Source organism: Pseudomonas sp. B21-054, from assembly GCF_026016345.1.
Lineage (GTDB): Bacteria > Pseudomonadota > Gammaproteobacteria > Pseudomonadales > Pseudomonadaceae > Aquipseudomonas.
This window is the reverse complement of the sequence record NZ_CP087204.1, coordinates 1-57,284: the sequence shown is the minus strand read 5'-3', so window position 1 is coordinate 57,284 and position 57,284 is coordinate 1. Positions and strand designations below refer to the sequence as shown.

At 59.3% G+C, this 57,284-nt stretch carries 52 protein-coding genes and 1 pseudogene (1 of these 53 running past the window's edge); 23 read left to right on the top strand and 30 right to left on the bottom strand.

Features of this window, described 5'->3' with window-relative positions:
* From gltP to LOY70_RS00250, 4 genes are all read right to left on the bottom strand, one after another.
* A protein-coding gene (gene gltP, locus LOY70_RS00265; protein ID WP_265032370.1) for a glutamate/aspartate:proton symporter GltP crosses the window boundary here: on the bottom strand, positions 1-96 show its start. The gene continues 1,236 nt to the left of window position 1, outside the view; the window shows 96 of its 1,332 coding nt (coding positions 1-96); its start codon is at positions 94-96; the stop codon falls past the left edge of the window.
* Positions 97-800: 704 nt separating this feature from the next.
* A complete protein-coding gene (locus LOY70_RS00260) occupies positions 801-1,265 on the bottom strand; it encodes an inhibitor of vertebrate lysozyme family protein (protein ID WP_265032369.1) in 465 nt (154 codons plus the stop codon).
* Positions 1,266-1,267: 2 nt separating this feature from the next.
* On the bottom strand, positions 1,268-1,432 hold the full coding sequence (locus LOY70_RS00255) for a DUF1328 domain-containing protein (RefSeq protein ID WP_003177151.1): 165 nt from the start codon (positions 1,430-1,432) through the stop codon (positions 1,268-1,270).
* Positions 1,433-1,511: 79 nt separating this feature from the next.
* The gene (locus tag LOY70_RS00250) at positions 1,512-1,799 is read right to left on the bottom strand and encodes a hypothetical protein (protein WP_265032368.1); all 288 of its coding nucleotides are present in this window, start codon (positions 1,797-1,799) and stop codon (positions 1,512-1,514) included.
* A 435-nt stretch (positions 1,800-2,234) separates the two neighbouring features.
* Between LOY70_RS00250 and algB the strand changes: the two genes are divergently transcribed.
* Positions 2,235-3,581 (top strand): sigma-54-dependent response regulator transcription factor AlgB, encoded by a 1,347-nt coding sequence (gene algB, locus LOY70_RS00245; RefSeq protein ID WP_265032366.1) that lies wholly within the window; start codon positions 2,235-2,237, stop codon positions 3,579-3,581.
* 10 nt (positions 3,582-3,591) lie between these two features.
* Positions 3,592-5,382 carry an ATP-binding protein gene (locus LOY70_RS00240; RefSeq protein WP_265032365.1) on the top strand — a complete coding sequence of 597 codons (1,791 nt, stop codon included), beginning with the start codon at positions 3,592-3,594 and terminating at the stop codon, positions 5,380-5,382.
* A gap of 6 nt (positions 5,383-5,388) precedes the next feature.
* Here the strand turns inward: LOY70_RS00240 and LOY70_RS00235 are convergent, their stop codons facing one another.
* The 7 genes from LOY70_RS00235 to LOY70_RS00205 all read right to left on the bottom strand — a co-directional run bounded on the left by LOY70_RS00235 (position 5,389) and on the right by LOY70_RS00205 (position 12,746).
* On the bottom strand, positions 5,389-7,002 hold the full coding sequence (locus LOY70_RS00235) for an EAL domain-containing protein (RefSeq protein ID WP_265032363.1): 1,614 nt from the start codon (positions 7,000-7,002) through the stop codon (positions 5,389-5,391).
* Positions 7,003-7,077: 75 nt separating this feature from the next.
* Positions 7,078-7,857: an N-acetylmuramoyl-L-alanine amidase gene (locus tag LOY70_RS00230; protein ID WP_265032362.1), complete on the bottom strand. Its 780-nt coding sequence runs from the start codon at positions 7,855-7,857 to the stop codon at positions 7,078-7,080.
* Positions 7,858-7,960: 103 nt separating this feature from the next.
* The gene (locus LOY70_RS00225; RefSeq protein ID WP_265032360.1) at positions 7,961-10,066 is read right to left on the bottom strand and encodes a diguanylate cyclase; all 2,106 of its coding nucleotides are present in this window, start codon (positions 10,064-10,066) and stop codon (positions 7,961-7,963) included.
* Positions 10,063-10,941, bottom strand: a complete 879-nt coding sequence (locus LOY70_RS00220; RefSeq protein WP_265032359.1) for an endonuclease/exonuclease/phosphatase family protein — start codon at positions 10,939-10,941, stop codon at positions 10,063-10,065. The genes LOY70_RS00225 and LOY70_RS00220 overlap by 4 nt, the downstream gene beginning before the upstream one ends.
* A gap of 14 nt (positions 10,942-10,955) precedes the next feature.
* Positions 10,956-11,600: a thiol:disulfide interchange protein DsbA/DsbL gene (locus tag LOY70_RS00215; RefSeq protein WP_265032357.1), complete on the bottom strand. Its 645-nt coding sequence runs from the start codon at positions 11,598-11,600 to the stop codon at positions 10,956-10,958.
* A 197-nt stretch (positions 11,601-11,797) separates the two neighbouring features.
* Positions 11,798-12,409 carry a c-type cytochrome gene (locus LOY70_RS00210; RefSeq protein WP_123344583.1) on the bottom strand — a complete coding sequence of 204 codons (612 nt, stop codon included), beginning with the start codon at positions 12,407-12,409 and terminating at the stop codon, positions 11,798-11,800.
* Positions 12,410-12,455: 46 nt separating this feature from the next.
* A complete protein-coding gene (locus LOY70_RS00205) occupies positions 12,456-12,746 on the bottom strand; it encodes a c-type cytochrome (protein WP_025211090.1) in 291 nt (96 codons plus the stop codon).
* Between the two features lie 191 nt (positions 12,747-12,937).
* On the opposite strand from LOY70_RS00205, the gene yihA reads away from it, so the two are divergent.
* Positions 12,938-13,579 carry a ribosome biogenesis GTP-binding protein YihA/YsxC gene (gene yihA, locus LOY70_RS00200; RefSeq protein ID WP_265032352.1) on the top strand — a complete coding sequence of 214 codons (642 nt, stop codon included), beginning with the start codon at positions 12,938-12,940 and terminating at the stop codon, positions 13,577-13,579.
* Between the two features lie 437 nt (positions 13,580-14,016).
* On the opposite strand, the gene polA is transcribed toward yihA, so the two are convergent.
* Entirely contained in the window at positions 14,017-16,785 is a 2,769-nt protein-coding gene (gene polA, locus LOY70_RS00195; protein WP_265032350.1) for a DNA polymerase I, read from the bottom strand.
* A gap of 74 nt (positions 16,786-16,859) precedes the next feature.
* Between polA and LOY70_RS00190 the strand changes: the two genes are divergently transcribed.
* Both LOY70_RS00190 and LOY70_RS00185 read left to right on the top strand, forming a co-directional pair.
* Entirely contained in the window at positions 16,860-17,147 is a 288-nt protein-coding gene (locus LOY70_RS00190) for a DUF2782 domain-containing protein (RefSeq protein ID WP_025211087.1), read from the top strand.
* A gap of 59 nt (positions 17,148-17,206) precedes the next feature.
* Positions 17,207-18,157, top strand: a complete 951-nt coding sequence (locus LOY70_RS00185) for a homoserine kinase (protein WP_265032348.1) — start codon at positions 17,207-17,209, stop codon at positions 18,155-18,157.
* Between the two features lie 174 nt (positions 18,158-18,331).
* On the opposite strand, the gene znuA is transcribed toward LOY70_RS00185, so the two are convergent.
* A complete protein-coding gene (znuA, locus tag LOY70_RS00180; protein ID WP_025211085.1) occupies positions 18,332-19,261 on the bottom strand; it encodes a zinc ABC transporter substrate-binding protein ZnuA in 930 nt (309 codons plus the stop codon).
* 66 nt (positions 19,262-19,327) lie between these two features.
* Here znuA and zur point away from each other — a divergent pair, with 66 nt between their 5' ends.
* From zur to LOY70_RS00160, 4 genes are read left to right on the top strand one after another with little or no spacing between them, the layout of a single operon-like run.
* On the top strand, positions 19,328-19,810 hold the full coding sequence (gene zur / locus LOY70_RS00175; protein WP_025211084.1) for a zinc uptake transcriptional repressor Zur: 483 nt from the start codon (positions 19,328-19,330) through the stop codon (positions 19,808-19,810).
* Positions 19,810-20,592, top strand: coding sequence for a zinc ABC transporter ATP-binding protein ZnuC (gene znuC, locus LOY70_RS00170; protein WP_265032346.1), 783 nt, complete (start codon positions 19,810-19,812; stop codon positions 20,590-20,592). The genes zur and znuC overlap by 1 nt, the downstream gene beginning before the upstream one ends.
* Positions 20,585-21,373 carry a zinc ABC transporter permease subunit ZnuB gene (znuB, locus tag LOY70_RS00165; RefSeq protein WP_025211082.1) on the top strand — a complete coding sequence of 263 codons (789 nt, stop codon included), beginning with the start codon at positions 20,585-20,587 and terminating at the stop codon, positions 21,371-21,373. The genes znuC and znuB overlap by 8 nt, the downstream gene beginning before the upstream one ends.
* A 37-nt stretch (positions 21,374-21,410) precedes the next feature.
* The gene (locus LOY70_RS00160; RefSeq protein WP_265032344.1) at positions 21,411-22,124 is read left to right on the top strand and encodes a PA5502 family lipoprotein; all 714 of its coding nucleotides are present in this window, start codon (positions 21,411-21,413) and stop codon (positions 22,122-22,124) included.
* A gap of 134 nt (positions 22,125-22,258) precedes the next feature.
* Here the strand turns inward: LOY70_RS00160 and katE are convergent, their stop codons facing one another.
* Positions 22,259-24,400, bottom strand: a complete 2,142-nt coding sequence (gene katE, locus LOY70_RS00155) for a catalase HPII (protein ID WP_265032342.1) — start codon at positions 24,398-24,400, stop codon at positions 22,259-22,261.
* A 204-nt stretch (positions 24,401-24,604) separates the two neighbouring features.
* The gene (locus tag LOY70_RS00150) at positions 24,605-26,491 is read right to left on the bottom strand and encodes an RICIN domain-containing protein (protein ID WP_265032340.1); all 1,887 of its coding nucleotides are present in this window, start codon (positions 26,489-26,491) and stop codon (positions 24,605-24,607) included.
* 411 nt (positions 26,492-26,902) lie between these two features.
* Here LOY70_RS00150 and LOY70_RS00145 point away from each other — a divergent pair, with 411 nt between their 5' ends.
* The 5 genes from LOY70_RS00145 to LOY70_RS00125 all read left to right on the top strand — a co-directional run bounded on the left by LOY70_RS00145 (position 26,903) and on the right by LOY70_RS00125 (position 30,856).
* On the top strand, positions 26,903-27,910 hold the full coding sequence (locus LOY70_RS00145) for a methionine ABC transporter ATP-binding protein (protein WP_265032338.1): 1,008 nt from the start codon (positions 26,903-26,905) through the stop codon (positions 27,908-27,910).
* Positions 27,910-28,584 carry a methionine ABC transporter permease gene (locus LOY70_RS00140; protein ID WP_265032336.1) on the top strand — a complete coding sequence of 225 codons (675 nt, stop codon included), beginning with the start codon at positions 27,910-27,912 and terminating at the stop codon, positions 28,582-28,584. The genes LOY70_RS00145 and LOY70_RS00140 overlap by 1 nt, the downstream gene beginning before the upstream one ends.
* Positions 28,585-28,663: 79 nt before the next feature.
* Positions 28,664-29,437: a MetQ/NlpA family ABC transporter substrate-binding protein gene (locus LOY70_RS00135; RefSeq protein WP_265032334.1), complete on the top strand. Its 774-nt coding sequence runs from the start codon at positions 28,664-28,666 to the stop codon at positions 29,435-29,437.
* A 359-nt stretch (positions 29,438-29,796) separates the two neighbouring features.
* Positions 29,797-30,354, top strand: a complete 558-nt coding sequence (locus LOY70_RS00130; RefSeq protein ID WP_265032333.1) for a hypothetical protein — start codon at positions 29,797-29,799, stop codon at positions 30,352-30,354.
* Positions 30,355-30,481: 127 nt separating this feature from the next.
* The gene (locus tag LOY70_RS00125) at positions 30,482-30,856 is read left to right on the top strand and encodes a lysozyme inhibitor LprI family protein (protein WP_265032331.1); all 375 of its coding nucleotides are present in this window, start codon (positions 30,482-30,484) and stop codon (positions 30,854-30,856) included.
* An 84-nt stretch (positions 30,857-30,940) separates the two neighbouring features.
* On the opposite strand, the gene LOY70_RS00120 is transcribed toward LOY70_RS00125, so the two are convergent.
* Entirely contained in the window at positions 30,941-31,636 is a 696-nt protein-coding gene (locus LOY70_RS00120; protein WP_265032330.1) for a glutathione S-transferase, read from the bottom strand.
* 150 nt (positions 31,637-31,786) lie between these two features.
* Here LOY70_RS00120 and LOY70_RS00115 point away from each other — a divergent pair, with 150 nt between their 5' ends.
* From LOY70_RS00115 to LOY70_RS00100, 4 genes are all read left to right on the top strand, one after another.
* Entirely contained in the window at positions 31,787-32,350 is a 564-nt protein-coding gene (locus LOY70_RS00115; protein ID WP_265032328.1) for a TetR/AcrR family transcriptional regulator, read from the top strand.
* 186 nt (positions 32,351-32,536) lie between these two features.
* Positions 32,537-33,661 (top strand): sensor domain-containing diguanylate cyclase, encoded by a 1,125-nt coding sequence (locus LOY70_RS00110; RefSeq protein WP_265032326.1) that lies wholly within the window; start codon positions 32,537-32,539, stop codon positions 33,659-33,661.
* A gap of 398 nt (positions 33,662-34,059) precedes the next feature.
* Entirely contained in the window at positions 34,060-34,479 is a 420-nt protein-coding gene (locus tag LOY70_RS00105) for an organic hydroperoxide resistance protein (protein ID WP_265032325.1), read from the top strand.
* 33 nt (positions 34,480-34,512) lie between these two features.
* A complete protein-coding gene (locus LOY70_RS00100) occupies positions 34,513-35,154 on the top strand; it encodes a phage infection protein (RefSeq protein ID WP_265032324.1) in 642 nt (213 codons plus the stop codon).
* A 110-nt stretch (positions 35,155-35,264) separates the two neighbouring features.
* Here LOY70_RS00100 and LOY70_RS00095 read toward each other — a convergent pair whose 3' ends face one another.
* From LOY70_RS00095 to LOY70_RS00075, 5 genes and pseudogenes are all read right to left on the bottom strand, one after another.
* Entirely contained in the window at positions 35,265-36,053 is a 789-nt protein-coding gene (locus tag LOY70_RS00095; RefSeq protein WP_265032323.1) for an SDR family NAD(P)-dependent oxidoreductase, read from the bottom strand.
* Between the two features lie 256 nt (positions 36,054-36,309).
* Positions 36,310-36,665 (bottom strand): annotated as a pseudogene (locus LOY70_RS00090) (DUF6124 family protein).
* A gap of 659 nt (positions 36,666-37,324) precedes the next feature.
* Complete coding sequence (locus LOY70_RS00085; protein WP_265032321.1) at positions 37,325-37,678, bottom strand: VOC family protein; 354 nt, start codon at positions 37,676-37,678, stop codon at positions 37,325-37,327.
* 169 nt (positions 37,679-37,847) lie between these two features.
* Positions 37,848-38,735 (bottom strand): lysophospholipid acyltransferase, encoded by an 888-nt coding sequence (locus LOY70_RS00080; protein WP_123344565.1) that lies wholly within the window; start codon positions 38,733-38,735, stop codon positions 37,848-37,850.
* Positions 38,736-38,778: 43 nt separating this feature from the next.
* Positions 38,779-39,336 carry a DNA-3-methyladenine glycosylase I gene (locus LOY70_RS00075; protein WP_265032319.1) on the bottom strand — a complete coding sequence of 186 codons (558 nt, stop codon included), beginning with the start codon at positions 39,334-39,336 and terminating at the stop codon, positions 38,779-38,781.
* Positions 39,337-39,417: 81 nt separating this feature from the next.
* Here LOY70_RS00075 and glyQ point away from each other — a divergent pair, with 81 nt between their 5' ends.
* The 4 genes from glyQ (at position 39,418) to LOY70_RS00055 (ending at position 43,810) form a co-directional block, all read left to right on the top strand.
* Entirely contained in the window at positions 39,418-40,371 is a 954-nt protein-coding gene (gene glyQ / locus LOY70_RS00070) for a glycine--tRNA ligase subunit alpha (RefSeq protein ID WP_003177094.1), read from the top strand.
* Complete coding sequence (glyS, locus tag LOY70_RS00065; RefSeq protein ID WP_123414039.1) at positions 40,368-42,422, top strand: glycine--tRNA ligase subunit beta; 2,055 nt, start codon at positions 40,368-40,370, stop codon at positions 42,420-42,422. The genes glyQ and glyS overlap by 4 nt, the downstream gene beginning before the upstream one ends.
* 3 nt (positions 42,423-42,425) lie before the next feature.
* The gene (gene gmhB, locus LOY70_RS00060) at positions 42,426-42,959 is read left to right on the top strand and encodes a D-glycero-beta-D-manno-heptose 1,7-bisphosphate 7-phosphatase (protein WP_265032288.1); all 534 of its coding nucleotides are present in this window, start codon (positions 42,426-42,428) and stop codon (positions 42,957-42,959) included.
* 80 nt (positions 42,960-43,039) lie between these two features.
* Entirely contained in the window at positions 43,040-43,810 is a 771-nt protein-coding gene (locus LOY70_RS00055) for a lysophospholipid acyltransferase family protein (RefSeq protein ID WP_265032286.1), read from the top strand.
* 178 nt (positions 43,811-43,988) lie between these two features.
* Here the strand turns inward: LOY70_RS00055 and LOY70_RS00050 are convergent, their stop codons facing one another.
* Positions 43,989-45,503, bottom strand: coding sequence for a PAS domain-containing sensor histidine kinase (locus LOY70_RS00050; protein ID WP_265032284.1), 1,515 nt, complete (start codon positions 45,501-45,503; stop codon positions 43,989-43,991).
* Positions 45,504-45,723: 220 nt separating this feature from the next.
* On the opposite strand from LOY70_RS00050, the gene LOY70_RS00045 reads away from it, so the two are divergent.
* Positions 45,724-46,458, top strand: a complete 735-nt coding sequence (locus LOY70_RS00045) for a response regulator transcription factor (protein ID WP_025211058.1) — start codon at positions 45,724-45,726, stop codon at positions 46,456-46,458.
* Positions 46,459-46,524: 66 nt separating this feature from the next.
* Here LOY70_RS00045 and gabP read toward each other — a convergent pair whose 3' ends face one another.
* The 8 genes from gabP to dnaA form a co-directional block, all read right to left on the bottom strand.
* A complete protein-coding gene (gene gabP, locus LOY70_RS00040; protein WP_265032281.1) occupies positions 46,525-47,919 on the bottom strand; it encodes a GABA permease in 1,395 nt (464 codons plus the stop codon).
* Between the two features lie 377 nt (positions 47,920-48,296).
* The gene (locus LOY70_RS00035) at positions 48,297-48,926 is read right to left on the bottom strand and encodes a serine/threonine protein phosphatase (protein WP_265032280.1); all 630 of its coding nucleotides are present in this window, start codon (positions 48,924-48,926) and stop codon (positions 48,297-48,299) included.
* A 38-nt stretch (positions 48,927-48,964) separates the two neighbouring features.
* Entirely contained in the window at positions 48,965-49,666 is a 702-nt protein-coding gene (locus LOY70_RS00030) for a hypothetical protein (RefSeq protein WP_265032278.1), read from the bottom strand.
* Between the two features lies 1 nt (position 49,667).
* Entirely contained in the window at positions 49,668-50,462 is a 795-nt protein-coding gene (locus LOY70_RS00025) for a MarR family transcriptional regulator (RefSeq protein ID WP_265038239.1), read from the bottom strand.
* 605 nt (positions 50,463-51,067) lie between these two features.
* Positions 51,068-53,485: a DNA topoisomerase (ATP-hydrolyzing) subunit B gene (gene gyrB / locus LOY70_RS00020; RefSeq protein ID WP_265032276.1), complete on the bottom strand. Its 2,418-nt coding sequence runs from the start codon at positions 53,483-53,485 to the stop codon at positions 51,068-51,070.
* 5 nt (positions 53,486-53,490) lie between these two features.
* Positions 53,491-54,594 carry a DNA replication/repair protein RecF gene (recF, locus tag LOY70_RS00015; RefSeq protein WP_265032274.1) on the bottom strand — a complete coding sequence of 368 codons (1,104 nt, stop codon included), beginning with the start codon at positions 54,592-54,594 and terminating at the stop codon, positions 53,491-53,493.
* Between the two features lie 20 nt (positions 54,595-54,614).
* Positions 54,615-55,718 carry a DNA polymerase III subunit beta gene (gene dnaN, locus LOY70_RS00010; protein WP_007903001.1) on the bottom strand — a complete coding sequence of 368 codons (1,104 nt, stop codon included), beginning with the start codon at positions 55,716-55,718 and terminating at the stop codon, positions 54,615-54,617.
* Between the two features lie 39 nt (positions 55,719-55,757).
* Entirely contained in the window at positions 55,758-57,284 is a 1,527-nt protein-coding gene (gene dnaA, locus LOY70_RS00005; protein WP_060739907.1) for a chromosomal replication initiator protein DnaA, read from the bottom strand.

Sequence of the window (57,284 nt, the reverse complement as noted above, 5' to 3'; positions counted from 1 at the left end):
CTCGGCGCTGAAATGGTTGAGCAGCGCGCCCAGTGCAATCCCGAGCACCAGACCGATGAGGATCTGCCAAGCGAGGCTTAGTCTTGCCTTCTTCATATCATTACCCTTACTTCAGTTGGACTGGGGCAGTTGCACGAACCGAAACGCCAACGGCGATCCGAATTCGTGCCTCTGCCCCCCTATAAGGTCACCTCGAGCACGCGCTTGCGGCTGACTGCCAGGCGAAAAAAGGCGCAACTATTGCGATGCAAGGATGCCCCGTCTAATGCCGTAACGGCCTACCCTATGCCGAATCGGCATGAGATTTCCCAAACGGAACGCGCAAACCAACCGGATCGAAGACGACATTTCAGCAGGCATAAGTGCCGTGAAACGGCCGTTTCAGCGTAGCCGGGCTTTCTTTTATAAACGTGGAGGACCTATAAAGGGTGGCGATCCGAAACGCGCCTGCGCAGGTGACTCGCGTGGGTATTGTCCGATATACGGTCAGCCAAGGGGGGATAAGTTGAGTGCGGGAGACAATATGCCGCAGCGCGGACCTGCTTATGACGCTCTATCGACAGGCCGCTCTGGCACAAGCCTCTTGAAGCATAAGCTCTACGCAAGTTCGCCAAGCCTTCACGACTTCGCGAACCTGCGTCGCAGCTCTTACCTGACCCGGCCCTTTCGCAGGCACCCCTTGTGCCCGTAGGTCACTCCGACCCTGAATGGTCAGAACGTCCCGGCCCCCTGGTCATGCACCGGCCCTCCTCGGGCCGTGCAGAAGAGAAAAGCAGGGCTGCTTTTCTCGTTTTCAAAACTCAATACCAGTTGGGATCTTTCTTGAGTTGTTCCATTAACAATTTCTGCATACCGTCATCGGGCTTGCCGAGGAAACGGTAGTCCGCGTGACGGGTCGGCGACTTGTCGGCGGGCAGTCCGGCGGGGACTTGCACCAACATGGCGTAGGCCTCGTCCTTGTCAAAACTGAAGGCGACGATCAGGCGCTGGTTGCGGCATGTTGCCTGGGTTTCGCACAACGGGCCGACCAGATACTTATCGCCATCTTCCTCGACAGCATTCATCTGCTCCGAATCGCCCGACAGGTTCATCACCCATTCCGGCAGGCGCTCTTCTTTTTTGACCAGGTGCTGCCAGGTCTCACGGTATTGCGGGTCGGCTTCAAGCAATTGATTGACCCGCATCTGCCCATCGTTGGCAGCCATTGCCATGGCACTGCCGCCCAACAGCAGGGCGGCGGCCAGTCCTTTAAATGAAGCGTTCATGGTCAACCACGACCGCGGCGGCCAAAGAAGAAGGAAGCGATGAACATCACCAGGAATACGACAAAGAGAATCTTGGCGATGCCCGTGGCGGTGCCCGCGATACCACCGAAGCCCAGTACGGCGGCGATGATGGCAATGATCAGGAAAGTAATTGCCCAGCTCAACATGGTGATTCTCCTTACGCTTTTCTATTTAGTTAGGGTCTGGCGGCGATGGTTCCGGCCCGGTGGACGACCGGTCTATCGATTAAAAAACCCAGCGTTCCTGGCGAGGCAGGTCAGTCACTGGTTGTGCTTGGTCAACGTCCATCATGCGCATGGAACCTGCAACGTCCGAGAGGCTGCTGACCGCGCTGAAATGGGTTTGAGGGGCGCGCTGAATGGATACCAGTGGCGCCTCGGGCTGTTGGCTCTCATGCCAGAGAAGCAATTGCTGACCCGCCACGAGGGTGACCAGCAGCGCCACAAAGGCCCAGAAAACCTGCTGGAGGTGCAGGGAAGTGATTCGAAACTGGGCGACTCTTTGACGATTCATCCTGGAATTCCTCCTACACCCGAGTGGTGATCTGGTTGAAGCGCCTTTAGCGCCACGTTGATCAGATCATTGCAGTCGCCGTGCCAGATTTTTGGCAAAAAAAATATGATTAAAATCAATAAGTTAAATATGGCGCGTAAAACACCGAGGGCGCATCCTGCACGATGACGTCGGAGCGAGTCGTGCGTATTGCACGAGCGAAGCGAAGGGGGCTTTAGATTCTTTTTGAATTGCCCATCACAAACAGCTGTCGGAATGAGCAAGCCGAACCGTCCGAGGCGGTTTAACGGCAAAAAAATGGACTCAAATCAATCTTTTAGACATCAGACGTCCACAGGGAGGTTCGTGGTGAGTAATATCCCCTCAGAAACGACCATGCAACTTGCCCGATTTTTCTGACACTAACCAACATCATTCATTAAGGAGCGTAGGAAAATGGAATCCGCCACCGAGCATCAAGGCCGCATTCTGCTGGTAGACGATGAGTCCGCCATCCTGCGTACGTTCCGTTACTGCCTGGAAGACGAAGGCTATACCGTCGCCACCGCCAACAGCGCCGCCCAGGCCGACACCCTGCTGCAGCGCCAGGTGTTCGACCTGTGTTTCCTCGACCTGCGCCTGGGCGAAGACAACGGCCTCGATGTCCTGGCGCAAATGCGCATCCAGGCGCCGTGGATGCGAGTCGTGATCGTCACCGCCCACTCGGCAGTCGACACCGCGGTCGACGCGATCCAGGCCGGCGCCGCCGATTACCTGGTCAAGCCATGCAGCCCGGATCAATTACGCCTGGCGACCGCCAAGCAACTGGAAGTGCGCCAGTTATCGGCGCGGCTCGAAGCCCTCGAAGGGGAAGTGCGCAAACCCAAGGACGGCCTCGACTCCCACAGCCCGGCGATGAAAGTCGTACTGGAAACCGCCCGCCAGGTCGCCAGCACCGACGCCAACATCCTGATTCTCGGCGAGTCCGGCACGGGTAAGGGCGAGTTGGCCCGGGCGATCCACGGTTGGAGCAAGCGTGCGAAGAAATCCTGTGTGACGATCAATTGCCCGTCGCTGACCACCGAACTGATGGAAAGCGAATTGTTCGGGCACAGCCGCGGTGCGTTTACCGGCGCCAGTGAGAGCACACTGGGGCGCGTCAACCAGGCTGACGGCGGTACGCTGTTTCTCGACGAGATCGGCGACTTTCCCCTGGCATTGCAACCAAAGTTGCTGCGTTTCATCCAGGACAAGGAATATGAGCGCGTCGGCGATCCGGTCACCCGTCGCGCCGATGTACGGATTCTCGCGGCCACCAACCTCAACCTTGAAGACATGGTGCGCGACGGGCGTTTTCGCGAAGACCTGCTGTATCGCCTGAACGTCATTACCCTGCACCTGCCGCCGCTACGCGAACGCACCGAAGACATCCTGACCCTGGCCGACCGCTTCCTGGCGCGCTTCGTCAAGGAATACGCGCGCCCGGCCCGGGGCTTCAGCGACGAGGCTCGCGAAGCACTGCTCAGCTATCGCTGGCCAGGCAATATCCGCGAGCTGCGTAACGTGGTCGAGCGCGCCAGCATTATCTGCCCCCAGGAAAAAGTCGAAATCAGTCACTTGGGCATGGCCGAGCAACCGGTCAACAATGCACCGCGAATCGGTGCCGCGCTGAGCCTCGACGAATTGGAGAAGGCCCACATCGGCGCGGTGCTGGCCACCGCCGACACCCTGGACCAGGCGGCCAAGACCCTGGGCATCGATGCGTCCACGCTGTATCGCAAACGCAAGCAGTACAACCTGTGAGCAACACCCTATGAAACTGGCGATGAAGCTGCGCACCCGACTGTTTCTCAGCATCTCTGCCCTGATCACCGTGGCATTGCTGGGGTTGGTACTTGGCCTGGTCAGCGTGATGCAGATGGCCAACACCCAGGAACAATCGGTACGCGACAACTTCACCCTGCTGGACCTGGGCCTCAAGCTGCGCCAGACCCTGGGCGATCAGTTGATGATCATGCTCGACGACCAACCCAACCTGGCCGCACTGGAAGAGTCCAAGCGCCAGTATTTCGGCTTACTCGAGGAGGGCATTGCCCACGAACGAGCACTGGAAAATTCTCCGCAGAACTTCACTAAGGCGAAGGCCGACTACGTCAGTTTCCTTGAGGCCTTCACCGCGTCTCGCCAGCAAGCGCCGCAACTCACCGGCATTCAGGACCTCACCGAAAAATTCAATGTGCTGCGCAGCGGGCTGATCGAAGGGTACCGGCACGCGTTGAACAACATCAGTGAAACCCAGAGCCGGGCCCGCGAGCGTGCGCTATTGATTTCCGGGTTGCTGGGGTTGGTGGGGCTGGCGGTGTTGATCATTGGTTTCGTCACGGCCCACGGCATCGCCCGGCGTTACGGAGCGCCGATCGAGGCGTTGGCGGCGGCGGCGGATGACATCGGCCAAGGCAACTTCGAAGTGACGTTGCCGGTTTCTTCCGCCTCAGAGTTGAATCTCCTGACACGGCGTTTCGGCATCATGGCCCAGGCACTGCGTGAGCATCAGGCCACCAATGTCGATGAACTGCTCGCCGGCCAGCAACGTTTGCAAGCGGTGCTCGACAGTATCGACGACGGCTTGCTGATGATCGACCGCCAAGGCCGCCTGGAGCACCTCAACCCCGTGGCCCAGCGTCAGTTGGGCTGGGACGAGGAACGCCTGGGCCAGGGACTGGGCGAGGCACTGGGACGCCTGGAGCTGGATGAAGAGTTGCAACTGGTGCTTCGCGGCGGCACCCAGGACCGGGCACCGGACGACCTGAGTATCGAGGTGGATGGAGAGTCGCGCGTGCTGACCTACAGCCTCACACCGGTCAGTCATACCCAGGGTCACATCCTCGGCGCGGTGATGGTGCTGCACGATGTCACCGAACAGCGCGCGTTCGAACGGGTACGCAGTGAGTTCGTGCTGCGCGCGTCCCACGAGCTGCGCACCCCCGTCACCGGCATGCACATGGCGTTCGGCCTGTTGCAGGAGCGCGTGCATTTCCCTGAAGAATCCCGTGAAGCCGACCTGCTCAACACCGTCAATGAAGAAATGCAGCGGCTGATGCAGCTGATCAATGACCTGCTGAACTTCTCTCGCTACCAGAACGGCTTGCAAAAGCTGACCCTGGCCCCTTGCTCCATCGAAGACTTGCTCGAAGCGGCCCGGTTGCGGTTCGCCGCCCAAGCCGAGGCCAAGGGCGTCGAATTGCTCGTGGCGATCCAAGGCCCGTTGCCGCGTCTACATGCCGACGCTGCGCAACTGGACCGGGTCATGGATAACCTGATCGACAATGCCCTGCGTCACACCGGTGACGACGGCCAGATCCGCCTGCAGGCCCGGCGCCACGGCGAGCGGGTGATCATCAGCGTTGAAGACAACGGTGAAGGCATTGCCTACGGTCAGCAGGGACGGATCTTCGAGCCTTTCGTCCAGGTCGGACGCAAGAAGGGTGGCGCTGGCCTCGGCCTGGCGCTATGCAAAGAGATCGTCCAGCTCCACGGTGGGCGCATGGGGGTTTATTCAAGGCCGGGGCAGGGCACGCAGTTCTACATGGCCTTGGCGGTCTGAGAAGACTCAGGCTTCGTCGTCCAGGCGTCGTCCACGCAAGCGCCGGCCGCGGGTAATCAGTTCGATGAGCTGCACCGCACTGAGTGCATGGGCGAACAGCCAACCCTGGCCAAACTTCACCCCTTCGCTGCTCAGATAGGAGGCCTGGGCTTCATACTCGACCCCTTCGGCGATTACCTTGAGTTGCAGTGCGTGGGCCATGCGAATGATGTGCGGCGCGACACCGCTGCTGGCGGCATCGTGGCCCAAGGCGTCAATGAAGGCCTTATCGATTTTCAGGCAGTCCACCGGCAGGGTTTGCAGGTAGGCCAGGCTGCAATAACCGGTGCCAAAATCGTCGATCAACACCTGATGCCCGACGTCGCGCAATGACTGCAGGTTATCCCGGGCGACCAGCACATCAATCAACCCGCGCTCAGTCACTTCGAAGGCAATCTGGTGCGCCGAAACCCGATGCAGCGCCAGCAGGCGGGCGATCACTTCGCCAATGCGCGGCACCATCACATCGCACGCCGCCAGGTTCACCGAGATGTACAGCTGCGGATTGGCCCGCAATAGCTGGCCCAATTGATCAAACAGCCGCTGCAGCACGAAATCGGTGATCTGGCGGATCTGCCCGGTGTTCTCGGCCATCGGGATAAACAAGTCCGGACTGGTCAGGGTGCCGTCCGGTCGTCGCCAACGCAACAAGGCTTCGGCCCCCACGCAGTTGCGGCTGTTCAGGTCGAAAATCGGCTGGTACAGCACCTGCAACTCGCCACGTCGGATGGCTCCGTGCAATTCGGCATCCATGGATTGACGCTGGCGCGCCAACAAAAACACTTGGAAGCCGATCCCCAGGCCCAGCATCAAACTGATGGGCAACATCCACCAGGCGTTGGCCGGAATGATAAATCCGTTGCGCGGCGCGATCAGTACCAGTTGATATTCCGGGCTGTCGGTCGGCATCCGATAGATCAGCCGGGTCTGGGTCACTTGCAAGGCATTGTGGCTTTTCGGTGGCCAGGGTTCCGTCGGCGGCCAGTATTGGTCGGTCCCCAACACGGGAATGGCCCGCTCACCGTGATCCAGGACGACCAGCAGGCTGCTGCCCGGCGGGAGATCGACCACATCGGTCAAATGTCCGCGAGAGGTGGCCACCCGAAAGTTGCCACGTCCCAGCATCAAGGCCGCGCGGTCTTCGTCGGGTTCGGTGGTGGTGTTGAGCCAGTAATTGTAGGTCGGCCCCCGGATGTCGGGCGGGCGGGTCACAGACAGGCCGCTCTGGCGTGGACGATTGGAGCAGACGCCGCTGCCATCGATGTACACCGCTTCGTAGACGAAGCGGTAGTTGAAGCTGACCTGACGCAAGGTCGCGATCATGTCATCGTCGCATCCGCGCAACGGCTGGTTTTGCAGATCGTCGAGACCTTCGCGCAATTGTCCGAAGAGTTGCTCCAAGCGTTGCAGAAAGCGCTCGCCCTGGGCATTCATCTGGTCGCTTTCACGTTGCTGGATCTGCTGCATCACCACAGCCAGACTCCCCGCCAGCAACAGCACGGTGCTCAAGGCAGCCGCCATCATCGCCAGGAAAAGGGGGCGATGGAGCCAGCTCTGCAGGGTTTCTCGGGCAGCCGTCATCATGGGTAATCCGAAAGTTACCAATGAGTTATAGCTTCTGATTTGGATTTAGCGCTGATCGTCAGACGGGCGTCATTATTTTGTCTGGTTAAGTACCTGCAAAATAGCCGCACTTTGCGCGTCTGGCGTACCGTCGAAGCGGGTCGGCCGATAGTGCATCTGGAAAGCAGCCAGCACGTGGTGGGTGGCCACATCCCATTCGCCCGTCTGGGGCGTCGGATAGCCGAGGCGGGCCAGTTCGCCCTGGAACCAGCTGGCACTCGGCAACTGCGCGGCGAATACTGCCTGCTGGCGCGCCACGGCCTGTTCGTCTGGCCAGACTCCCAGGCCTGCTTCTGCCAGGCGCTTCCAGGGGAACAGCGGGCCCGGATCGAGCTTGCGCAGGGGAGCGATGTCGCTGTGGCCAATGATGTTGCGCGGGTTGATCGCGTTACGCTGGACGATGTCCTTGAGCAATACGATCAAGGCCTGGACCTGAGCTTCGCTGTAGGGATACCAAAGGCGCGCGGTGGGCGTATCGACGAAACCTGGATTGACGATCTCGATACCGATGGAACTGGAGTTGAGCCAGGTCCGGCCTTCCCATTCGCTTTCCCCGGCGTGCCAGGCGCGACGACTCTCATCCACCAGCTTGTAAACGGTCGCGTGTTTATCGTCGCCAATCAGGTAATGAGCGCTGACTTCACCGTGGGTCAGCAATGCCAGGGAGCGCTCAAGGGAGGCCGAAGTGTAATGCACCACCACGAATTGGATGCGGCTGTCCTGATTGACTGAAGGGTGGCTGGTATCGAGCCGAGGGCCGCTGGCGCAGCCGGCCAGCACCAATAAAGCGACAATGAGCGGGAAAAATTTCATGGCGGAATGCATTACGCGCTGGAAGTAATGCAACAGTGTAACGTATCGTCTTGCGAATGATCTGGCCCGCGGCGATATTAAACAAATTGGAACAATTGAGTGTTCAGCCCAGCTCCACGCGGTTGCGTCCGGCGTTTTTTGCGCGATAGAGCGCCAGATCGGCTCTTTTGAGCACCAGATCGCTGCGTTCACCCGGTTTGAATGCCGTCATGCCAATGGACACGGTGACCGTCACCGGTTCGCCCTTGAAGTGGAACGGACAGACTTCGATGGCCGCGCGCAAGGCCTCCGCCAATTTGACGCCAGCGGCCAGGGGCGTGTTGGGAACCAGCAGGACAAACTCTTCGCCGCCGAAGCGGGCAATGAAATCGCCACCTCGCAGGCGTCTACGCAACACCGAGGCGATGAGCTTCAACACCCGGTCACCGGCCAGATGGCCGTAGTTATCGTTGATGCGCTTGAAATGGTCGAGATCGAGCATGGCCAGCAACAGGCTATTACCGTGCTGCTGCCACTGGGTGACTTCATGTTCGAGGCGCTCGGACCAGGCGGCGCGGTTAGGTAGCCCCGTGAGCGGATCGACCAGGGCCTTTTGCCGCTGTTCTTCGAGATTATCCCGCACGACCTGGGCATCCTGCTCCATCAACGCCACGCGCTCGGCCAGGCTTTTCAGGCGAGCCGAGACTTCCTGCTCACGCAGATCACGCTGTTTCTGGTGCTGATCCATGGTGCCCAGCAAGCCTTCGAGGTGATTCTCCAGTATTTGCTTGAGGCTCTCCAGGTCATCAGCTTCCTGGACGCTGCTTTGCAGGCCATCTACGTGTTCGCGGATCTGGGTGTCCATGTCCCTGGAGGCTGACAGATTATCGGCATGGTCTTCGCTGGCGGCCCGCAGGCTGTTCTGGAATGACTCGAGTCGATCATTAAGCCGCTGCAGGTAGGCTTCGAACTCATGCTGGCCGCTGTCGGTGATGGCCAGCATGAGTACCGCCAGATCATCGAGGATCGGCAGCAGCTCGTACCAGTTCAGGCCATTTTTCAGGCGTTCACGCATGGCCTCGGCTTGGGGTCGATGCCGCTCGGGCAGGGTCAGGTCGCCCAACAGGCCCAGCAGGGTGTCTTCGATATGCCTGGCCACCGAGCTGTAGGAGGGCTCCGGTGAATCGGGCAGGGCGTACTGGGCTTCATCCGTTTCGGTGGGCAGCGGATCGACGGTTGCCAGAAGCTCGGCCGGCTCTGGCAGGGGGAGCGGCGCTTCGGGCAGCGTATTGGACGGCTCCTCCGACAGCAGCTCATCAGGATTTTCGACTGCCGAGAGCGGCTCCGTGCGCTCGTCGGGGATCGGCGCCGGCCCGGCGGCTTCAACCGGCTCAATGGCGGGTTGAGAAACTTCGGATACGGGGGGCGGGGTGGGCGCTGGATCAGGCTCGTCCATCGGCGCAATGATGGCGACCGGCTCGGGCGCCGCCTCCAAGGGTAGGGCTTGCTCCGGTACCGGTATCGGTTCTTGTGCAGGCGTAGGTGGAGCCGGCGCAGGTGCAGGTGCAGGTGCAGTCTGTACGGACATAGGCGTGACAGCCACGGCCTCGGCTGCCGGTGACACAGGCACCGGCGGCTTCGCTTCCGACACAGGCACCGTGCGGTCCTGGGCAGGCTCGTTTGGCTGGGGCGTGGTTTCTTCGTGGCCAGGCCCACCAAACAGTCGCTGCAGCAGGCCGGGGCGATTCGGTTCGGTGGGTGCCTCCAACGCACTCAACGCCTTGCCTTGCAAGCTGCTCAGCTCGCTGAGCAGCAGCGGAATCTCCCGGGCCTGGCCAATACGGTCCTCCAACTGCTTGGAAAACTTCTTCAGCGGCCGGCTGACTTCCTTTGGCAGCGGCAGGGTTTGCAGTTGGGTAACCAGGGCCGTCAATGCGGCGCTCATCTGTTCGATCCGGGTCTCGCGGCGCTGCTCGGAATCGAGCACGGCTTTTTCCAGGCGCGGCAACAGGCCGGCGAGGGCGGCATCCATGTCATCGGTGCGCACCACCTCGCGCATCTCTTTCATGCATTGATCAACCGCCCGGTCAGTGCCCTCGGCGGCCAGGGTGCTACGCACCAGGCCACGACGCAGCAAGTCGAGCCGAGCCGCCCAGCGGCGCTCTAGCTTTTCCTGCTGTTCGATACTCTTGAAGTACTTCTCTCTCCAGCGTTCGGCGTCGTCGCTCATTCATCGGATCCGCGAGGGGCAGGACTCAGCGCGGGAAATGCATCAGCCGTGAGCGAACCCGGCAAACGAATTTCGACCGCGACAGGCAGGTGATCGGAAATGGGCTGGGCCAGCACCGCGACGCGTTCGAGGGTCAGGGTCGGGCTCAGCAGGATATGATCCAGGCAGCGCTGGGGGCGCCAGCTGGGGAACGTCGCTTCCAGTTGCGGGGCGAGCAGGCCCAGATCACGCAGGGGCGAGGTTTGCAGCAAGTCGGTGGCGTGGGTATTCATGTCGCCCATCAGCACCTGGTGCTTGTACCCACCGATCAGCTCGCGGATGTAGGCCAGTTGCATCGTGCGGGTACGCGCCCCGAGAGCCAGGTGCATCATGACCACCACCAACGCCTCCGGCCCCTCGCCAAAACGCGCGAGGATCGCCCCGCGCCCCTTGGGGCCCGGCAACGGATGGTCTTCAATCGCCCACGGTCGCAAGCGACTCAACACACCATTGCTGTGTTGGCCGAGACGACCGAGGTTGCGGTTGAGCTGTTGATACCAGTAGGGAAATGCGCCCAGCTGGGCCAGGTGTTCCACCTGATTGACGTAGCCTGACCTCAAGCTCCCGCCATCGGCCTCTTGCAGGGCCACCAGGTCGAAATCTTTCAGCAGGTCGCCGATTTTCTGCAGGTTACCGGCTCGCCCAGTGTGGGGCAGCAGGTGTTGCCAGCCTCGGGTCAAGTAATGCCGGTAGCGCTCAGTGCTGATACCCACCTGGATATTGAAACTGAGCAGCCGCAGACAGCCGTCGGCAGGCAGGCCCGTGGAAATGACATGATGCTCGTTGACCCGCGGCTCATGCAGGCCAACGATGCGTTCGGTGCTCCAGCGGGCCATGGGCGGGGCCGCGCTTAGTTGGCAGCAGCCTTGGTGGCCGCTCGCTCTTTGGCGACCAGCTGGTCGGCCAGTTGCAGCGCTTGCTCGGCACCGCCGGCAGAACCGATATCAAAACGGTATTTGCCGTTGACGACCATGGTCGGTACGCCGGTGATCTCGTATTTCTTCGCCAGCTCACGGGCCTTCTTGATCTGGCCCTGAATGGCAAAGGAGTCGAAGGTGGCCAGGAATTTTTCCTTGTCTACGCCTTGGGTCGCCAGGAAATCGGCCATGTCTTGTTTATCGGTCAGCTTCTTGTGTTCTTTCTGGATCGCGTTGAAAACGGCGGCGTGAACCTTGTGCTCGACGCCCATGGCCTCGAGGGTCAGGAACATCTGGCCGTGGGCATCCCAAGGGCCGCCGAACATGGCGGGAATGCGTACGAAGTTCACATCCGAAGGCAGCTTCTCGACCCACGGGTTGATGACCGGCTCAAAAGCGTAGCAATGCGGGCAACCGTACCAGAACAGCTCCACCACTTCGATCTTGCCAGGCACGGCCACTGGAACAGGGTTGGTCAATTCGACGTAGGGGGCCTTCGATTCGTCGGCGTTGGCTTGGACGGCCATGCCGAACAGGCTGGCGAGGACGAGCCCGGCGCTGATGATCAGATTACGCATGCTTTACTCCTGGACAATGAGGGGACCTCGCAAGGCCTTTTGTAAGACAGGCCATGGCAGGTTCAAGTTCGCTAGTGTAACGGCAGCGGCCACAAAAAAGGGCGGCCAAAGCCACCCTTTTGATGCTCGCATCGAGAGATTAATCGAGCGTTAACGTTGCAAGGGATGTACTCCCCCTCGCAACGCCAGCCAAAGCCTCAGTGCAGGCCCTGGATGTAGCTGGACACCGCCGCGATATCTTCGTCGCTCAGCTTTTTCGCAATGCTCTGCATAGGCTTGGTATCGCCGTCGTTGGTGCGGCCGCCTTCTTCTTTTCGGAAGTCGGTCAGTTGCTTGCCAACGTACTGGGCGTGCTGGCCGCCCAGGTGCGGGAAGCCGGCAGCGGCGTTGCCTTTACCGTCAGGGGAGTGGCAACCGGTGCACGCTGGAAGCCCCTTGTTCAAGTCACCACCGCGGAACAGCGCTTCACCACGAGCCACGAGCTTCGGATCGGCAGCGCCGACACTGCCCTTCTGGCTGGCGAAATAGGCCGCGATGTCCGCCAGGTCCTGATCGCTCAGGTTGGTCAGCAGGCCGGTCATTTCCAGCACCGTGCGCTTATTGGACTTGATGTCGTGCAACTGCTTGTTCAGATAACGTTCGCCCTGGCCCGCCAGTTTCGGAAAGTTTGGCGCCATGCTATTGCCATCCGGGCCATGGCAGGCCCCGCATACGGCCGCTTTCGCCTGACCGGCGGCGGCATCGCCAGCGGCGTGGGCTACACCGGATATCCCCAAGGTCAACAGCAGACTCACGATCAATTTGTTCATCAGCTAATCCAACTACGGCTAAGGGTTAAAGAGTTATGGACCGGGCTTACTCGCTCATCCACTGGATGATGGTTCGGTAATCCTCGGCACTGCAGTCCATGCACAAACCACGCGGCGGCATCGCCTTGAAACCCTGGGTCACGTGTTGCACCAGCGTCTCCATACCTTTCGCCAACCTCGGCGTCCAAGCTTCCTGATCACCCTTGCGGGGTGCCGTGGGGAGTTGGCCGGAATGACAGGCACCACAAACACGGTTGTACACAGCTTCCGGATCCTGTGTAGCCTGAGCGCTGTAAAGCGGCATCAAGACACCGGCAGCTAGCAGCCATTTCGTCATAAAACGACCTTTTCAGGGTTGAGAGCGAGCTGCGTTCTAGTGCGCAATTTCGGTCGGTCGCTCCCGTGAGCTTCATCCTACGCTGGGACAAAGCGCACACAAAATCTGCGGCATTATATACTGGCGTCACTGAAACGGAAACGACACAGCTTGCCGCGTCCATTCCCGACGCCGCCCACATCGGAAATCCCATGCAACTGAAGAACCCCATCCTTGGCCTGTGCCAACAGTCCACCTTCATGCTCAGCGCCGCCAAAGTCGATCAATGCCCCGACGATGAAGGCTTTGAAGTGGCTTTCGCCGGGCGCTCCAATGCCGGCAAATCCAGCGCGCTGAACACCTTGACCCATGCAAGCCTGGCTCGCACCTCGAAAACCCCGGGGCGCACGCAGCTCTTGAACTTCTTCAAGCTAGACGATGAACGCCGTTTGGTCGACCTGCCCGGCTACGGCTACGCGAAAGTGCCGATCCCGCTCAAACAACATTGGCAGCGCCATCTGGAAGCCTACCTGGGCAGCCGGGAGAGTTTGAAAGGCCTGATTCTGATGATGGACATCCGCCATCCGATGACTGACTTCGACCTGCTGATGCTCGACTGGGCTGTCGCCAGCGGCATGCCCATGCACATTTTGCTGACCAAGGCGGACAAGCTCACCTACGGCGCGGCCAAAAACACCTTGCTCAAAGTGCAGGCGGAAATTCGCAAAGGGTGGGGCGACACAATCACGATCCAGTTGTTCTCGGCCCCCAAGCGCATGGGCCTGGAAGAGGCCTACACTGTGTTGGCCGACTGGATGGAATTGGCTGACAAGGGCAGCGAAGCGGCCGAATAGGCCAAATCGCAGGCAAAAAAAACCCCGGACTTCGTATGGGGAGGGGGAAGTTCGGGGTCCAAGTTCCGGACCGCTAGGGCGGGGTCCAGATATCTGCCAACACTTAACACAACATAGGAGCATTGAAGGGCTTCACCAGCCATTCAGAATCTCTGAGTGGCGATTCACGGGTTTAGTTCAGATTATTTTTGGAAATAACCGTAGGATTTTTCCAAACTAATGAGGCCGCACGTAGGTTTTCGGTGACTCAATAGAGCATGGGTGTCTGGGCCGACGCTATCGCGAGCAAGCTCGCTCCCACAGGGAATGGGTGTTGGGCTCGGTATTCGGCTCGACACAAAACCCATTGTGGGAGCGAGCTTGCTCGCGATGACCTTCTTTCATTCCCCGCAGATGTATCAGCCGCCACGAGAGCCCTCGACCTCAGGGCTTGGGAATCAGTGCGCCTCGTCCCAGTTATTGCCCACGCCCACTTCCACCAGCAGCGGCACGTCCAGCGTGGCGGCGGCGCTCATGTGCTGGCGAATTTCCTCGCGCACCCGGTCGACCAGGTCTTCGCGCACTTCCAGCACCAGTTCGTCGTGTACCTGCAGGATGACCTTGGCATCCAGCCCTGAGGCCGTCAGCCAGCGATCCACCGCCACCATGGCTTTCTTGATGATGTCAGCGGCCGTGCCTTGCATCGGCGCGTTGATCGCCGTGCGCTCGGCGCCTTTGCGCAACGCCGGGTTTTTCGCATTGATGTCGGGCAGGTACAGGCGGCGTCCAAAAATGGTTTCGACGAAACCCTGCTCGGCCGCCTGGGCGCGGGTGCGCTCCATGTAAGCCAGCACACCCGGGTAGCGGGCGAAGTAACGGTCGATGTAAGCCTGGGATTGCTTGCGATCGACGCCGATCTGCTTGGCCAGGCCGAACGCGCTCATGCCGTAGATCAGACCGAAGTTGATTGCCTTGGCGCTGCGGCGCTGGTCATGGGTGACCGCGTCCAAGTCGACGCCGAACACCTCGGCGGCCGTGGCCCGGTGCACGTCCAGATCGTTGCGAAACGCATGGAGCAAGCCTTCATCCTTGGCCAGATGCGCCATGATCCGCAGTTCGATCTGCGAATAGTCCGCCGCCAGCAACTTGTAGCCTTTCGGCGCGACGAATGCCTGGCGGATGCGTCGGCCTTCGGCGGTGCGGATCGGAATGTTCTGCAGGTTCGGGTCGATGGAGGACAGACGCCCAGTCGCGGCGACGGCCTGCTGATAATTGGTATGGACACGGCCGGTGCGGCTGTTGATCTGCTCCGGCAGGCGATCGGTGTAGGTGCTCTTGAGCTTGCTCAACGAGCGGTACTGCATCAGCACCTTGGGCAGTGGGTAATCCTGTTCGGCCAGCTCGGCGAGCACGGCTTCGGCGGTCGATGCCTGACCCTTGGCAGTCTTGCTGAGCACCGGCAAACCGAGTTTTTCGTACAGGATCACGCCCAATTGCTTCGGCGAGCCCAGGTTGAATTCTTCACCGGCAATGGCAAACGCCTCACGCTCCAGCGCCACCAGTTTCTCGCCCAACTCGACACTCTGCACACCCAGCAGGTTGGCATCGACCAGCGCCCCCTGGCGCTCGATACGCGCCAGGACCGGCATCAGCGGCATTTCGATGTCGTTGAGCACGGTACCCAGGCTTGGCGTGGCGGCCAGTTTTTCCTGCAGCGCCTGGTGCAGACGGAACGTCACGTCCGCATCTTCGGCGGCGTAGGGGCCGGCCAGCTCCAGGGAGATCTGGTCGAAAGTCAGCTGTTTAACGCCTTTGCCCGCGATGTCCTGGTAATCGGTCTTGCTTTGGCCCAGGTACTTGAGCGCCAGGCTGTCCATGTCGTGGCGGGTCGCCGTGGAGTCCAGCACATAGGACTCAAGCATGGTGTCAAAGGCGATGCCCTGGACCAGGATGCCATTGTTCTGATCGCCACCGACGGCACAGTTGGCCAGGATGTTGGTTTCAAACTTGGCGTGCTGGCCGATCTTTAGCTTGTTCGGGTTTTCCAACAGCGGTTTGAGCGCCTTGAGCACCGTGTCGCGGTCCAGTTGCTCCGGCACGCCCATGTAGGAGTGGGTCAGTGGGATGTAGGCCGCTTCAAACGGGGCAACGGCGAACGACAATCCCACCAGTTGCGAATGCTGGGCATCGCCGCCGTTGGTTTCGGTGACGAAGGCAAACAGCGGCGCTTTGTCCAGTTTGCCCAGCCATGCCTCGAAGCGCGCCTGATCGAGGATGACTTCGTACTTAGCCTCGACAGCGCCGGGCTGTTCGTCGCTGACTTCGACGATCTCCTGGCCGGCACGCTTGGCGTCGCGCTGGTTTTCTTCGAACCAGCTCTTGAATTCCAGCAGGGTGTACAGCTCGGCGAGTTTCTCGTGATCCGGCGCGCCCATCTGCAGGTCGTCGAGACCGACATCCAGAGGCACGTCGGTCTTGATCGTCGCCAACTCATAGGAAAGCAGCGCCATTTCCTTGTGCTCTTCAAGCTTGGCGGCCAGGGTCTTGGCACCACGGATCGGCAAGGTGGCGACGATGCCCAACTGCGCATACAGCTCGGTCAGACCGCCATTGACGCCCACCAGCAGGCCGGATGCGGTCTTCGGACCGATGCCCGGAACGCCGGGGATGTTATCGGAGGAATCCCCCATCAGCGCCAGATAATCGATGATCTGCTCTGGAGCGACGCCAAACTTCTCCTTCACGCCAGCCACGTCCAGGGCGCTACCGGTCATGGTATTGACCAAGGTAATGTGCCCGTCGACCAGTTGCGCCATGTCTTTGTCACCGGTGGAGATCACCACCGGACGGTCGGCCGCCGCGCTGCTGCGAGCCAACGTGCCAATCACGTCATCGGCCTCGACGTTGTCTACACACAGCAACGGGAAGCCCAGGGCCTTGACGCTGGCATGCAACGGCTCGATCTGCACGCGCATGTCGTCGGGCATACTCGGGCGGTTGGCCTTGTATTCGGCGTACAGGGCATCGCGAAACGTCCCACCCTTGGCGTCGAATACGACGGCGAACGGGCTGTCCGGATACTGCTTGCGCAGACTCTTGAGCATATTCAGCACGCCCTTGACCGCACCGGTCGGCAGGCCTTTGGACGTGGTCAGCGGTGGCAGCGCGTGAAAGGCGCGGTACAGATAAGAAGAACCGTCCACCAGGACGAGGGGGGCTTGGCTCATGAGCAGGATCAACCTTTTCGGCGGGTCCGGGGCTAGAATAGCGGGACCGTTGACGACAAAGGGACAAGGTTATCATGCGTACACTAAATCGCCTGTTACTGGCTGGCTTGTTTGCAATCACCCCGTTGGCCGTCATGGCGGCGGACGACGCCCCCTCGGCGGACCCGGATGTCACCATCCGCACCGAAGGCGATAAAACCATTCAGGAGTACCGGCAAAACGGCTTTTTGTACGCGATCAAGGTCACGCCCAAGAACGGCAAGCCTTATTTCCTGGTGCGGGCCGACGGCAGCGATGCAAACTTCATCCGTTCGGATCAGCCGGATATGCTGATTCCGTCCTGGAAAATCTTTGAGTGGTAATACCGCTCTGCACTTCAACCGGCGCCCGCTGAAGGGCGCCCGTACTGGCAGTTTTAACCATGTCTGTGTTCACGCCCCTGGCTCGGCCCGAGCTGGAAACCTTTCTCGCCCCTTATGGGCTCGGCCGCCTGCTTGATTTCCAGGGGATCGCCGCCGGTAGCGAAAATACCAATTTTTTTATCAGCCTGGAGCAGGGCGAATTCGTCCTGACCCTGGTCGAGCGCGGCCCGGTGCAGGAAATGCCGTTCTTCATCGAACTGCTGGACGTGCTGCATGACGCCGACTTGCCGGTGCCCTACGCCTTGCGCACCACCGACGGCGTGGCGCTGCGGGAGCTGGCGGGCAAGCCGGCGCTGCTGCAACCGCGCCTGGCGGGCAAGCACATCAAGCAGGCCAACGCGCAGCATTGCGCCCAGGTCGGGGAGTTGCTGGCGCATCTGCACTTGGCGACCCGCGACAACATGATCAAGCGCAAGACCGATCGCGGCCTGGACTGGATGCAGGAGGAGGGCACGAAGCTGCTGTCGCACCTCGATGCCGAGCCGCGTCAGTTGCTAGAGGCTGCGCTGGATGAAATTTCGCTGAAGAAGGTAGGCATCCTGGCGCTGCCCAGAGCCAACATCCACGCGGACCTGTTCCGCGACAACGCGATGTTCGAGGGCACGCACCTGACCGGGTTGATCGACTTCTACAACGCCTGCTCCGGGCCGATGCTGTATGACGTCGCCATTGCCTTGAACGACTGGTGTTCGGATGACGACGGCGCACTCGATGGCCCCAGGGCGCGGGCATTGCTGGGAGCTTACGCGGCGCTGCGGCCATTCACCGCCGCCGAGGCCGAGCTATGGCCAACGATGCTGCGCGTGGCGTGCGTGCGGTTCTGGCTATCGCGGTTGATCGCCGCCGAATCCTTTGCCGGGCAGGACGTGTTGATTCACGATCCGATGGAGTTCCAGCAGCGCTTGGCGCAGCGGCAGAAGGTTCACGCGTTGCTGCCTTTTGCCCTGTAACAGCAGGCAAGCGCGAAGCGGCTGCTCTTGTGGCGAGGGGATTTATCCCCGCTGGGCTGCGAAGCAGCCCCATGCTTTGGATCTGACGGACCGCGGCGGAAGTTGCTTCTTGGGGGCCGCTGCGCGCCCCAGCGGGGATAAATCCCCTCGCCACAGGTTTGTGCATCGACGGGGTTATAGCGACTCCAAGCACCCCGCCAGATCATTCCCCAACTTCTCCAACAACTGCTCATACCCTTGCGCTGTCGCCGGGGTATAACCGCCGAGTGCATCCAGCTCCGCCAGCTTCACCGGCAACCCGGCCACCAGGGTTTCAGCCAGGCGCGGGCGCAAGGGCGGTTCGCTGAAGACGCACGTCTTGCCCACGGCCTGCAAACGCGTGCGCATCGCCGCCACGTGCTGGGCGCCGGGCTGGACTTCGGCGGCCACGGCGAACACTCCGGCGTGCTTGAGGCCGTAGGTGTCCTCGAAATAGTCGAACGCTTCGTGGAACACGAAATACGGCTTGCCCACGACCCCGGCCAGACGTGCCTTCAGCCGTGTATCGAGGGCGTCGAGACGCTGGTTGAAGCCCTTGAGGTTGCTCTGATAGCGAGCGGCGTTGGCCGGGTCGGCCGCACTCAAGTCGGCCGCCATTTTTGCGGCGATCACCCGCGCATTGGTCGGCGAAAGCCACAGATGGGCGTCGACCGTACCGGGACGGTGGTCGTGATCATGCTCGTCGCCGTCATGGTCATCTTCGGCGTGGGATTGGCTGTCCTGGGCAAAATGACGCAATTTGAGCCCTGGCAAATCCTGTATGGCCACGGAAGGGAGCGTACGACCGTTGAGCACGCGCGGCAGGAAGCTTTCCATGTCAGGGCCGATCCAATAGAGCAGATCCACCGACTGCACCTTCCGTACGTCGGATGGCCGCAACGCATAGTGGTGAGGCGAAGCACCGGGTGGCAGCAGCACCTCGGGAACGGCCACGCCGTCCTGCACCGCCGCGGCGATCAGCTGCAGCGGCTTGATGCTGGTCAGTACTTTCACGTCGGCCCAGGCCGGGCCAGTCAGCAGAAAACTTGCGACAAAAACGACAAAGATCGAAAAAATCCGGGACACGATGACCACTCGAAGTGCTGAGAACGGGTAACATAATAACGTCTCTCACTAAACTCGTCGCTGCCCATGCCTATTACACCCCTTGCCAGTCGCCCCCACGATCACTCTCACTGCGTGCACACCGCGCTGTCCGAGGCCGATGCCATCTGCGCACGCCAGGGGTTGCGCCTGACCGCGCTGCGTCGACGCGTGCTCGAACTGGTCTGGCAAAGCCACAAGCCGCTGGGCGCCTACGACATCCTCGCCGTACTCAGTGAGCAGGATGGCCGCCGCGCCGCGCCGCCAACGGTCTATCGGGCGCTGGATTTCCTGTTGGAGAACGGCCTGGTGCACCGCATCTCGTCGCTGAACGCTTTCGTCGGCTGCAACCATCCGGAGCACGCCCACCAGGGCCAGTTCCTGATCTGCCGGCAATGCCACGCCGCCATCGAGCTGGAACAGAAGTCCATCAGCGATGCGATCATCGCCAGCGCCAAGGACGTCGGCTTCGTGGTCGACAGCCAGACCGTCGAAGTGGTGGGTCTGTGCTCCGGCTGCCAGGGGGCCTGATGAGCAACGCCTTGATCCGCCTCGAGCAGGTGGCCGTGACGTTCGCCGGGCAAAACGTGCTGGACAACATCCAGCTGAGCGTCGAGCCGGGGCAGATCGTCACCCTGATCGGCCCCAATGGCGCCGGCAAGACCACCCTGGTGCGCGCCGTGCTGGGTTTGCTCAAGCCCGACAGCGGCAGTGTCTGGCGCAAACCCAAGCTGCGGATCGGTTATATGCCGCAAAAACTCCATGTCGACCCCACGCTACCGTTGTCGGTGTTGCGCTTCCTGCGCCTGGTGCCGGGGGTGGATCGCGAGCGAGCCTTGGCGGCGCTCAACGAAGTCGGTGCCGAACAGGTGATCGACAGCCCGGTGCAAAGTGTTTCCGGCGGCGAAATGCAGCGCGTGCTGCTGGCCCGTGCCCTGCTGCGCGAGCCTGAATTGCTGGTGCTCGACGAGCCGGTACAAGGCGTCGATGTCGCAGGCCAAGCCGAGCTGTACAGCCTGATCACCCGCCTGCGCGACCGTCACGGCTGCGGCGTGCTGATGGTGTCCCACGACTTGCACCTGGTGATGAGCACCACCGATCAGGTGGTCTGCCTCAACCGCCACGTTTGCTGTTCCGGGCATCCCGAGCAGGTCAGTGGCGATCCAGCCTTCGTCGAGCTGTTCGGAAAGAACGCACAAAGCCTGGCGATTTATCACCACCATCATGACCACGCCCATGACCTGCATGGCTCAGTAGTCAGCGAATCCTCTATTTCTACCCATGTTCATGGAGATGGCTGCAAGCATGGCTGATTTTCTGTTGTACGCCCTGCTCGCAGGCCTGGCCCTCGCGCTGGTGGCCGGCCCCTTGGGTTCGTTCGTGGTCTGGCGGCGCATGGCTTATTTCGGCGACACCCTGTCCCACGCGGCGCTGCTGGGCGTAGCGCTTGGGTTTCTGCTGGACGTCAGCCCTGCGGTGGCGGTGACCGTCGGCTGCCTGTTGCTGGCGGTGCTGCTGGTGACCTTGCAACAGCGCCAACCGCTGGCCTCCGACACGCTGCTGGGCATTTTGGCCCCCAGTACCCTGTCCCTCGGGCTGGTGGTACTAAGCTTCATGCACGACGTGCGAATTGATCTGATGGCCTACCTGTTCGGTGATCTGTTGGCCATCAGTCCCATGGACCTGTCGTGGATCCTGGGCGGCAGCGCGGCGGTGCTGTTGTTGCTGGTTGCGCTCTGGCGGCCGTTGCTGGCCGTCACCGTGCACGAGGAACTGGCGCGGGTCGAAGGCCTGCCCGTGGTGGGTTTGCGTTTGGCGCTGATGCTGCTGATTGCCGTGGTGATCGCCGTGGCGATGAAAATCGTCGGGGTGTTGCTGATTACGTCGTTGCTGATCATTCCGGCGGCGGCGGCACAGCGGCATGCCCGCTCCCCGGAGCAGATGGCCCTGGGCGCGAGCCTGCTGGGCATGCTCGCGGTGTGTGGCGGGCTGGCGTTGTCGTGGTTCAAGGACACCCCGGCGGGGCCGTCAATCGTGGTCAGCGCCGCTGCGCTGTTTCTGCTGAGTTTTGTCCTGCCCCGCCGAGGGGTGTAGACTTGCTCGCTTTTTGCGCAAATAGAGAGTCGCAGGAATGAAGCCGTTCGCCTCCCGTTATCTGCTCCTTGTCGCGTTTTCCCTGCTACTGGGCGCTTGCCAGAGTTCACCGCCGGTCACCGAGGCTCCCGATACGCGGGGCCCGGCCATCGCGCAGCTGGAACAAAGCCTGGCCAGCAATGAGCTGGCCACCGCTGAAGATCAGCTGGCCGCCTTACAGGCCCAGACGCCCGAAGATCCGGCGCTGGAACCCTACCAACGGCAATTGGCCGAGGCGTATCTGCGCCGCAGCCAGATCGATCTGCAAAAAGGTGATGTAAACGCCGCCACCACCGCACTGAGCCGTGCGCGTGCCTTGATGCCCAAGGCGCCGGCTCTGTCCGGTGAGGTCAATAGCGCCATTGCCGAAGCCCGCAAGGCCGAACTGGAAAAAGCCGAGGCCGCCCTCCAGGCCGCCGAAGCCAAACCGGTTGCCAAAGTGATCGATCCGAGTGCCGAGAGCAGCACCGTTGCGCTTAATATCGGCAATATCCAGAAAATGCGCCGCCAACTGGACGCCATTGCCGCTGATGTGGTGAATTATCAGTGCGACGTCAGCATCCAGGCGCCGCGCACCGATGATTACCCGTGGCTGGCGACCTTGCTGACCAAGCGGGTCAAGAAACTTGATCCGGGGTTTGAACTGAATCTGCGCAAGCAGACCCTGCGCAATGTGCCGGCGCAAATGGTGCTGACTCCGCGCAAGCCCTGAAAGCATCGCGAGCAAGCTCGCTCCCACATTGGATCTAGGGTGATCACAGTTTAGTGATCGACACCTAACTACTGTGGGAGCGAGCTTGCTCGCGATAGCGCTCTACCAGACAACAAGTCTCTTTCAGACACTCATCAAGCCGGAATCGCTTTCGCCTTAGGCTCCCGCGCCCACACCCGATGCTGGGTAATCGCGTCGAAGAATGCCTTGAACTTGCCAGCATCTGCGTCAGGAATCAGCCCCGCATCCGCCTCCAGTTTCAACAACACCAGCAATTGCCGCGCTTCGCCATTCAGAGCGATGGCCTTGAGGTGCTTGTAGGCTTCCAGCAAGTAATGCAGGGCCACGCCGTCGGTACTCAAGGCCTTGATCGACTCCGCGCCACCCGGTACGAACACTGCATCAAAGGCAATGGACGGCAACCCTTCCATGGACGCATCCACCGGTAGCGTTTTCCCATCAGCGGTGGTCACTGGCGCAGAAGTCGGCCCCAGCACCTTGGCGTGAGCGCCCGCCGCTTTCAAAGCCTTCTTGAGCGCATCGATGATCGCGCCATCGACGCCGTTAGCCACCAGTACGGCCACTTTTCGCGTCTTGATGTCCCCAGACAGCAGGTTCGCCTGGCTCAAGGCCGGCGATTGCGCCAGCGAGGGTTTCGGCACATCGACGGTGCCTGCGGTGGGGGCGGGCAGCCCCAGGTTTTTCGCCACCCGCGCGGCCAGTTCCAAATCGATGTTGGCCAGGATCTCGTTGACCTGCCGCGCCCGGATGAACTCACGCTCTACCTTGCCCAGCTCGAAGCTGTAGGCCGCGATGATGTGCTCTTGCTCGTGGGCACTCATGCTCTTGTAGAACAGCCGGGCCTGGGAGAAGTGATCGCCGAACGACTCACTGCGCTGGCGGATCTTGTAGGCGTCGATACGCTCCGGATAGCTTTCGAAGCCACCGTCCTCAGGGCCAGGCGGGGTTTCCTTCGGCCAGCCGCCATCGATGGAGTTCGGCTCGTAGGACGTGCGGCCCTTGTCGATGGTGGTGCGGTGCATGGCGTCACGCTGACCGTTGTGCACCGGGGTGATCGCCCGGTTGATCGGCAGCTCATGAAAATTCGGCCCACCGAGTCGGCTGATCTGCGTATCGGTGTAGGAAAACAGCCGGCCCTGCAGCAAGGGGTCGTTGGAAAAGTCGATGCCCGGCACGATGTGCCCGGGGCAAAACGCGACTTGCTCGACCTCGGCGAAGAAATTGTCCGGGTTACGGTTCAGCACCATCTTGCCCAGGGGCGTAATGGGCACGAGTTCTTCCGGGATGATCTTGGTCGGGTCGAGCAGGTCGAAGTCGAATTTATGCTCGTCTTCCTCGGCAACGATTTGTACGCCAAATTCCCATTCAGGGTAGTCCCCCATCTCGATCGATTCCCAGAGATCGCGACGGTGGTAGTCGGTATCTTTACCCGCCAGCTTCTGGGCTTCGTCCCACACCAAAGAGCAAGTACCGACTGTTGGCCGCCAGTGGAATTTGACGAAGCTGCTTTTGCCTTCGGCGTTGATCATGCGGAAGGTGTGCACACCGAAGCCCTGCATGCTCCGCAAGCTCTTCGGAATGGCCCGGTCGGACATCGCCCAGATCACCATATGCGCCGATTCCGGCACCAGCGAGACGAAATCCCAGAACGTGTCGTGGGCCGAACCGCCGGTAGGAATTTCATTGTGGGGTTCGGGTTTCACCGCGTGGACGAAGTCGGGAAACTTGATCGCATCCTGGATGAAAAACACCGGCATGTTGTTGCCCACCAGATCGAAGTTGCCCTCATCGGTGAAGAACTTGACCGCGAAACCACGAACGTCCCGCACGGTGTCGCCGGAACCCCGGGGACCTTGCACGGTGGAAAAGCGCACGAATACCGGGGTTTTCTTGCTCGGATCTTGTAGGAATCCGGCCTTGGTCAGCGCCGAATGTGCTTCGTAGCTCTGAAAGTAACCATGGGCGCCGGTACCGCGGGCGTGAACGATGCGTTCCGGGATGCGCTCATGGTCAAAATGCGTGATTTTCTCACGCATGATGAAGTCTTCCAGCAGCGACGGGCCGCGGGCGCCGGCCCGGAGGGTGTTCTGGTTATCGGCGATTTTCACACCCTGATTGGTGCGCAAAGCCTGTTCGGTGGCGTCGGAGCGAAACGGCTCCAGGCTCTCGAGCTTGGCGTTGGTGTTGCCGCGATCCAGGGTGTCGGTCCCGGCCAGTTGGCTTTTGTTGGCCGGTGGCTTCTTGTTGATACTCATCAGATAAGCTCCTCGTTTCGGTCCTTTCCAGGCTGAGCCCTCCAGACGGGCTAGCGCCGGGCGGTGGCATCCAGGCGTTGGGGGTGGCTTATGTAGTGACTGATGAGGGTGCGAGCCGTTCCGTCGGAATGCGCGTGGATTTCCCCGGCCAGCGCCAACCCAGCGATGATGAACTTCACCGTTGGGTTGGCGGAACTTCAGCGGTCAGATGCCATCGCGCAGAATCTCGATTCTCCACCTCTGGCGCGTATCCACGCCTTGATAGCGGTCGACCCATTCCGGGCTGATCTGAGGCGAGGGGCCCAGGTGGTTGGGCATCACATCATGGATGGACGGTGCCCGTGGATAGCTGGCCCAAGGAATGTTCAGCGGGTTGAACACGTTCTTGGGCGTGTCCTGGAAGTGCATGGAGTCATCCGGAATCACTTTTAGCCGGCTGTCATTGGCATAAAGGCGCCAGTCGCGGTTGTACAACGAATGAATCCGATCCGCTTGCCACTCCCACTGCTGCCGATTATCCAGGGCGCAGCTGTCGGTGATCAGGGCGCCATCCGTTTCGCGCACGCTCAGGCACCGGTTCGACGCCCGATTGACGTACCGATTCTCCGAATCCAGCCCCCATAGTTGATTGGCGTTCGAGGCCGCACAGGATTCAAGAGAAACACCTGAGTTGGCATTTTCAGACATGCACTTGCCGACGCCGTCGGCGGAGCGAATCAGCACGGTCATCTCGCGCGTCAGGAAGGGACTGTTCAAGTCCAGCGTGTATTGCTCGGCGGCATCGTAGACATCGGTGACATGAAGGGACTTGACCTGGGTCCGGTCCCACCACCACTCACGGCGATTCAAATCATAGCCGCCGCCAATGCTCACCGTTGCCGTACCGGTGTAGTTGCCGGGCAACTCCCACAAGGTATAAGACTCAAGCGGTGCCGAGCGCATCATTGGCGTCATTCGTGCCTCGGATAAAATGGGCATGCCGGCAGTGAGCCTGTCGACCAATACAGCCTTCAGCTTGGGGTCTATGGGTGCGTTCCACGTCAACTTCGAACCGTTCTGCGATGCGATCAACGAGTAGTCCTGGAACGCGTAACTCATGGTCTTGGAATGCGAATAACTCAAACCGAAATTCACATTGAACGGTGATTTGGCGGCATAGGTGATGTTTTCGGCTTTCGTTCCGCCAAACTCGCTACCCAATGTCCCACCAATGGAGAAGCCATTGGTTTTCGTCTCGCTGTAATTGAAATCCGTCCTCGAATCGCTGGCAGGCGCCGAATTGACCAACACCGGAACAACCTGTTGGGCGGTCAATTGGTGAGTGAACCGGTATGCATGCGGCAGGTACGCGCCCCACAGATTAGCGCCACTGCCTCCCGGCCCGGATCCACCGATGGTGATGCCGTTTTTCGTGGAGCGTGTTGTCGTTGGCGATGTCTTGATGGAAACGAACTTCTTGTCCTGGCTTCGCTCTGCGCTCCTGATGACATCGATATTCACCACGGAAGTCATTTCCTGGTTCGGGCTTTGAAGATTGATGTTGTAGGTCAGTTTCGGCAGGCCAATGTACTCGCCTTCCTCCTGGGGGTATCTGCCCTGTGCCTGCAGTTCCGTGACCAGCAACCGCACCGCTTCCAGGACGGCTTCATCCTGATAACCTTCCAGGCGATAGACATTGATCTGCGAGTTGCTCACTCGGTGAAACAAGGCATAGTCAAATGCGCCGGAAATTCCGAATATGCTGCTTACTGTTTGCGCAAGTTCCGTCGTCTGGTAGCCCATCTTCAACAGCACCGGTTTCCCCGAGCGGAAAATCGCCATTGCTTTCTCGATGGGTGCTTCATCATCCTTTACTGCGGCGATATCCAGATAGGCCAGGGAAGAAAACTTGTCGTCGGCAAGGCGTGCCTTGAATTCTTCCTCAGGCATTGCCGCGACGGACAGGGCCTGGTACTGGGGTAGCGCCACCTGCGCATCGGGAAGTTTTCCGAATATCATTAAAGTGTCCGAGTTTGTCGAACTTGCAGCCATTGCATTTGCCATTACGCTCGATGCAAAAAGTCCTGCAAAAATAGCGTTATGCTTTTTCACATTCCATTTCCTTAAATGTTTCCCGCCGTTGCTAGACGGACTTTACTTCGCCGTAGTGAGCGAACGCCGGTAACTTATCAGGTACTTATCCATGGACAACTGAAAGTACTATTCGAAATGAGACCGAGTATGTGGATATATTTAACAGCCCACTTTAAATACTCTTGAGCAGGATGGATGAATGATCCTTTGCCTGTCAGGCCAGGCGACTGCTGCATGGCGTACGCCCCCGACAGTGGCGCGGATGGGTGCCCAATGACTGATAGCCAGGCTTGCTGGCCTTCGATCGCGTTATTGCCAAATGGCAGCCAGATTGCGAAATAAATGCTAATGACCTCTATACAGACAGGCTAAAATGCGCCCCCGGCTAACCGCTGCCCCTTTTCCAACGCGCCCCACAAGGTTCGCTACGTGATCGAGTTTCAAAACGTCCATAAAACCTACCGGGTCGCCGGTAAGGATATCCCCGCTCTGCACCCGACCCGTCTGACGATCGAGAACGGTCAGGTCTTCGGCCTTATCGGCCATTCCGGTGCAGGAAAAAGTACCCTGCTGCGTCTGATCAATCGCCTGGAAGACTCCAGCGGCGGCAAGATCATCGTCGACGGCGAGGAAGTCACTGCCCTGGACGCCAGCGGCCTGCGGCGTTTCCGCCAACAGGTCGGGATGATCTTCCAGCACTTCAATCTGCTGGCTTCCAAGACCGTGGCCGACAACGTGGCGCTGCCACTGACGCTGGCGGGCGAATTGTCCCGCAGCGAAATCGACCGCCGTGTCGCCGAGTTGCTCGCTCGCGTAGGCTTATCCGACCACGCCAGGAAATACCCGGCGCAACTGTCCGGCGGCCAGAAGCAGCGGGTCGGCATCGCCCGCGCCCTGGCGACCAAACCCAAGATCCTGCTGTGCGACGAGGCCACCAGTGCCCTCGACCCGCAAACCACTGCCTCGGTCTTGCAACTGCTGGCGGAGATCAACCGCGAACTGAAGCTGACCATCGTGCTGATTACCCATGAAATGGACGTGATCCGCCGGGTCTGCGATCAAGTGGCGGTGATGGACGCCGGCGTCATCGTCGAACAAGGGCCAGTGGCCGAGGTGTTCCTGCACCCCAAGCACCCGACCACCAAGCGTTTTGTCCAGGAAGACGAGCAGATCGACGAAAGCGAACAGCGCGACGACTTCGCCCACGTGCCCGGACGCATCGTGCGTCTGACATTCCAGGGCGAAGCAACCTACGCGCCATTGCTCGGCACCGTCGCCCGGGAAACCGGTGTGGACTACAGCATCCTGGCCGGTCGCATCGACCGCATCAAAGACACCCCCTACGGGCAACTGACCCTCGCCATCACCGGCGGTGACATGGAGGCGGCGTTCGCCCGCTTCACCGCGGCCGATGTCCACATGGAGGTGCTGCGCTAATGGAACTGTTGAGTTCGTTCTTCTCCAACATCGACTGGCTGGAAATCTGGCTGGCCACCGGCGACACCTTCCTGATGCTGTTCGGTTCGCTGCTGTTCACCGTGCTGCTCGGCTTGCCCCTGGGCGTGTTGCTGTTCCTCTGCAGCCCGCGCCAGCTGCTCGAAGCCCGGGGCCTTTATGCGCTGCTATCGCTGATCGTGAATATCCTGCGCTCGCTGCCGTTCATCATCCTGTTGATCGTGATGATCCCGTTCACGGTATTGATCACCGGCACCTCCCTGGGCGTGGCCGGCGCGATCCCACCACTGGTGGTCGGCGCCACACCGTTCTTCGCCCGCCTGGTGGAAACCGCCCTGCGCGAAGTCGACCGCGGCATCATCGAAGCGACCCAGGCCATGGGCGCTACCACGCGGCAGATCATCGTCAATGCCTTGCTGCCAGAAGCCCGTCCAGGCATTTTTGCAGCGATTACGGTGACAGCGATTACGCTGGTGTCCTACACGGCCATGGCCGGTGTGGTCGGCGCCGGTGGTTTGGGCGACCTGGCGATCCGCTTCGGCTACCAGCGCTTCCAGACCGATGTGATGGTGGTCACGGTGGTGTTGCTGCTGGTGCTGGTCCAGGTGCTGCAAACCGTGGGCGACAAACTGGTTGTGCATTTCTCTAGAAAATAAGGCCTCGCGGCCAATAAACCATGAGCCGGCCATTCGCTGGCAGGCGCCGAGAGCAGGCGCCTCACAAGGAGTTAGCTGAATGAAGAAACTACTGGTTGCCTTCGCTGCCGCCGCAGCGTTTTCCGCCCACGCCGCCGACACCCTGACCGTCGCGGCCACACCGGTGCCACACGCGGAAATCCTCGAATTCGTCAAACCGGCCCTGGCCAAAGAAGGCGTCGACCTGAAGGTCAAGGTCTTCACCGACTACATCCAGCCGAACGTACAGGTCGCGGAAAAGCGCCTGGACGCCAACTTCTTCCAGCACCAGCCGTACCTGGATGAGTTCAACAAGGCCAAGGGCACGCACCTGGTGAGCGTGGCCGGTGTGCACCTGGAACCCCTGGGCGCGTACTCCAGTAAGTACAAGGCACTGACAGAACTGCCGGGCGGCGCCAACGTGGTGATCCCGAACGACGCCACCAACGGCGGCCGCGCGCTGTTGCTGTTGGCGAAGGCTGGGGTGATCAAGTTGAAGGATTCGAACAACATCCTGTCGACCACCAAGGACATTACCGAGAACTCGAAGGATCTGAAGTTCCGTGAGCTGGAAGCGGCGACCATTCCGCGGGTGCTGACCCAGGTGGATCTGGCGTTGATCAATACCAACTATGCGTTGGAGGCGAAGCTTGATCCTTCCAAGGATGCCCTGGTTATCGAAGGTAACGACTCGCCGTATGTGAACATCCTGGTGGCTCGTGAGGATGACAAGGACAGTGAGGCGATGAAGAAGCTGGTGGCGGCGTTGCATACGCCGGAAGTGAAGGCTTTCATTCTTGAGAAGTACAAAGGCGCGGTTTTGCCGGCGTTTTGAGCTGATCGGGTGGTGAAAAAAACGGGGCTGCGTGGGAATGCAGGCCCGTTTTTTTTGCTCCGAATTGTCAACTCCCGATCAGACCACTGATGGGCAGTGGAAAACGATAGAACCCGGGGACAAGGCGCACAAGCGGGCGGATTCGGGCATAGTTGTAGGTAATGGCGCAGGGATGTGTAGCTTGATGGAAGGATCACGCCAACGGAGTAAACAGGGCTTGGTTTTGACCCGTAAAATTGGCGCTAGATGGGTGTGCGGTTGGGATTTGAAGTGGATGATGCGGTTTTGTCTGTAGGCGTTTTTCGCGATGAGTGGGGGGAGGCAGAGTAAACTTGCCCCTTTTTTATCCGAATGCACTCATGAATTCATTACGCGAAGACAATCGAAAGCGCTTGATACGACTCATCGACCAGATCCCGGTTGATGAGAACCCCGAGGGTTGGACTCATATTGCGTCGATAGCCGTCGGTGGGCTGCTATCGGTAGGGTTTTCGCAAAAAGGTCCCTACTTGCTGGTCGTCTCAAGCTCGGGTCGGAGTGTCGTGCGCTGCGACACAGGAGAAAAAATTGAGCGCGACTATGAAGAATATGCGGGCTTGAGCGAGCTCGGGTTGCATTGCCAGGGCATTGGCGTGATCGCCGATGAAGTCATACCGCTGTGTGGCATTCAGGGCGGTGGCTTGCCAACCGGCAATATCGCCGGGGAAGGACTGGCGTTGGTTTCCCCGGATTGGCCTGAAAACAGCCTTATTCTGAGCAAACCCTTTAAAAATGCGCTGATTGAGGGTCATCAAGCGGATTGCACGGTGATCTACAGGGACCACGTGAGGGCGTTCGGATTCTCCTGGTGTGGGAACTACATCGTTGCGGCGTGCAGCAGCGACCTCGATCTTTGGTCGAGAAAGTCAAAGTTGTAACGAAAGGCCGTCGCCGGCAGCGCAGCGGCCAAGGGCGTTGCAGTTCTGCTTCATTGTTCAACAACCCTCATGATAGATTCCTCGCCGCGACCTCTAATGAATAGAGGACATTCAGGGAGAGAAGTAAGTGATCAAGTCTTTGTTGGTTGGGGCATTGCTGGCAATGGCATCTGCATCGGCATCTGCGATGAGTTGCGATAACCCTAGAAACGCCTATGACAGAACCTATTGCGCGTCGCTGAAAATGGTTCAGTCGGATCAGGAAATCAATGATCAATACAAGAAGACCATGAGTGCCCTGACCCCTGATCAAAAGAAAAAAGTGAAGGCCGCTCAAATCCAGTGGATCAAAAATCGTGACAGCGCCTGCTCCAACGATGGCCTGCTCTACCTGGATTGTGCCAATGAGAAGACCGAGGCGCGTATCGTCATACTCAAAGCTGTCGAGCGCGAATGCCGTGCTGCCGGTTGCGACGACGCCAAGCTGTCGCAAGTCGAGTAACCCGTAAACGATAAGCACGTCGGGCTTGCAGTCGCACCCCACGAAAAACCCGACGTAAAGCGTCGGGTTTTTTCATTATGAGCGCTACGCAGCGCCACGCTCGACCATGGCATGCCATGTCTGGACGCTAGGACGCTCTTGCATCCTGACGTGCCAGGCTCGCAGTGCAGCACACTCATCAGGAACGGGAAGCTTCACCAGCGAGGCGAAGATCATGCCGCCCAGTACCGCAATGTCGGCCATCGAAAACTTGTCGCCCGCCACAAAGGGCCGGTCTTTGAGAAGATTGTCGAAATAGCGCATGCCCCTGATCGCCTTATCGCCCATCCGAGCGCCCCATTCAGCATTCTGGTACAGCTCGACATCGGGGCCGAGGCCCGGCGTGGCATGGTGGAAGTACACGCTGACGGCATCGAGAAACTCGATCTCGGCACGTTTGGTCATCATCTGGATGATGCCTTTTTCAACAGGGGTTTCGCCCGTCAGCGTCGGATGACCGTCCAGGCTATCCAGGTACTGGGTGATCGCCGTGCACTCCGCGATCCGCGTCCCATCGTTCAACTCCAGCACGGGCAGTGTCCCGGAGTAATTGATGGCCAGGAACTCGGGTTTCTTGTGCTCACCGGTCCAGAGATTCACCGCTACGAATTCGATATTTGGCAGCAATCCTTTTTCCGCCAGCGCAATGCGCACTCGGGCGGGGTAGGGGCCGTTGAACCAATCGTAGATTTTCATCGTAGGTACAGTGGAAACATCAACGCGCTGTTGTGAGGAAGTCATGATTCGAGCACCTGCCTGTCAATTGGTAGGTAGAGATTGAGCCGCCGATTTAGCGCTGTCAATCCCCTACCTGCCAATTGGCAGGTAAACGGGTCTGCGCGTAGAATCGCGATGACCTGAGTGAGTCGAATCTCGAAACGAGGCTACAACGTGAACGAAAATGCTCGAGAAGCCATCTTGGCGGCAGCGAAAGCCGCTGCCCAACTGCACGGTTACAGCGGTATCAATTTTCGTAGCATCGCCGACCAGGTGGGCATCAAGAACGCCAGCATTTACTACCACTTTCCGAGCAAGGCAGGCCTGGCTGCGGCGGTTGCTGAACGCTACTGGCAGGATGCGCTGCGCATGCTTGAAGGGATACGCGCCGCCAATACCGATCCGCAGGCGTGCGTGCGACTGTACCCCTCCATTTTTCGAAAGTCGCTTGAGGACGGCAACAGGCTTTGTCTGTCCAGCTTCATGGCAGCCGAATACGAGGACCTTCCCGATGAAGTGTTGCAAGAGATCAGGGCTTTTGCGGACGTTAACGTGGCGTGGCTCGCCCAGGTGCTGACAGATGCTGGAACAGGCAGCGCAGAAGAATGTGAACGCCGAGCCCGCGCCATTTACACCGCAGTTGCGGGTGCTCAGTTAATCGCGCGAACTCGGGCGGATGTCGCCCTGTTCGATGATCTGATTTTGAGCTACCGCGAAGCAGGATTGATTCCAGCCTGATCCTGTAAAACAGATGACGCCGTTTGGCTGTAGGAATGGTGGGGGCTGCTTCGCAGTCCAGCGGGAACAGGCGCCCTCGCCACGGGGTTTTGGTTCAATTGGGGCCGTGGGTGTAATTCAGTTGTTTGCATTGCTGGCCGGGTGCCACAATCGCCGCTTTCGTTGCGTCACGATCAGGTGGATCACATGCATGGCCCAAGATCTCGAAATGACCAGGCGCTTTTCATAGCCAAGCAGGTACGAACCGACCGATTGCAGCAACTGTTTCGCCAATCCGTGTCTGCGGTATTTGGCAGTTATCTCGCTGCCGTCATGCTGAGTTGGCTGTGCTGGGATCGTTTTGAACACGGCGTCATCTTTTGGTGGCTGGCCCTGCTGAGCGGATCGACGCTGTTGCGCATCGCGCTGTTTGTCGCCTATGTTCGCAGCGACGAAAGTGAACGCACACCTGAACGCTGGGAGCGCAAATACTGGATCACGCTCGTGCTGTCCGCCAGCATCTGGGGCGCGGGCGCATTAGCGGTCATGCCGGCAGACGATCTTTTGTCGCAGGCATTGGTCATGCTCTTTACTGTCGGGATGTCCGTCAGCGCGGTGTCTTGCTACTCCGCTTACCGCAATATGACACTCGTCTCCATTGGCCTGGTTCTATTGCCGTGCACCGCCTGGCTGCTGTTTCAACCGTCTCCGATTCAAGTCGGCATGGCACTGTCGATCGTGGTGTTCACCGCATTTGCTGCCCGCGCTACAAGCAAGATGTCCCAGGCATTGGAAACCGCTTTTCGACTCACTCGTGAAATGGAACAGGCGAACAGCATTTCAACCCGTGCCGCACAAACCGATGAACTGACCGGCCTGAAGAGTCGACGGGCTTTTTTCGAGCATGCCCAGCAGCTTTATGACGAATGTAAGACCAATCGGTTAGCGCTGTGCGCGGTCATGTTGGACATGGATCACTTCAAGCACATCAACGACACCTACGGCCATCAGGTCGGGGATCAGGTTTTGCGCGAGATGGGGGTGGTCATCAGTTCGTCGTTTCGGGCCACGGACATTCACGGCCGCCTAGGTGGGGAAGAGTTCGCCATTCTGCTTCCGGACACGTCTATTGAGGTCGCCACCCAAATTGCAGAACAGCTCATCGATACGATTGCGGGTTTGATGATCGAGCCTGTTCACTGCATAACCGCCAGCCTTGGCGTCGCGTCTACGGAAGCCTGTAACAAGGATCTTCACGGTTTGATGAACGATGCGGATAAGGCCCTGTATCGGGCGAAGGCGCTGGGGCGCAATCGAGTGGCTGTTGCTTAGTCGGGTTGGCTTTGCATCACTAATTGGACTTTGATCGTATCCAGTCTCTGCGTCACCTTTCAGAAGCGGAACGCGGAGCGTCCCTGGCGGCGTTCCCACGCGGGAGCGTGGAAATGATCGAGAAACCCTGAGCACCCTCTCTCCAAAGGCCTGCATTTGCGCGGGCACTGCCCCCCTGGCACCTCCTTCTCCTTGCCTCGCGGCGGGTGATACTGCGCTATCCGAAAAATAAATTTCTTTTTAGATCAAACAGTTAATAAAAAATTGATAATTTCTTGAAAATTTATCTTGCGCGCAAAGTATTTGAGCGTTAACTTTATCTCAACTGGTTAGCGCACAAACATTTAGCGCAGGCCAAAACCAAAACTCGATCAGCCCATTCAGCAAGAGGAAACACCATGAACGTTCTCTATACCGCAGTCGCAACCTCCACCGGTGGCCGTGATGGCCGTGCTGTTTCCAGCGACAAGATTCTCGACGTGAAACTGGCCACGCCAAAAGCCTTGGGTGGTGCCGGTGGTGAAGCCACCAACCCTGAGCAGTTGTTCGCAGCCGGCTACTCCGCCTGCTTCATCGGCGCACTGAAGTTCGTCGCCAGCCAGAGCAAACGCAGCATTCCCGCTGACGCTTCGATCACGGCACACGTTGGCATCGGCCAGATCCCTGGCGGTTTCGGTCTGGACATCGACCTGCACATCAGCCTGCCAGGTCTGGAACAAGCCGATGCTCAAGCGCTGGTCGACGCGGCTCACCAGGTTTGCCCGTACTCCAACGCGACACGCGGCAACGTCGACGTCCGTTTGCACGTCACCGTCTAACTCACTTTATCTACGAATAAAAAGGATCAGGACATGAACACTCTCACCAAAACTCTCGTTGGCTCGCTTCTGGCACTGTCCATCGGCAATGCGTTCGCAACTTCTTTTGTTCAACCTACGTTCGCTGAGGGTGGTTCGGATCGCCTGATCGAAAACCGGGTAGCTGAAGGCGGCTCGGACCGCCTGATCGAAAACCGTGTAGCTGAAGGCGGTTCGGATCGTCTGATCGAAAACCGTGTGGCCGAAGGTGGCTCGGATCGACTGAACGAAAAACGCGTAGCTGAAGGCGGCTCGGATCGCCTGATCGAAAACCGTGTGGCCGAAGGTGGCTCGGATCGCCTGATCGAAAACCGTGTGGCCGAAGGCGGCTCGGATCGCCTGATCGAAAACCGTGTGGCCGAAGGCGGCTCGGATCGCCTGATCGAAAACCGTGTAGCCGAAGGTGGCTCGGATCGCCTGATCGAAAATCGGGTAGCTGAAGGTGGCTCGGATCGTCTGATCGAAAACCGTGTAGCCGAAGGCGGCTCGGATCGCCTGATCGAAAACCGTGTGGCCGAAGGCGGCTCGGACCGCCTGATCGAAAACCGTGTGGCCGAAGGCGGCTCGGATCGCCTGATCGAAAACCGTGTGGCCGAAGGCGGCTCGGATCGCCTGATGGAAAACAGAGTGGGCTGAACAAGCCCTTCATCACTCCAAAGTCGGTCAACCCATGTTGCTTCCAAAACTAAAACCGCCGCTTACCTCTCATGAGAAAGCGGCGTTTTTTTGCAACGTGTCATAGGCTCCTAAACGATGCTGTCCACCACACCACCATCAACGCGCAACGCCGCACCGGTAGTAGCTGAAGCCTGCTCCGAACTGACATAGATAATCATGTTGGCAACCTCCTCGACACGCGCCGCGCGCTGGATGATCGAAGTGCTACGGTGCTCATTGACGAAATCCGCCGCGACCTTTTCCAGGCTTTCCCCCGTGCGCTCGACATCTGCCTGGAGCATCTGGGCAACCCCTTCGGAAAGCGTCGGCCCAGGCAGCACCGAGTTCACCGTAACGCCCGTGCCAGCGAGCCGCTTGGCCAAGCCGCGAGCAATGGAAAGTTGGGCGGTCTTAGTGAAGCCGTAGTGGATCATGTCCGCTGGGATGTTCACGCCAGATTCCGACGAGATAAACACAATCCGCCCCCAACCGCGCTCGACCATGCCCGGCGCGTAGGCCCTGGAAACCCGCACGCCCGACATCACGTTGGTTTCGAAGAAGCGTTGCCATTCACTGTCCGGTGTTTCGAAGAAATCCTCCTGTTTGAAAATGCCGAGATTGTTGATGACGATATCGAAGCTTGGGTACTTGGCGACCAAGGCCTGGCAGCCTGGCTCGTTGCTGAGATCGCCAACGAAACCGTCGGCCCTTGAGGCAAGATCGCCCAAGCGCTGCAACGCATCTTCCACGCTGCTCTCGCTGCGACCGTTGATGACCACTTGGGCGCCGGCTTCGAGGAAGCCTTTGGCTGTGGCGAAACCGATACCGCTGGTGGAGCCGGTGACCAATACGTGCCGGCCGGTGAAGTCGATTTTCATGGAGGGACTCCTTGATGAATGGACCTGGGGGCTGCGCGATATTTTAGCTGGATGATTAAGCGGGGTTAGAGATGGGTCTTCGAGGGTCTCGAATCGTCGTTCACCCAGCGTTTTCGATATCGCAGGGGGTTAATCATGGACGCGATTGGGGATTTACGCCTCTTTGTGGGTGTTGTTGTGACGGATAGCCCTGAGTGGAAGTAAACGAACCCGACGCGATTTGTCCGGTTCGTTTTATTGGAAAGATCTTTACCCGCTATCGCGGATCGACGTTATCCAACGCCCGGTTCGCCAGCAATGAACTCAATTCAATCAATTGCTGGATGCCAAGGGCAACGTGACGGCGGGAGCCTTCCAGTTCGAAGGCCAGGTCGTTGACCATCGCATCGGCTGAGGCCAGGGTTTCGCTGAGGTTGGCGAGGAGGGATTCGTTGTCGATGTCTTTTACGACGGTGAATAGCTGGCCGGGTTTGGTTGCGTCTTCAGATTTTGTCTTTGGCGACAGATAGAAATCCAGAGCGCGCTCGGCGGCTTCGTCGAGCTTTTTGGTTTGGATTTGGTGCGCGGGGGAGCTTGGTCCGCCTCTGGCGGATTCGGCGTAGGTTTGAACATGTGCTAAGTCCTCAGGTGAAGCCACAACTCTCTAGCTACTAAACAAGAGGGAGGCAGCTGTACGCAGGTTAGTAGACCGGGGACCCAGCAAGCCGGCGCGCCCGAGGGCGCCCTGCGCACAACCGCCATCAAATACAGGCATGGAAATACCTGAACTGATAGGAGCTATGCACCTCACTAAGTACCACGGGCTACTAAACCCGACCACTGATGGGCAGTGGCAGGAAGACGATAGAACCCATGGGCAAGGCGCACAAGCGGGCGGATTCTGGCGTAGTTGTAGGCAACGGCGCAAGGATGTGTGGGTTGGTGGAAGGGTGGAGGTGGGGGAATAAACAGGTCTTTGGATTGCCTTGGGATTTGGGGCTAGAGGGGTTGGTTTTGCTGGTGTTGTAAGGGGTTGATGCGATTTGTCTCTAGGAACGGTTGGTGCTTCTGCACAGCCCAGCGGGAGCAAGCGCTCATGGAACAAAGTCGTGGACGGCTGGCGCGGATTGATCGTCCCCACGCTCCCGCGTGGGAATGCCGCCAGGGACGCTCCGCGTTCCGCTTCCGGAGAGTGACGCAGAGCGTCACGGGATGCATGCCCACGCAGAGCGTGGGAACGATCAAATGCGGTTTTTCTGTAGGAATGATGGGGCTTGTTTTCGAAAAGCTACTCAGGAAGCCGACCACACAGCCAGTTCATAGCCATCCGGGTCGATAAAGTGGAAACGTCGGCCACCCGGGAAAGCGAACACTTCACGGCTGATGGTCGCCCCTGCGGCTTCGAGCCTGAGTTGGGTGCCTTCAAGGTCATCGGCGTACAGGATGATCAACGGGCCACCCGGGCGTACAGGTTCACCGGTCGTGAAGCCACCGGTCAGGCGACCATCGCTGAATTCGGTATAGGTCGGGCCGTAGTCGATGAAACTCCAGCCGAACACGCTTCCATAGAACGCCTTGCTTCGGGCGATGTCGTTGACATTGAGTTCGATGTTATCGATCTGACGGTCTTTTCCGCGAATGCCCATTGACGCTTCCTTGGCTGATTTGGAGTAGCCCAGCGAGAGCAAGCTCCCTCGCCACGGGGGAGGGGGAGTCAGTTGTTTATGCGGTGGCTGTTAGGCCGCTTTCGCGAGCAAGCTCGCTCCCACAGGGGCACTGGTGTGCCCAATAATGGTGGTAACCAAAAGCTGGCCTTCAGTACCACCGCGCCTCGCCCGGCGGGCGTTTCTTGAAGCGCTTCATGCTCCACATGTACTGGCTCGGGTAGGCCCGCACGTAGCGCTCCACCACTTGGCTCATGGCCGCGCAGGCGGTTTCGGTGTCGGTGCTGTACATGGCGTCTGGCGCGGCTTCGAGGATGACTTTGTAACCGGAGCCGTCGGGCAGGCGCAGGGCGTGGAGGAAGACGCCGACCGCTTTGCCGCCGGCGAGCATGTTCGGCACGAACTTGCTGGTCAGGGCCTGGGTGGCGAAGAAGGGCACGAAGATGCCGGCGGACTCGGCCGGTTCCGGGTCGGCGGGGATGCCCACCTGGCCGCCCTTGCGCACTTCCTTGATGACGCTGAGGATGCCTTCCTTGGTCGACGCCGCGACTTTGTTGCCCAACTGCACACGCTGTTTGCGCAGCAAGTCATCCACCGCCTTGAGCTTGGGCGGGCGGTAGAAAATGATCGGTTTGCACTGGCTGCAATAGAAGTGGTTGAGCACTTCCCAGTTGCCCAGGTGGCTGGTGATGCCTACCACGCCTTTGCCGGACGCCAGCGCTTCTTTCAATACGTCCAGGCCTTCGACTTCACGCACCAGGTCGATGGAACGCTGGGCTGGCCAGATCCAGGCGCAGGCACTTTCGGTCAGGGATTTGCCGATGTCCCTGAGGCTCTGGCCCACCAGGCGCTCGCGCTCGGCCGGGTCCATCTCGGGGAAGCACTTGGCGAGGTTGATGCGCACCACGTCGCGGGAGCGGTTGGGCAGCTTCCACATGAACCAGCCAATGATCGAGCCCACCGCTTGCACTGCACGCCAAGGCAGCAGCGCAAACAACCGCAGAGCGCCGACCAGCAAGGCGCCTTTCAACTTATCCACAGGTCACTCCTGAATGTATGGGCCGTGTTGCGAGCCGGCTATTCTAACCACCGTTTGCCAGCTCGGCGTAGCGGTCGCAGTCCTGGGTGTGGTCCATGACCATTCCCGAGGCCTGCATCAAGGCGTAGCAAATGGTCGGCCCGACGAAGGTGAACCCGGCTTTTTTCAGGCCTTTGCTCATCGCCAGGGCCTCGGGCGTGATAGCCGGCACTTCGCTGCGGTCCTTGAAATGGTTGATGATGGGTTTGTCGCCGACAAACGACCAGAGGAACCCCACCGGATCCTCCAAGGCCAGCCAGGCCTGGGCATTGCGGCGGGCCGCCTTGAGCTTGAGGCGGTTGCGGATGATGCCGGGGTCGAGCATCAGCTCATCGATTTCCGCGTCGCTCATCTGCGCCACGCGCTGCACATCGAAGCCGTACAACACTTCCCGGTAGCGCTCGCGTTTGCGCAAAACGGTGATCCAGGACAGCCCGGCCTGGAACCCTTCGAGCAAAAGCAACTCGAACAAACCCTGCGCATCGCGCAGCGGTGTGCCCCACTCCTGATCGTGATAAGCCATGTACAAAGGATCGTCAGAACACCAAAAGCAGCGTGGCATAAGGCTCCAGGGGGCGTGCGCACGAACGAATCGGGTATACTCCCGCTCTTTAAATCGCAGCCCAAGAAACAGGTGAATTTCGTGAGCCAGCCTACGCCAGCCGTGCGTACCTTCCAAGACTTGATCCTCGCCCTCCAGCAATACTGGGCCGAGCAAGGTTGCGTGGTACTTCAGCCCTACGATATGGAAGTAGGCGCCGGCACTTTCCACACCGCCACGTTTCTGCGTGCCATCGGCCCGGAAACCTGGAACGCCGCTTATGTGCAGCCCAGCCGCCGCCCGACTGACGGCCGCTACGGCGAAAACCCGAACCGTCTGCAGCACTACTACCAATTCCAGGTCGTGCTGAAGCCGAACCCGGAAAACTTCCAGGAGCTGTACCTCGGTTCCCTCAAGCACGTCGGTCTCGACCCGCTGGTGCATGACATTCGTTTCGTCGAAGACAACTGGGAATCGCCGACCCTGGGCGCCTGGGGCCTGGGCTGGGAAGTCTGGCTCAACGGCATGGAGGTCACCCAGTTCACCTACTTCCAACAGGCGGGCGGCATTGAGTGCTACCCGGTGACCGGCGAAATCACCTACGGCCTGGAACGCCTGGCCATGTACCTGCAAGGCGTGGATTCGGTCTACGACCTGGTGTGGGCCGACGGCCCGTTCGGCAAAGTGACCTATGGCGATGTGTTCCACCAGAACGAAGTGGAACAGTCGACCTACAACTTCGAACACGCCAACGTCGAGAAGCTGTTCGAGCTATTCGATTTCTATGAAAGCGAAGCCAAGCGCCTGATCGAGCTGGACCAGCCGTTGCCGTTGCCGAGCTATGAAATGGTGTTGAAGGCGTCCCATACCTTCAACCTGCTGGACGCGCGCCGGGCGATTTCCGTGACTGCGCGCCAGCAATACATCCTGCGTGTGCGCACCCTGGCGCGTTCCGTTGCGCAAGCCTACCTGCTGGCCCGTGCCAAGCTGGGCTTCCCGATGGCGACCCCGGACCTGCGTGATGAAGTGTTGGCTAAGCTGGAGGCTGCACAATGAGTGCTCAAGATTTTCTGGTTGAACTGGGCACTGAAGAACTGCCACCCAAAGCCCTGAACACCCTGGCCGATGCGTTCCTGGCCGGTATCGAGAAAGGCCTGCAAGCCGCTGGCCTGGACTTCGAAGCCAAGCACGTCTACGCCGCGCCGCGCCGTCTGGCCGTGCTGATCACCGCCCTGGCGACCCAGCAACCGGACCGCAGCATCAACCTCGACGGCCCGCCACGCCAGGCCGCGTTCGATGCCGATGGCAATCCGACCCAGGCCGCCCTGGGCTTCGCCAAGAAATGCGGAGTGGACCTGAGCGAAATCGACCAGAGCGGTCCGAAGCTGCGCTACAGCCAGAGCATCAAGGGCAAGCCGACCGCCAGTCTGCTGCCGACCATCGTCGAAGACTCCCTCAATGACTTGCCGATTCCCAAGCGCATGCGCTGGGCCGCGCGCAAGGAAGAGTTTGTGCGTCCGACCCAATGGCTGGTGATGTTGCTCGGTGACCAGGTCATCGATTGCACGATCCTGGCCCAGAAGGCCGGTCGCGATTCCCGCGGCCACCGCTTCCATCATCCGCAGAGCGTGCGCATCACCTCGCCGGCCAACTACCTGGCCGACCTGCGTGGCGCTTACGTGCTGGCCGATGCCAACGAACGTCGCGAGCTGATCAGCAAGCGCACCGAAGAGCTGGCCACCCAACAGGAAGGCACCGCCATCGTGCCGGCCAACCTCCTGGACGAAGTGACCGCGCTGGTGGAATGGCCAGTGCCGCTGGTGTGCTCGTTCGAGGAGCGTTTCCTCGAAGTGCCACAGGAAGCGCTGATCACCACCATGCAGGACAACCAGAAGTACTTCTGCCTGCTGGACGCCGAAGGCAAGTTGCTGCCGCGCTTCATCACGGTGGCCAACATTGAAAGCAAGGACCCGCAGCAGATCATCGCCGGTAACGAAAAAGTCGTTCGTCCGCGCCTGACCGATGCCGAGTTCTTCTTCAAGCAGGACAAGAAGCAGCCCCTGGAAAGCTTCAACGAGCGCCTGAAGAACGTGGTGTTCCAGGAAAAACTCGGCAGCGTCTACGACAAGGCCGAACGTGTGTCGAAACTGGCGGCGTACATCGCCCCACGCATCGGCGGCGACGCCCAGCGCGCGGCCCGTGCCGGCCTGCTGTCCAAGTGCGACCTGTCCACCGAGATGGTCGGTGAGTTCCCGGAGATGCAAGGTGTCGCCGGTTACTACTACGCCCTCAACGACGGCGAGCCACAAGACGTGGCCCTGGCGCTGAACGAGCAGTACATGCCGCGCGGTGCCGGTGCTGAACTGCCGACCACCCTGACCGGTGCGGCCGTGGCCATCGCCGACAAGCTCGACACCCTGGTCGGCATCTTCGGCATCGGCATGCTGCCTACCGGCAGTAAAGACCCGTATGCCTTGCGTCGCGCGGCGTTGGGCGTGCTGCGGATCCTGATCGACAAACAGCTGGACCTGGACTTGAACGACGCCGTGGCGTTCGCCGTCAATGCGTTCGGCAGCAAGGTCAAGTCTGCCGGCCTGGCCGATGCCGTGCTGGAATTCATCTTCGACCGCCTGCGTGCGCGTTATGAAGACGAAGGCGTCGACGTTGCCACCTACCTGTCGGTGCGTGCCCTGAAGCCGGGTTCGGCCCTGGACTTCGACCAGCGCGTACAAGCGGTGCAGGCGTTCCGCCAACTGCCGCAAGCCGCAGCGCTGGCGGCGGTGAACAAGCGTGTTTCGAACCTGCTGAGCAAGGCCGAGGGCAACATCGCGGCCACCGTCGAAGCCAAGTACTTCGACAACGCCAATGAGTTCTCCCTGTATTCGGCGATCCAGCAGGCTGACCAGGCGGTCCAGCCAATGGCAGCGGCGCGTCAGTACAACGAAACCCTGACGCGTCTGGCGGCACTGCGTGAACCGGTGGATGCGTTTTTCGAAGCGGTGATGGTCAATGCCGAAGACGCCAACGTACGGGCCAACCGCTACGCGCTGCTGGCGCGCCTGCGTGGTTTGTTCCTCGGCGTCGCCGATATTTCGCTGCTGGGGTAAGCCTTGAAACTGCTGATTCTCGATCGGGACGGGGTGATCAATCACGACTCCGACGCTTATATCAAATCGGTGGAGGAGTGGTTGCCACTGCCCGGATCGATCGAAGCCATCGCGCAGTTGAGCAAGGCCGGCTGGACGGTGGCGGTCGCCACCAACCAGTCGGGCATTGCCCGCGGTTACTACGACCTCTCCGTGCTGGACGCCATGCATGAGCGCTTGCGCCAATTGGTGGCGGAGCAGGGCGGTGAAGTCGGGCTGATCGTGCATTGCCCACACGGGCCGGACGAAGGCTGCGATTGCCGCAAACCCAAGCCGGGCATGTTGAAGGCGATTGCCGAGCATTATGCTGTGCCGCTGGCGGGTGTGTGGTTCGTCGGCGACAGCCTCGGTGACCTGGAGGCAGCCAAAGCCGTCGATTGTCAGCCAGTTTTAGTAAAGACCGGAAAAGGCGAAAAGACTCTGGGCAAGACCCTACCGGTGGGCACCTTGATTTTTGACGACTTGGCGGCGATTGCCGCTGAACTTATCCACAATTAGAGCTCCCAAGACATCCTGATCAAGGACTGTTCGGGAAGCGCTTAAACAGGCGGGCATTGCCCGCAATGGTAAACGCCGCTATGTCGATATTGCAGGCCATCAGAACCTTTCTCTTTTACCTGCTGCTGGGCACCAGCTCCTTGTTGTGGTGCTCCTTGAGTTTTTTTATCGCGCCTTTTTTGCCGTTCCGGGCGCGCTACCGTTTCATCAATGTCTACTGGTGCCGTTGCGCGCTATGGCTGAGCAAAGTGTTCCTGGGCATCAGCTATGAGGTGAAGGGCGCCGAAAACGTGCCTGACCGTCCCTGCGTGATCCAATCCAACCACCAGAGCACTTGGGAAACCTTCTTTCTCTCGGCCTATTTCGAGCCGTTGAGCCAAGTGCTCAAGCGTGAGTTGTTGTTCGTGCCGTTCTTCGGCTGGGCCATGGCGATGCTGCGCCCGATCGCCATTGATCGCGACAATCCCAAGGCTGCGCTCAAGCATGTGGCGAAGAAGGGCGACGAACTGCTCAAGGACAACGTCTGGGTGCTGATCTTTCCCGAGGGCACTCGTATTCCTTACGGCACGGTCGGCAAGTTCTCCCGGGGCGGTACCGCTTTGGCGGTGAATGCGGATCTACCGGTGCTGCCGATTGCACACAATGCCGGTAAATTCTGGCCCAAGGCAGGCTGGGTCAGAACCCCGGGGGTCATCACCGTGGTGATCGGCGCGCCGATGTATGCCGAAGGGACTGGGCCGCGGGCCATTGCCGAGCTTAATGACCGTGTACAAGCCTGGAATGAACAGACGCAACGGGAGATGGGTTCGCTTCCCGCAGCCCCGACCGCTACGGATCAAATCGCTGTTTGAGATCTGTGGATAAGCTGTGTACCGTTTTCGCTGAAAGCGTTGCTTTTATGTCATAACTCTATGTTTTTTATACATATTTCATAAACACATAAAACAGCCAAAAAGGTGCATAAGTTTTTATAGCGCCCCAAAAAAGATCGCAGCCTTCAGCACTTCCTGCTGGGGGTTGCGATTTTTTTTAGTCTTCCAGCAAGGGGAATCCCAAGCTAAACGTTGTGCCTTTACCCACCACACTGTGACACTCGATTTTCCCGCCATGGTGGTCAACCACCGCCTTGACCATCGACAGTCCCAAGCCAATGCCATCCACCCCTTGAGCGGATGAAAACCGTCGGTACTGAGTGAACAGATCCGGCAGTTCCTCGGCACTGATGCCCTTGCCTTGGTCAGCGACAGTGCAGGTCAGCCAACCCATCGTGCAATGAACCTGCAGCGAAATGCAGGCGTCGGGCGAGCTGTACTTGATGGCATTTTCCAGCAGATTGAACAGAGCACGGGTCAGCAAAGATTGATCTGCCTTCACCATCGCTTCTTCATTGTGTATTTCGTAAGTGAGCTGAATGCCCTTGGCCTGAGCGATGGGCAGTGCCTGGTCGACCACGTCCATCACCAGCATGGCAAACAACGTTGGCCGGAATTGGTACGCCTCGGATTCAGCCTTGGCCAATTGCACGAAGCCATCGGTCAGATCCAGGGCGCGACGCACCTGGCGCTCGATCTGATCGAACACCGGGTTGGTATCGCCCGCCTGATGGCGTTGCACATCCAGCAACGCGAGGATCGCCGAGTGAGGCGCGCGCAGATCATGGGACAGAAAACGCAGCATGACGCTACGTTGCTCCTCGGCTTCGCGCTCCGCGCTCAGGTCAGTAAGGCTCAGCAGCCAGCCAATCGGCGCATCGCCGTCGACAGGCAATAGGGCGGCCCGTTCCAGACGCAAGCTGCGCTCGCGAGTGTCGCGAAACTCCACCAACGGCAATGTGGATAACCGATGAGGCCCTCGCTCCAGCGCCGGGTAACCCAGTTGCGCGAGATGCTCCAGCACATCACCGCCCGCCAGGCCATGGCCGAAGAGATCACGCGCCTTGCGGTTACCGAGCAACAACTTGCCTTGAGGGTCGCTGATCATGGTCGCCACGGGCAGGTATTCCAGGCCGTCAGCGATGAAACGGCGCGTGTCCCGCGTTCGACTCATGGCTTGTTCCAGGGCCATGATCTGGCCCTGCAAGCGGTCACTGCCGGTGTACGGGGCGCGGCGACGTTCCGGGAACACCTTCGGCTCCCCATCCAGGCGCGCCAACTCCCAGCCGAAATAGGCCAGCACCACGCTCAGACGCCGCCAGTTCCAGATCAGGTAACCCAACAACATGCCCAAGACACTGGCCATCGGCGACCACCACCAGCCCTCCGCGCCCAGCACCGCGCTGAGCAACAGTGCCAGGCCCATGCCACCCACTGTGGTCCATAACGCCAGCTGCGGGCGCAGCAACAGCAATCCCAATACACAGGCTACCAGGCACACCGACAACAAAGCTGCAGCCGACCCGTTGCTCATGGTCTGGGCACTGAATGACAGCAGGGCAGTAAGCGGCAATAGAAATAAACTTATCCACAACCACTCCCGTACCAATTGGCGAAACAATCGCTGGACCTGGGTCGGTTCACGGCTTTCACGGCGACGCTGGTTGCTCATAGGCACTCTGACTGAACAGTGGGACGGCGGGCTGAAAGCCCAAGACTATAGCGGACTCGCCAAGTGGCGCGCAGCTGGCTTTCCCTCGGCGCCGCGAGCCGGTATTGTCGCAGCCAGCGACAGGGAGAATGGCAACGAATCAGCCGGCACACCGCACGCTGATCACGATTGCATGCCCCCTGAGATGTCCGTTACTCCCGAGATCAAGGAATCGCGTCCCATGCGTGTCGCCATACTGGATGACGAACCGGCCGAACTGCGCCGGGTGGAACAGACACTTCAACAAATCCCCAGCAAGAACGAGCAAGCCTGGACCCTGCACAGTTTTGAACGCGGTGAAGACCTGTTGCGGCAACTGCGCCGGGAAACCTTCGACCTGTTGATCCTCGACTGGCAATTGCCCGATATCAGTGGGTTGTCGCTGCTGCGCTGGACACGCGAGCACATGGACTCGCCACCGGCCGCCATCATGCTCACCAGCCGCGACGGCGAGCACGACATCGTCCAGGCCCTCAATGCCGGCGCTGACGACTACGTGAGCAAACCCTTCAGGCCCAACGAACTCAAGGCCCGGGTCACCGCCGTGCTGCGGCGCCATAACCTGCAGCGCACGCCCACCAGCGATGTGCTGGTGTTCAACGATCTGGAATTCGACGATGCCGAACTGACCGTCACCCGCGCCGGCATCCCCATCAGCCTGACCGAACGTGAATACCGCCTGGCCCGCTGCCTGTTCGCCAACCTGGGCCGTCCATTGTCCCGGGAGTATTTCTACGAGCGCTTCTGGACCCACGAGGAAATGACCTCGTCGCGTCCGCTCGATACCCATATCTATCGTCTGCGCAACAAGCTTGGGCTGACGGCGGATCGAGGTTGGCAGTTGCTGACGATTTATGGGTATGGGTATCGGTTGGAGAGGGTGGCGGCAGGGAGTGAGGCGTCGGTGGCCAGTTAAGGCGCCGATGTAAAAAGGCCAACGCCTATGCGTTGGCCTTTTTGTTGGCGGGGAGCCTGCGGCTCATCAGCCCATCATGGCTGCCACTTTCCCAGCTTTTCCAATCCGACGACGCTGTATCAGCACGCCGGATATCACTACCAAGACACTCAGCAGACCGGTCGCGAGGATCTCCACGCGATGGGCTTCCTGGAACAGCATGATGGTCAAAGCCCCAACGATGAATATGATCACCGCGTAGGTGAGGCCGGGGAACAGCCACATGCTGAAGGCGATTTTTTCCCCGCGAACCATGCGCTGTTTGCGCATACGCAATTGCGAAACCGCAATGACCAGGTACACCAGCAACGCGATAGCCCCCGAACTGGCCAACAGGAATTCGAAGACAGCAGCCGGGGCCACGTAGTTGGCGAACACTGCAACGAAGGCTGCCGCGGTCGACAGGATCACGGCCCAATAAGGTGTGCCGCTCTTGTTGGTGCGCTGGGAAACAGCCGGTGCATCACCACGCTTGCCCAACGAGAACATCATGCGCGAAGCCGTATACAACGCGGAATTCAAGCAGCTTGTGACCGCAACCAAGACCACGATATCGACGATCAGCTTGGCATTCGGAATGCCCATGCGCTCCAGCACTGTCTGGTAGGAACCGACGCTGGCGAGAATCGGATCGTTCCATGGCACCAAGGCCACGACGATGAAGATGGAGACGAGATAGAACAAGCCAATCCGCCAGATCACCGAGTTGGTTGCCTTGGAAATCTGCTGGCCTGGGTTCTTCGATTCGGCGGCCGCGATGGTCACGATCTCGGTGCCCATGAACGAAAACATGGTAGTCAGGATCGCCCCCAACACCGCGCCCATGCCATTTGGCAGGAAGCCCTGGGTGTCAAACAGGTGCGAAACGCCGCTGACCTGGCTGGTAGGCAGCAAGCCAAAAATCGCCAGGATGCCAAGGCCAATGAAGCCGATGATCGCCACCACCTTGACCAGGGCGAACCAGAATTCAAACTCGCCGTAATTCTTCACACTGAACAGGTTGGTGACCGTCAGCAACAGGGTGATGACCAGGGTGAAGACCCAAATGGCCACGTTCGGGAACCAGGCATGCAGGATGGTCGCGGCGGCGTTGGCCTCCAGCGGAATCACCAGGACCCAGAACCACCAGTAGAGCCAGCCGATGGTGAAACCCGCCCAATGACCGATCGCCCGGTCCGCATACGTCGAGAAGGAACCCGTGTCCGGCGACGCCACCGCCATTTCGCCCAGCATCCGCATCACCAGCACCACCAAGGCACCCGCAGCAGCGTAAGCCAACAGCACGGCCGGACCGGCCGCTGCGATCGCGTGGCCGGAACCGACGAACAGACCGGCGCCAATTACGCCGGCGATGGAAAGCATCGTCACATGACGGGGCTTGAGCCCTTGCGCCAGATTATCGGAAGTTTGCGTACCGCTCATTGAGACTACCCTTGGCATTTGAATTTATTCGTACCACCTCGTGCCATCGTTTCCCTGTAAATTTAAAAAAACGATGTGTAAGTTATTAAACACGCAAGTTCTGCGCCAGGAAATCCAAGGCCCCCGGTATCCGGGGCCTTCACCCAATTCCTAACCCATTGACAATGAAGGCTTTATGCCAGGGTGTTACCCAGTTACCCCGTTTGTGATCGGTGGGTCTTAGAAGGATCGGGTATTTTCCAGCGTAAAAAAAAGCCAACGCATGTGCGTTGGCTTTTTGTTGGAGCGAGGTGCTGCTGTAGGAGTCGTAACCAGCGCACGGTTGACTTCGGCAACGCAAGAAGCCTGGGGTTACCAGGCTTGTGCGCGGTTTTGGCTCACATCCTCACATCAATCCAAGTGACATCGTCGCTTACCACAATGACGTCACCCGTTGGATCATTGATCGCAGCAGCTTGTTGCTGCTCAGTGAGCTCAGCCCAGAACCCATCGGTAGCGAAGACAAAGCGAGTTCCTGTTGGTGCCAGCCGGCGAACGAAGTCTGGATCCGGGTCCCGTGTTGCCCTCAGGCTGCGGGTGACCAGGTTACGTGCAGGATCTAGCGCCAACTCACGATGTGATCGGTCTCGTCTCCAGTTTGCTCGACAGTGAGGAGGCGTAAACCATTCGATTCTGCCATCGTTTCCAGCCATCCCACAGGCGCAATCACCTTCATATGCCACAGTCAGTTGGCCCTGCGACGCGACACCAATCAAGTAGCTCGTGGTCCCCGTCTGTGTGGCGAATAACTGCCCGTGTATATCCGCCAGGATACCGCTGAGCAATTGCTCAACCAGATCCGGCGTGGAGTCATCAGCGCCTTGGGCAATCTGGCTCTGGTAGGCCTTGATCACCCCCTGGGCCAGGCCTTGAGCAAGCTGGCAGCTTCCCGGTTTCGAGGTGCCATCCATAATGACGAAAAAGCCTCGTGATCCATCGATTTCCGCGACTGCGACATCGTGGTTCACCGCTCGCTCATGCCCTTTTACAGTCCTTGTTTGATATCTCATGCGAGCGCGCTCAGATCCTTCATACGTTGATGAACGAGCCTGCCACGCCCAGGGTTCGCCCGAACAGAGCCCGAGCTCTCGATTGCATAATCGATCCCGCTAAGTTGTGTCAGTGCGCTGACACCCGCGGCGATGTACTGTTTGAGCTCTTCGTCGGCGTCGCTGACCTCCGCCAACAGCTCTGGACGCCCGTCGATCAGAATGATGATGTCCTCGACGTCCTTGTGGTACGGGTCGCCATTTCCTCGGCCAGTGAAGGCTTCGAGCTTAGTTGCCAAGAAGAATTCTGGTTTGAAGATTCGAATCGCTCGGCCGCTGGGAAGCTCGAATGGTACTGCTTGAGACAGCCCCTCCACGTACCAGCGGTTCGCGTAGCCGAGAATCGATGGGTCGCTTGGCATAACATCTACGATGACATCGTTGAACCTGAATCGACAGTTCACGTCGTCTTCGCCAGTGATCTTGAAGCCCTTCGCTGCGAGGCGCTGCGTGAGCTTTTCCCAGGCAGAAATGCCGGCGAGTTCGATCACCAAATCGACGTCGTCGGTGAACCGGATGTCGTCTAGCACCGCGCTGTCGGTAACCAACATGGCGGTGGTGCATCCTCCGACAAAAGCGCACTCAGCGAGAAAATCGTCGCCCAAACCATCAGCCACAAACGAGATAAGGTCGTAGTTGTGGTCCGCATTCGATCCCATATTATTTCAACCCCATCCCTACCTTCAGTATGTTGACAGCCACGCCGCACTCCCTCGGGCCCCCAACGCGGATCGCATCTACAAGCGCGAGATAATGATAAAGGGTCCTGTCTTTTTTTACCGCCTCGGGAACCGTCTTGTAGAGAGGCTCAATCGATTGGCCACGCTCGTTGCCCAGGGCATCGGGCCACACGGGTATCAGCCCTCCCGCACTTTTCAGACTCTTTGAAAGAGCCGGAGCGGCAAACCCTGTTGGGATGCCGCGGACAATTGCACCAGGCCTGACGGGGAAAAAGTATTTCAGCGCGTGCTCGGTAATCTTCAGCAGCTCGCGCCGGTTCACCTTCGGTAGGCCGGTTTCATAGTCGTTGGTGAGAAGGCCGGCACTACGGCAACGCACCAAAGCGTTAGAAATTTCGCTTTTGCTGAGGCCAAGCGACGCGGAGAGCGCCCGCAAGGAATAGCTTTCACTCCAACTGGTTATCGGAGTCGACGACACCACATTCGACCAGCCTTCCCACTGATCGGAATCGTCCATCGGCGCGTCAAGGTCTAGCGGCCGAAATATCGTATCTTCGTCATTGATCGGCTGCGCAGCCAATGGCTGACCAACTGGCCCCCCAGCTACCATCAACCCACGGGGCTCTGGCTCCAGCAAGCTTTTAACTAGCTCAGAGGTAGATTCGGATTCCATACGGCCAAAGAGATTCTCCTCTTGAGCATGGAGGCTGGTCATTTTGAAAAGCAGCAAAATGTCTTGACTCTTCATAAAAGCCCTTTCGTAAAATGTCCACATTCCATAGATCGTGGACACTATACGCTTTGCAAATCCTGAATAGTCAAGAAAAATCTCATTGAGAGGCTGGAAGTCAAACGATCGGCTACCGGCAGCGTTCCCCTCGATGCAACAAAGGCGAATCACAAAGCTCCACACATCTGATAGGAGTTGACTTCCAAGAATAAGCAAAAAATCCATTGTCCACAGTCCATAAAATGTGGACGATAGATTTCTGGTAAATTTCCAGAAGTCAAGCGCCGCAAGGTCGTAGATGCTGGCAGCTGGTCGAAACGAGGGACTGCTTGGCTGAAGCTATCCATTAAAGTGATGCTCTGAAGGCACATGTGGTCGTACAAGAGCGTGCGCCAGGCACAAAAAACATTGCCCCCAGATTTCTTAATTAATTAGGTGCTCCGACCCCCTCTCTACATCGGGTAGACCCATCGAGAATTTTGTGGGTGAGGCGGCGATCAGTGCATCGGCAGCTACGCCCAGGCTTGCCCTAACGCTTGCCGACGGGTAAAAAAAGGCCGACCCTCACGAGGGCCGGCCTTTTTTCTGCCTCTGATGACAATCAGCTATTTGAGATAATCATCAGATTTTCTGGGATCCTACAAGAAGGATCAGAAATCCAGGTTGGACACCGCCAACGCGTTACTCTCGATGAAGTCACGGCGAGGCTCGACCGCATCACCCATCAGGGTGTTGAAGATCTGGTCCGCGCCAATGGCGTCTTCGATGGTGACTTTCAGCATCCGGCGCGAGCTTGGGTCCATGGTGGTTTCCCACAGCTGATCCGGGTTCATTTCACCCAGACCTTTGTAGCGCTGGATGGTGTGGCGCTTGGTGCTTTCGGCCATCAACCATTCAAGGGCTTCCTTGAACTCGGTCACGGCTTTCTTGCGTTCGCCACGCTGAATGTAAGCGCCTTCGTCCAACAGCGTGCTCAGTTGCGCGCCGAGGGATACAACGGTCTTGTAGTCGTTGCTGCCGAAGAAGTCGCGGTTGAAAGTGACGTAGTTCGACAGGCCATGGGAGATCAGTTCGACCTCCGGCAGCCAGACGTTACGTTCACGGTCTTCGCGCAGGCTGGCTTTGTAGACCAGGCCGGATTTCTCTACGGTGCGCAGGCGAACTTCGTACTGGGCCAGCCAATCCTGCATCGCCGCGTGATCGGACAGCTGCTCCATGCTGACAGCCGGCAGGTAGATGAAGTGCTCGGTCAGCTCCTGTGGATACAGGCGCGACAGGCGCTTGAGGGTTTTCATCACCAGGCGGAAGTCGTTGACCAGGCGCTCGAGGGCTTCGCCGGAGATGCCAGGGGCTTCTTCGTTCAGGTGCAGGCTCGCGTCCTCCAGGGCCGACTGCGTCATGTACTCTTCCATGGCGTCGTCGTCTTTGATGTATTGCTCTTGCTTGCCTTTCTTGACCTTGTACAGCGGCGGCTGGGCGATGTAGATGTAGCCGCGCTCGATCAGCTCCGGCAACTGACGGAAGAAGAAGGTCAGCAGCAGGGTGCGGATGTGCGAACCGTCGACGTCAGCATCGGTCATGATGATGATGTTGTGATAACGCAGCTTGTCGATGTTGTACTCTTCGCGGCCGATGCCGCAGCCCAGCGCGGTAATCAACGTGCCGACTTCCTGGGAAGAAATCATCTTGTCGAAGCGCGCCTTCTCGACGTTCAAGATCTTACCCTTGAGCGGCAGGATGGCCTGGGTCCGGCGGTTGCGTCCCTGCTTGGCGGAACCGCCAGCAGAGTCACCTTCCACGAGGTACAGCTCGGACAGGGCAGGGTCCTTTTCCTGGCAGTCGGCCAGTTTGCCCGGCAGGCCGGCGATGTCCAGCGCGCCTTTGCGGCGGGTCATCTCACGGGCCTTACGCGCCGCTTCACGGGCACGCGCGGCGTCGATCATCTTGCCGACCACCAGCTTGGCTTCGTTCGGGTTCTCCAGCAGGAAGTCGGAGAAGTACTTGCCCATTTCCTGTTCGACCGCGGTCTTCACTTCGGAAGACACCAGCTTGTCTTTGGTCTGGGAACTGAACTTCGGATCCGGCACCTTCACCGAAATGATCGCTGTCAGGCCTTCGCGGGCATCGTCACCGGTGGTGGCGACTTTATGCTTCTTCGCCAGGCCTTCCTGTTCGATGTAGTTGTTCAGGTTACGCGTCAGCGCCGAACGGAAGCCCACCAGATGGGTACCGCCATCGCGCTGCGGAATGTTGTTGGTGAAGCACAACAGGTTCTCGTTGAAGCTATCGTTCCACTGCAGGGCGATTTCCACGCCGATGCCGTCATCACGCTGGACGTTGAAGTGGAATACCTGGTTGACCGGCGTCTTGTTGGTGTTCAGGTATTCAACGAACGCACGCAGGCCGCCTTCGTACTTGAACAGCTCTTCCTTGCCGCTGCGTTCATCCTTGAGAACGATGCCGACACCGGAGTTCAGGAAGGACAGCTCACGAATCCGCTTGGCCAGGATGTCCCAGCTGAAGTGGATGTTCTTGAAGGTATCGCTGGAAGCCTTGAAGTGGATCTGGGTGCCGGTGCTTTCGCTGTCGCCAACGATTGCCATCGGTGCCTGAGGCACGCCATGGACGTAGGTCTGTTCCCAGATCTTGCCGCTGCGGCGCACCGTGAGCACAAGCTGTTCGGACAGTGCGTTCACGACCGAGACACCTACACCGTGCAGACCGCCGGATACTTTGTAGGAGTTATCGTCGAACTTACCGCCGGCGTGGAGGACGGTCATGATGACCTCGGCAGCGGAAACGCCTTCCTCTTTGTGTACGTCTACCGGGATGCCACGGCCGTTATCGCGAACGGTGATGGATTCATCCGGGTGGATGATGATGCTGATGTCGTCGCAATGGCCGGCGAGGGCTTCGTCGATCGAGTTGTCGACCACCTCGAACACCATGTGGTGCAGACCGCTGCCATCGTCGGTGTCACCAATGTACATACCGGGACGTTTGCGTACGGCATCCAGGCCTTTCAGCACTTTAATGCTCGTTGAGTCGTACGTATTTTCTTCGCTCAATGCCTTCACTCCCGATGGTCGTGGGTCTGGGTGATACGGCCCTGTTCCACGTGGAACAGAGCGACTGGCGTTTCCGTCTGCCAGCCTTCCCTCAATAATTCGTGATCTACACAGGTGATAAATACCTGGCAGCGTAAGTCTTCCAACAAGCGGCAAAGTGCGCGACGGTGGGCTTCGTCCAGCTCGGACGGCAAGTCATCCACCAGATAAATACACTGACCGCGACGGGCCTGGCTGACCAGATGCCCTTGGGCGATACGCAAGGCGCACACCACTAACTTCTGCTGCCCCCGGGACAAGATGTCCGCGGCGTTATGTGCGCCCAATCTGAGGCGCAAGTCAGCGCGTTGTGGTCCAGCCTGGGTATGGCCCATCTGCTGGTCCCGCTGCAGCGAGCCAGCCAGCACGGCACTCAATTCCCGGTCCTTGTCCCAGCCTCGGTAATAGCTGAGCGTCAGGCCCTCAAGCTCAACCAGTTCGCTCAAGGTCTGCTCGAAGACCGGTTTCAAGGCTTTGATGTAAGCGCGGCGGTATTCATCGATTTCAGCGCTGGCCTGGCACAGTTCCCTGTCCCAAACCGCTTGCGAAACGGCGTCAAGTGTACCATGCCGCAGCCAAGAGTTTCTCTGGCGCAGCGCCTTCTGTAAGCGCTGCCAAGTGGACATGAAACGGGGTTCCACGTGAAACACGCCCCAGTCCAGGAATTGCCGACGAATCTTCGGCGCGCCTTCCAACAAACGGAAGCTGTCCGGGTTGATCAACTGCAACGGCAAGATCTCCGCCAGCTGCGCGGCGCTGCGGGCGTTCTGTCCGTCAATGCGAATCTGGAACTCGCCTTGCCGGTCCCGGGAGATCCCCAAGGCGCTGTGACCCCCTTCAGCCAGCTCCACCTGCCCGAACACTGTGCAAGCCAATTGATCGTACTGGATGACCGGCAACAGGCGACTGCTGCGAAACGAACGGGCAAGCCCCAGCAGGTGAATGGCTTCCAGGACACTGGTTTTGCCGCTGCCGTTGGCGCCGTAAAGGATATTGATTCGCGGGGAAGGGGAGAAGGTCACCGGGTGCAGATTGCGCACCGCGGTGACCGAGACGCGACTTAAGGACATCTAGCTTCTGCTGAACATGATTACAGACGCATCGGCATGACAACGTAGGCCGAATCGTCGTTATCGGACTCCTGCACCAACGCACTGCTGTTGGAGTCAGACAGGATCAGACGCACTTGCTCGGTGGTCATCACGCCCAGCACGTCGAGCAGGTAGCTGACGTTGAAACCGATTTCCAGGGAGCCGCCGTTGTATTCAACGCCCACTTCTTCTTCCGCTTCTTCCTGTTCCGGGTTGTTCGCCTGGATTTTCAGCTGACCATTGGCCAGTTGCAGGCGAATGCCGCGGTACTTCTCGTTGGACAGAATCGCCGTACGGCTGAAGGCTTCGCGCAGCGCCTGGCGGTCGCCCAAGACCAGCTTGTCGCCACCTTTAGGCAGTACACGCTCGTAATCAGGGAATTTACCGTCCACCAGTTTCGAGGTGAAGGTGAACTCGCCGGTGGTGGCACGGATGTGGTGCTGGCCGAGCACGATGCTGACGTTGCCATCCGGCTCAGTCAGCAGGCGGGCCAGCTCCAGGATACCTTTGCGCGGCACGATCACTTGGTGGCGATCAGGCTGACCGATATCGGCCTGCATCGAGCACATCGCCAGACGGTGGCCGTCGGTTGCAACGGCGCGGATGATGCCGGCGGACACTTCCAGGAGCATGCCGTTGAGGTAATAACGCACATCCTGCTGGGCCATGGCGAAGCTGGTGCGTTCGATCAGGCGACGCAATTTGCTTTGCTCGAGGCTGCAGGTCAGCGAACCCGGTCCTTCTTCCACCGTCGGGAAGTCATTGGCCGGCAGGGTCGACAGGGTGAAGCGACTGCGACCAGCCTTGACCACGAGCTTCTGCTCATCGACCTTGATGTCAATCAGCGCGTCGTTGGGCAGGCTTTTGCAGATGTCCATCAGCTTGCGCGCCGGTACGGTAATGGAACCCGGATCGGCCGGCTCTTCAAGTTGCACACGACCGACCAGCTCGACTTCCAGGTCGGTACCGGTCAGCGACAATTGCTGGCCTTCGACAACCAGCAGCACGTTGGAAAGTACCGGCAAGGTCTGGCGGCGTTCGACGACGCCTGCGACCAGTTGCAGGGGTTTCAACAGGGCTTCGCGTTGAATGGTGAAATGCATGGTCTAGTCCCTTGCCTTAATAAGCTGCGCTGGTGGTCATCAAGTGGTCAGTGTACGCAGCAGGTTCTTGTAGTCCTCGCGGATGTCCGCGTCGGATTCCTTAAGTTCGTTGATCTTGCGGCAGGCGTGCAACACCGTGGTGTGGTCGCGCCCGCCAAACACATCGCCGATTTCCGGCAAGCTGTGGTTGGTCAGTTCCTTGGACAAAGCCATGGCCACCTGACGTGGGCGAGCCACCGAACGCGAACGACGCTTGGATAGCAGATCGGAAATCTTGATTTTGTAGTATTCCGCAACCGTACGCTGAATGTTATCCACAGAAACCAGTTTGTCTTGGAGCGCCAACAGATCCTTCAAGGATTCGCGAATCAGCTCGATGGTGATGTCGCGGCCCATGAAGTGCGAGTGAGCGATCACACGCTTGAGAGCGCCTTCGAGCTCACGTACGTTCGAGCGGATACGCTGGGCAATGAAGAACGCGGCGTCGTGAGGTAGCTCGACCTTGGCCTGGTCGGCCTTCTTCATCAGGATCGCGACTCGGGTTTCCAGTTCCGGAGGCTCGACAGCCACCGTCAGGCCCCAGCCAAAACGCGACTTGAGGCGCTCTTCAAGGCCTTCGATTTCTTTCGGGTAACGGTCACTGGTGAGAATGACCTGCTGCCCGCCTTCAAGCAATGCGTTGAAGGTGTGGAAAAACTCTTCCTGGGAACGTTCCTTGCGGGCGAAGAACTGAATATCGTCGATCAGCAAGGCGTCCACCGAACGGTAGAAACGCTTGAACTCGTTGATTGCGTTCAGTTGCAGCGCCTTGACCATGTCGGCCACAAAACGCTCGGAATGCAGGTACACGACCTTGGCGTTCGGGTTCTTCTTTAATAGGTGGTTACCCACCGCGTGCATCAAGTGGGTCTTACCCAGGCCCACGCCACCATAAAGGAAGAGCGGGTTATAACCATGCTTGGGGTTGTCCGCGACCTGCCAGGCCGCCGCGCGGGCCAGTTGGTTGGACTTACCCTCAACGAAATTCTCGAAGGTGAAGGTGCGGTTCAGGTAACTGGTGTGCTTGAGCGCGCCTTCGACCTGGACGGTGCGTTGTTCGGCGCGCACCGGAGCCTGCTGGGAACTGGCACCGGCCATTGGATCGAAGCTGTCGCGGGAGGGCTCTTCGCTGACTTCGGCGACTTTTTGCGTGTTGCGTTTGCTCGGGGCAGGCGCGGGCGCCGGGGCGGCATGGTTGTTCACGGGTGCCGGGGCAGCCTGCTGGGCCTGTGACGCCGCGGCGGCCAGCGGCGCATTGGGCGCGGCGCGGGGTGCCGAACTGCGTTTGCTGCCTATTAATAAGGACAACGCAGGCGCCATGCCATTGCCATGCTCGTCGAGCAGTTCCATGACCCGGCCCAGGTACTTTTCGTTGACCCAGTCGAGAACGAAACGGTTCGGTGCATAGACACGCAACTCGTCGCCTTCGGCTTCGACCTGTAGTGGACGGATCCAAGTGTTGAATTGTTGGGCAGGCAGCTCATCGCGCAAAAGCTCTACGCACTGCTGCCAAAGTTCCACTGACAC

What these genes read in the sequence shown, in the direction of transcription:
- glyS (WP_123414039.1), top strand. Translation starts at nt 40,368, where the DNA reads ATGAGTGCTCAAGATTTTCTGGTTGAACTGGGCACTGAAGAACTGCCA.
- LOY70_RS00045 (WP_025211058.1), top strand. Translation starts at nt 45,724, where the DNA reads ATGCGTGTCGCCATACTGGATGACGAACCGGCCGAACTGCGCCGGGTG.
- gabP (WP_265032281.1), bottom strand. Translation starts at nt 47,919, where the DNA reads ATGAGCGGTACGCAAACTTCCGATAATCTGGCGCAAGGGCTCAAGCCC.
- LOY70_RS00235 (WP_265032363.1), bottom strand. Translation starts at nt 7,002, where the DNA reads ATGACGGCTGCCCGAGAAACCCTGCAGAGCTGGCTCCATCGCCCCCTT.
- zur (WP_025211084.1), top strand. Translation starts at nt 19,328, where the DNA reads ATGCCTATTACACCCCTTGCCAGTCGCCCCCACGATCACTCTCACTGC.
- LOY70_RS00215 (WP_265032357.1), bottom strand. Translation starts at nt 11,600, where the DNA reads ATGCGTAATCTGATCATCAGCGCCGGGCTCGTCCTCGCCAGCCTGTTC.
- LOY70_RS00185 (WP_265032348.1), top strand. Translation starts at nt 17,207, where the DNA reads ATGTCTGTGTTCACGCCCCTGGCTCGGCCCGAGCTGGAAACCTTTCTC.
- znuB (WP_025211082.1), top strand. Translation starts at nt 20,585, where the DNA reads ATGGCTGATTTTCTGTTGTACGCCCTGCTCGCAGGCCTGGCCCTCGCG.
- LOY70_RS00030 (WP_265032278.1), bottom strand. Translation starts at nt 49,666, where the DNA reads ATGGGATCGAATGCGGACCACAACTACGACCTTATCTCGTTTGTGGCT.
- polA (WP_265032350.1), bottom strand. Translation starts at nt 16,785, where the DNA reads ATGAGCCAAGCCCCCCTCGTCCTGGTGGACGGTTCTTCTTATCTGTAC.
- LOY70_RS00190 (WP_025211087.1), top strand. Translation starts at nt 16,860, where the DNA reads ATGCGTACACTAAATCGCCTGTTACTGGCTGGCTTGTTTGCAATCACC.
- dnaN (WP_007903001.1), bottom strand. Translation starts at nt 55,718, where the DNA reads ATGCATTTCACCATTCAACGCGAAGCCCTGTTGAAACCCCTGCAACTG.
- LOY70_RS00140 (WP_265032336.1), top strand. Translation starts at nt 27,910, where the DNA reads ATGGAACTGTTGAGTTCGTTCTTCTCCAACATCGACTGGCTGGAAATC.
- znuC (WP_265032346.1), top strand. Translation starts at nt 19,810, where the DNA reads ATGAGCAACGCCTTGATCCGCCTCGAGCAGGTGGCCGTGACGTTCGCC.
- LOY70_RS00120 (WP_265032330.1), bottom strand. Translation starts at nt 31,636, where the DNA reads ATGACTTCCTCACAACAGCGCGTTGATGTTTCCACTGTACCTACGATG.
- LOY70_RS00050 (WP_265032284.1), bottom strand. Translation starts at nt 45,503, where the DNA reads ATGAGCAACCAGCGTCGCCGTGAAAGCCGTGAACCGACCCAGGTCCAG.
- LOY70_RS00160 (WP_265032344.1), top strand. Translation starts at nt 21,411, where the DNA reads ATGAAGCCGTTCGCCTCCCGTTATCTGCTCCTTGTCGCGTTTTCCCTG.
- LOY70_RS00055 (WP_265032286.1), top strand. Translation starts at nt 43,040, where the DNA reads ATGTCGATATTGCAGGCCATCAGAACCTTTCTCTTTTACCTGCTGCTG.
- LOY70_RS00100 (WP_265032324.1), top strand. Translation starts at nt 34,513, where the DNA reads ATGAACACTCTCACCAAAACTCTCGTTGGCTCGCTTCTGGCACTGTCC.
- LOY70_RS00135 (WP_265032334.1), top strand. Translation starts at nt 28,664, where the DNA reads ATGAAGAAACTACTGGTTGCCTTCGCTGCCGCCGCAGCGTTTTCCGCC.
- LOY70_RS00210 (WP_123344583.1), bottom strand. Translation starts at nt 12,409, where the DNA reads ATGAACAAATTGATCGTGAGTCTGCTGTTGACCTTGGGGATATCCGGT.
- LOY70_RS00075 (WP_265032319.1), bottom strand. Translation starts at nt 39,336, where the DNA reads ATGCCACGCTGCTTTTGGTGTTCTGACGATCCTTTGTACATGGCTTAT.
- LOY70_RS00085 (WP_265032321.1), bottom strand. Translation starts at nt 37,678, where the DNA reads ATGGGCATTCGCGGAAAAGACCGTCAGATCGATAACATCGAACTCAAT.
- LOY70_RS00130 (WP_265032333.1), top strand. Translation starts at nt 29,797, where the DNA reads ATGAATTCATTACGCGAAGACAATCGAAAGCGCTTGATACGACTCATC.
- LOY70_RS00230 (WP_265032362.1), bottom strand. Translation starts at nt 7,857, where the DNA reads ATGAAATTTTTCCCGCTCATTGTCGCTTTATTGGTGCTGGCCGGCTGC.
- LOY70_RS00105 (WP_265032325.1), top strand. Translation starts at nt 34,060, where the DNA reads ATGAACGTTCTCTATACCGCAGTCGCAACCTCCACCGGTGGCCGTGAT.
- katE (WP_265032342.1), bottom strand. Translation starts at nt 24,400, where the DNA reads ATGAGTATCAACAAGAAGCCACCGGCCAACAAAAGCCAACTGGCCGGG.
- LOY70_RS00260 (WP_265032369.1), bottom strand. Translation starts at nt 1,265, where the DNA reads ATGAACGCTTCATTTAAAGGACTGGCCGCCGCCCTGCTGTTGGGCGGC.
- LOY70_RS00225 (WP_265032360.1), bottom strand. Translation starts at nt 10,066, where the DNA reads ATGAGCGACGACGCCGAACGCTGGAGAGAGAAGTACTTCAAGAGTATC.
- LOY70_RS00240 (WP_265032365.1), top strand. Translation starts at nt 3,592, where the DNA reads ATGAAACTGGCGATGAAGCTGCGCACCCGACTGTTTCTCAGCATCTCT.
- recF (WP_265032274.1), bottom strand. Translation starts at nt 54,594, where the DNA reads ATGTCCTTAAGTCGCGTCTCGGTCACCGCGGTGCGCAATCTGCACCCG.
- yihA (WP_265032352.1), top strand. Translation starts at nt 12,938, where the DNA reads ATGCAACTGAAGAACCCCATCCTTGGCCTGTGCCAACAGTCCACCTTC.
- LOY70_RS00110 (WP_265032326.1), top strand. Translation starts at nt 32,537, where the DNA reads ATGCATGGCCCAAGATCTCGAAATGACCAGGCGCTTTTCATAGCCAAG.
- algB (WP_265032366.1), top strand. Translation starts at nt 2,235, where the DNA reads ATGGAATCCGCCACCGAGCATCAAGGCCGCATTCTGCTGGTAGACGAT.
- LOY70_RS00255 (WP_003177151.1), bottom strand. Translation starts at nt 1,432, where the DNA reads ATGTTGAGCTGGGCAATTACTTTCCTGATCATTGCCATCATCGCCGCC.
- LOY70_RS00095 (WP_265032323.1), bottom strand. Translation starts at nt 36,053, where the DNA reads ATGAAAATCGACTTCACCGGCCGGCACGTATTGGTCACCGGCTCCACC.
- LOY70_RS00250 (WP_265032368.1), bottom strand. Translation starts at nt 1,799, where the DNA reads ATGAATCGTCAAAGAGTCGCCCAGTTTCGAATCACTTCCCTGCACCTC.
- LOY70_RS00220 (WP_265032359.1), bottom strand. Translation starts at nt 10,941, where the DNA reads ATGGCCCGCTGGAGCACCGAACGCATCGTTGGCCTGCATGAGCCGCGG.
- LOY70_RS00025 (WP_265038239.1), bottom strand. Translation starts at nt 50,462, where the DNA reads ATGTGGACATTTTACGAAAGGGCTTTTATGAAGAGTCAAGACATTTTG.
- LOY70_RS00205 (WP_025211090.1), bottom strand. Translation starts at nt 12,746, where the DNA reads ATGACGAAATGGCTGCTAGCTGCCGGTGTCTTGATGCCGCTTTACAGC.